The 56,442-nt window shown below is 72.5% G+C and carries 52 protein-coding genes; 11 read left to right on the top strand and 41 right to left on the bottom strand.

Features of this window, described 5'->3' with window-relative positions:
- Nucleotides 1–76: 76 nt before the first annotated feature.
- Genes pyrF through pyrR form a run of 8 tightly spaced genes read right to left on the bottom strand, consistent with a single transcriptional unit; the run spans nucleotide 77 to nucleotide 10,113 of the window.
- On the bottom strand, nucleotides 77–964 hold the full coding sequence (pyrF, locus tag JAN01S_RS06780) for an orotidine-5'-phosphate decarboxylase (protein WP_068315614.1): 888 nt from the start codon (nucleotides 962–964) through the stop codon (nucleotides 77–79).
- On the bottom strand, nucleotides 961–1,917 hold the full coding sequence (locus JAN01S_RS06785) for a dihydroorotate dehydrogenase (protein ID WP_068315617.1): 957 nt from the start codon (nucleotides 1,915–1,917) through the stop codon (nucleotides 961–963). The genes pyrF and JAN01S_RS06785 overlap by 4 nt, the downstream gene beginning before the upstream one ends.
- Complete coding sequence (locus JAN01S_RS06790; protein ID WP_218000009.1) at nucleotides 1,914–2,813, bottom strand: dihydroorotate dehydrogenase electron transfer subunit; 900 nt, start codon at nucleotides 2,811–2,813, stop codon at nucleotides 1,914–1,916. Before JAN01S_RS06790 ends, JAN01S_RS06785 begins: the two co-directional genes overlap by 4 nt.
- Nucleotides 2,810–6,112, bottom strand: a complete 3,303-nt coding sequence (gene carB / locus JAN01S_RS06795; RefSeq protein ID WP_068315621.1) for a carbamoyl-phosphate synthase large subunit — start codon at nucleotides 6,110–6,112, stop codon at nucleotides 2,810–2,812. Before carB ends, JAN01S_RS06790 begins: the two co-directional genes overlap by 4 nt.
- Entirely contained in the window at nucleotides 6,112–7,269 is a 1,158-nt protein-coding gene (carA, locus tag JAN01S_RS06800; protein WP_068315624.1) for a glutamine-hydrolyzing carbamoyl-phosphate synthase small subunit, read from the bottom strand. Before carA ends, carB begins: the two co-directional genes overlap by 1 nt.
- Nucleotides 7,266–8,567: a dihydroorotase gene (locus JAN01S_RS06805; protein WP_068315627.1), complete on the bottom strand. Its 1,302-nt coding sequence runs from the start codon at nucleotides 8,565–8,567 to the stop codon at nucleotides 7,266–7,268. The genes carA and JAN01S_RS06805 overlap by 4 nt, the downstream gene beginning before the upstream one ends.
- A complete protein-coding gene (locus tag JAN01S_RS06810; protein WP_068315629.1) occupies nucleotides 8,564–9,535 on the bottom strand; it encodes an aspartate carbamoyltransferase catalytic subunit in 972 nt (323 codons plus the stop codon). The genes JAN01S_RS06805 and JAN01S_RS06810 overlap by 4 nt, the downstream gene beginning before the upstream one ends.
- The gene (gene pyrR, locus JAN01S_RS06815; protein ID WP_068315632.1) at nucleotides 9,532–10,113 is read right to left on the bottom strand and encodes a bifunctional pyr operon transcriptional regulator/uracil phosphoribosyltransferase PyrR; all 582 of its coding nucleotides are present in this window, start codon (nucleotides 10,111–10,113) and stop codon (nucleotides 9,532–9,534) included. The genes JAN01S_RS06810 and pyrR overlap by 4 nt, the downstream gene beginning before the upstream one ends.
- Before the next feature lie 173 nt (nucleotides 10,114–10,286).
- On the opposite strand from pyrR, the gene JAN01S_RS06820 reads away from it, so the two are divergent.
- The 3 genes from JAN01S_RS06820 to JAN01S_RS06830 are packed head-to-tail and all read left to right on the top strand — an operon-like array spanning nucleotide 10,287 to nucleotide 12,889.
- Entirely contained in the window at nucleotides 10,287–11,321 is a 1,035-nt protein-coding gene (locus JAN01S_RS06820) for a methionine ABC transporter ATP-binding protein (RefSeq protein WP_068315635.1), read from the top strand.
- On the top strand, nucleotides 11,318–12,007 hold the full coding sequence (locus JAN01S_RS06825; RefSeq protein WP_068315638.1) for a methionine ABC transporter permease: 690 nt from the start codon (nucleotides 11,318–11,320) through the stop codon (nucleotides 12,005–12,007). Before JAN01S_RS06820 ends, JAN01S_RS06825 begins: the two co-directional genes overlap by 4 nt.
- A gap of 33 nt (nucleotides 12,008–12,040) precedes the next feature.
- Entirely contained in the window at nucleotides 12,041–12,889 is an 849-nt protein-coding gene (locus JAN01S_RS06830; RefSeq protein WP_068315641.1) for a MetQ/NlpA family ABC transporter substrate-binding protein, read from the top strand.
- 57 nt (nucleotides 12,890–12,946) lie between these two features.
- Here JAN01S_RS06830 and JAN01S_RS06835 read toward each other — a convergent pair whose 3' ends face one another.
- The 6 genes from JAN01S_RS06835 to JAN01S_RS06860 all read right to left on the bottom strand — a co-directional run bounded on the left by JAN01S_RS06835 (nucleotide 12,947) and on the right by JAN01S_RS06860 (nucleotide 17,104).
- On the bottom strand, nucleotides 12,947–13,372 hold the full coding sequence (locus JAN01S_RS06835) for an NUDIX hydrolase (RefSeq protein ID WP_068315644.1): 426 nt from the start codon (nucleotides 13,370–13,372) through the stop codon (nucleotides 12,947–12,949).
- Between the two features lie 8 nt (nucleotides 13,373–13,380).
- Nucleotides 13,381–13,605: an NUDIX hydrolase gene (locus JAN01S_RS06840; RefSeq protein ID WP_068315647.1), complete on the bottom strand. Its 225-nt coding sequence runs from the start codon at nucleotides 13,603–13,605 to the stop codon at nucleotides 13,381–13,383.
- On the bottom strand, nucleotides 13,602–14,792 hold the full coding sequence (locus tag JAN01S_RS06845) for an AI-2E family transporter (RefSeq protein ID WP_068315650.1): 1,191 nt from the start codon (nucleotides 14,790–14,792) through the stop codon (nucleotides 13,602–13,604). The genes JAN01S_RS06840 and JAN01S_RS06845 overlap by 4 nt, the downstream gene beginning before the upstream one ends.
- Nucleotides 14,793–14,800: 8 nt before the next feature.
- Entirely contained in the window at nucleotides 14,801–15,214 is a 414-nt protein-coding gene (gene nusB, locus JAN01S_RS06850) for a transcription antitermination factor NusB (protein WP_068315654.1), read from the bottom strand.
- Nucleotides 15,215–15,775, bottom strand: a complete 561-nt coding sequence (gene efp / locus JAN01S_RS06855) for an elongation factor P (RefSeq protein ID WP_068315657.1) — start codon at nucleotides 15,773–15,775, stop codon at nucleotides 15,215–15,217.
- Nucleotides 15,776–15,853: 78 nt separating this feature from the next.
- Nucleotides 15,854–17,104 carry a lipase family protein gene (locus JAN01S_RS06860; RefSeq protein ID WP_169797181.1) on the bottom strand — a complete coding sequence of 417 codons (1,251 nt, stop codon included), beginning with the start codon at nucleotides 17,102–17,104 and terminating at the stop codon, nucleotides 15,854–15,856.
- Between the two features lie 48 nt (nucleotides 17,105–17,152).
- On the opposite strand from JAN01S_RS06860, the gene JAN01S_RS06865 reads away from it, so the two are divergent.
- Nucleotides 17,153–18,730: an FMN-binding glutamate synthase family protein gene (locus JAN01S_RS06865; protein ID WP_068315769.1), complete on the top strand. Its 1,578-nt coding sequence runs from the start codon at nucleotides 17,153–17,155 to the stop codon at nucleotides 18,728–18,730.
- Here the strand turns inward: JAN01S_RS06865 and JAN01S_RS06870 are convergent.
- Both JAN01S_RS06870 and JAN01S_RS06875 read right to left on the bottom strand, forming a co-directional pair.
- Complete coding sequence (locus JAN01S_RS06870; RefSeq protein ID WP_068315663.1) at nucleotides 18,711–19,517, bottom strand: ABC transporter permease; 807 nt, start codon at nucleotides 19,515–19,517, stop codon at nucleotides 18,711–18,713. The two genes, JAN01S_RS06865 and JAN01S_RS06870, sit on opposite strands and share 20 nt — an antisense overlap.
- The gene (locus JAN01S_RS06875; RefSeq protein ID WP_068315665.1) at nucleotides 19,514–20,410 is read right to left on the bottom strand and encodes an ABC transporter ATP-binding protein; all 897 of its coding nucleotides are present in this window, start codon (nucleotides 20,408–20,410) and stop codon (nucleotides 19,514–19,516) included. Before JAN01S_RS06875 ends, JAN01S_RS06870 begins: the two co-directional genes overlap by 4 nt.
- 143 nt (nucleotides 20,411–20,553) lie before the next feature.
- Between JAN01S_RS06875 and JAN01S_RS06880 the strand changes: the two genes are divergently transcribed.
- Together JAN01S_RS06880 and JAN01S_RS06885 are read left to right on the top strand one after the other, a co-directional pair.
- Nucleotides 20,554–21,759 carry a sensor histidine kinase gene (locus JAN01S_RS06880; protein WP_068315669.1) on the top strand — a complete coding sequence of 402 codons (1,206 nt, stop codon included), beginning with the start codon at nucleotides 20,554–20,556 and terminating at the stop codon, nucleotides 21,757–21,759.
- 38 nt (nucleotides 21,760–21,797) lie between these two features.
- Complete coding sequence (locus tag JAN01S_RS06885) at nucleotides 21,798–22,442, top strand: response regulator (RefSeq protein WP_068315772.1); 645 nt, start codon at nucleotides 21,798–21,800, stop codon at nucleotides 22,440–22,442.
- A gap of 4 nt (nucleotides 22,443–22,446) precedes the next feature.
- Here JAN01S_RS06885 and aroB read toward each other — a convergent pair whose 3' ends face one another.
- The 8 genes from aroB to JAN01S_RS06925 form a co-directional block, all read right to left on the bottom strand.
- Complete coding sequence (aroB, locus tag JAN01S_RS06890) at nucleotides 22,447–23,517, bottom strand: 3-dehydroquinate synthase (protein WP_068315672.1); 1,071 nt, start codon at nucleotides 23,515–23,517, stop codon at nucleotides 22,447–22,449.
- A complete protein-coding gene (locus JAN01S_RS06895) occupies nucleotides 23,514–24,035 on the bottom strand; it encodes a shikimate kinase (protein ID WP_306305657.1) in 522 nt (173 codons plus the stop codon). Before JAN01S_RS06895 ends, aroB begins: the two co-directional genes overlap by 4 nt.
- Nucleotides 24,023–25,252 carry a chorismate synthase gene (aroC, locus tag JAN01S_RS06900; protein ID WP_068315678.1) on the bottom strand — a complete coding sequence of 410 codons (1,230 nt, stop codon included), beginning with the start codon at nucleotides 25,250–25,252 and terminating at the stop codon, nucleotides 24,023–24,025. The genes JAN01S_RS06895 and aroC overlap by 13 nt, the downstream gene beginning before the upstream one ends.
- A 35-nt stretch (nucleotides 25,253–25,287) precedes the next feature.
- Complete coding sequence (locus tag JAN01S_RS06905; RefSeq protein WP_244884776.1) at nucleotides 25,288–26,109, bottom strand: shikimate dehydrogenase; 822 nt, start codon at nucleotides 26,107–26,109, stop codon at nucleotides 25,288–25,290.
- Nucleotides 26,110–26,113: 4 nt separating this feature from the next.
- Nucleotides 26,114–27,253: an endolytic transglycosylase MltG gene (gene mltG / locus JAN01S_RS06910; protein ID WP_068315685.1), complete on the bottom strand. Its 1,140-nt coding sequence runs from the start codon at nucleotides 27,251–27,253 to the stop codon at nucleotides 26,114–26,116.
- On the bottom strand, nucleotides 27,250–27,783 hold the full coding sequence (gene ruvX, locus JAN01S_RS06915) for a Holliday junction resolvase RuvX (protein ID WP_244884777.1): 534 nt from the start codon (nucleotides 27,781–27,783) through the stop codon (nucleotides 27,250–27,252). Before ruvX ends, mltG begins: the two co-directional genes overlap by 4 nt.
- Nucleotides 27,776–30,457: an alanine--tRNA ligase gene (alaS, locus tag JAN01S_RS06920; protein WP_068315691.1), complete on the bottom strand. Its 2,682-nt coding sequence runs from the start codon at nucleotides 30,455–30,457 to the stop codon at nucleotides 27,776–27,778. The genes ruvX and alaS overlap by 8 nt, the downstream gene beginning before the upstream one ends.
- A gap of 174 nt (nucleotides 30,458–30,631) precedes the next feature.
- Nucleotides 30,632–31,528 carry a hypothetical protein gene (locus JAN01S_RS06925; RefSeq protein ID WP_068315694.1) on the bottom strand — a complete coding sequence of 299 codons (897 nt, stop codon included), beginning with the start codon at nucleotides 31,526–31,528 and terminating at the stop codon, nucleotides 30,632–30,634.
- A 47-nt stretch (nucleotides 31,529–31,575) separates the two neighbouring features.
- On the opposite strand from JAN01S_RS06925, the gene JAN01S_RS06930 reads away from it, so the two are divergent.
- The gene (locus JAN01S_RS06930; RefSeq protein WP_068315697.1) at nucleotides 31,576–32,646 is read left to right on the top strand and encodes an LLM class flavin-dependent oxidoreductase; all 1,071 of its coding nucleotides are present in this window, start codon (nucleotides 31,576–31,578) and stop codon (nucleotides 32,644–32,646) included.
- Here the strand turns inward: JAN01S_RS06930 and JAN01S_RS06935 are convergent.
- The gene (locus JAN01S_RS06935; protein ID WP_068315700.1) at nucleotides 32,621–34,036 is read right to left on the bottom strand and encodes a replication-associated recombination protein A; all 1,416 of its coding nucleotides are present in this window, start codon (nucleotides 34,034–34,036) and stop codon (nucleotides 32,621–32,623) included. The genes JAN01S_RS06930 and JAN01S_RS06935 overlap by 26 nt on opposite strands.
- Nucleotides 34,037–34,054: 18 nt before the next feature.
- Here JAN01S_RS06935 and JAN01S_RS06940 point away from each other — a divergent pair, with 18 nt between their 5' ends.
- The 4 genes from JAN01S_RS06940 to JAN01S_RS06955 are packed head-to-tail and all read left to right on the top strand — an operon-like array spanning nucleotide 34,055 to nucleotide 39,209.
- Entirely contained in the window at nucleotides 34,055–36,271 is a 2,217-nt protein-coding gene (locus JAN01S_RS06940) for an MMPL family transporter (RefSeq protein WP_068315704.1), read from the top strand.
- Nucleotides 36,268–37,026, top strand: coding sequence for a GNAT family N-acetyltransferase (locus JAN01S_RS06945; protein WP_068315707.1), 759 nt, complete (start codon nucleotides 36,268–36,270; stop codon nucleotides 37,024–37,026). The genes JAN01S_RS06940 and JAN01S_RS06945 overlap by 4 nt, the downstream gene beginning before the upstream one ends.
- The gene (locus JAN01S_RS06950) at nucleotides 37,026–38,735 is read left to right on the top strand and encodes an FUSC family protein (RefSeq protein WP_068315710.1); all 1,710 of its coding nucleotides are present in this window, start codon (nucleotides 37,026–37,028) and stop codon (nucleotides 38,733–38,735) included. Before JAN01S_RS06945 ends, JAN01S_RS06950 begins: the two co-directional genes overlap by 1 nt.
- 3 nt (nucleotides 38,736–38,738) lie before the next feature.
- Nucleotides 38,739–39,209 (top strand): NUDIX hydrolase, encoded by a 471-nt coding sequence (locus JAN01S_RS06955; RefSeq protein ID WP_068315714.1) that lies wholly within the window; start codon nucleotides 38,739–38,741, stop codon nucleotides 39,207–39,209.
- Nucleotides 39,210–39,225: 16 nt separating this feature from the next.
- Here JAN01S_RS06955 and JAN01S_RS06960 read toward each other — a convergent pair whose 3' ends face one another.
- The 16 genes from JAN01S_RS06960 to JAN01S_RS07035 form a co-directional block, all read right to left on the bottom strand.
- A complete protein-coding gene (locus JAN01S_RS06960) occupies nucleotides 39,226–39,861 on the bottom strand; it encodes an HAD family hydrolase (protein ID WP_068315717.1) in 636 nt (211 codons plus the stop codon).
- A gap of 3 nt (nucleotides 39,862–39,864) precedes the next feature.
- Nucleotides 39,865–41,670 carry an aspartate--tRNA ligase gene (gene aspS / locus JAN01S_RS06965; protein WP_068315720.1) on the bottom strand — a complete coding sequence of 602 codons (1,806 nt, stop codon included), beginning with the start codon at nucleotides 41,668–41,670 and terminating at the stop codon, nucleotides 39,865–39,867.
- A 103-nt stretch (nucleotides 41,671–41,773) separates the two neighbouring features.
- Entirely contained in the window at nucleotides 41,774–42,421 is a 648-nt protein-coding gene (locus JAN01S_RS06970) for an NUDIX domain-containing protein (RefSeq protein ID WP_068315724.1), read from the bottom strand.
- Nucleotides 42,421–44,148, bottom strand: a complete 1,728-nt coding sequence (gene pyrG, locus JAN01S_RS06975; RefSeq protein WP_068315727.1) for a CTP synthase — start codon at nucleotides 44,146–44,148, stop codon at nucleotides 42,421–42,423. Before pyrG ends, JAN01S_RS06970 begins: the two co-directional genes overlap by 1 nt.
- 16 nt (nucleotides 44,149–44,164) lie before the next feature.
- Nucleotides 44,165–45,238, bottom strand: a complete 1,074-nt coding sequence (locus tag JAN01S_RS06980) for a glycosyltransferase family 4 protein (RefSeq protein WP_068315730.1) — start codon at nucleotides 45,236–45,238, stop codon at nucleotides 44,165–44,167.
- A complete protein-coding gene (gene murJ / locus JAN01S_RS06985) occupies nucleotides 45,235–46,845 on the bottom strand; it encodes a murein biosynthesis integral membrane protein MurJ (protein WP_068315733.1) in 1,611 nt (536 codons plus the stop codon). The genes JAN01S_RS06980 and murJ overlap by 4 nt, the downstream gene beginning before the upstream one ends.
- Complete coding sequence (locus tag JAN01S_RS06990; RefSeq protein WP_068315735.1) at nucleotides 46,842–47,630, bottom strand: hypothetical protein; 789 nt, start codon at nucleotides 47,628–47,630, stop codon at nucleotides 46,842–46,844. The genes murJ and JAN01S_RS06990 overlap by 4 nt, the downstream gene beginning before the upstream one ends.
- A 5-nt stretch (nucleotides 47,631–47,635) precedes the next feature.
- A complete protein-coding gene (locus JAN01S_RS06995) occupies nucleotides 47,636–48,616 on the bottom strand; it encodes a copper transporter (protein ID WP_068315737.1) in 981 nt (326 codons plus the stop codon).
- A complete protein-coding gene (gene steA, locus JAN01S_RS07000) occupies nucleotides 48,613–49,797 on the bottom strand; it encodes a putative cytokinetic ring protein SteA (RefSeq protein WP_068315739.1) in 1,185 nt (394 codons plus the stop codon). Before steA ends, JAN01S_RS06995 begins: the two co-directional genes overlap by 4 nt.
- Before the next feature lie 31 nt (nucleotides 49,798–49,828).
- On the bottom strand, nucleotides 49,829–51,562 hold the full coding sequence (gene recN, locus JAN01S_RS07005) for a DNA repair protein RecN (RefSeq protein ID WP_068315743.1): 1,734 nt from the start codon (nucleotides 51,560–51,562) through the stop codon (nucleotides 49,829–49,831).
- A 1-nt stretch (nucleotide 51,563) separates the two neighbouring features.
- Nucleotides 51,564–52,481: an NAD kinase gene (locus JAN01S_RS07010; RefSeq protein WP_068315747.1), complete on the bottom strand. Its 918-nt coding sequence runs from the start codon at nucleotides 52,479–52,481 to the stop codon at nucleotides 51,564–51,566.
- Complete coding sequence (locus JAN01S_RS07015) at nucleotides 52,478–53,284, bottom strand: TlyA family RNA methyltransferase (RefSeq protein WP_068315749.1); 807 nt, start codon at nucleotides 53,282–53,284, stop codon at nucleotides 52,478–52,480. Before JAN01S_RS07015 ends, JAN01S_RS07010 begins: the two co-directional genes overlap by 4 nt.
- 4 nt (nucleotides 53,285–53,288) lie before the next feature.
- Nucleotides 53,289–53,471 (bottom strand): hypothetical protein, encoded by a 183-nt coding sequence (locus JAN01S_RS07020; RefSeq protein WP_068315753.1) that lies wholly within the window; start codon nucleotides 53,469–53,471, stop codon nucleotides 53,289–53,291.
- A 64-nt stretch (nucleotides 53,472–53,535) separates the two neighbouring features.
- Nucleotides 53,536–54,228: a hypothetical protein gene (locus JAN01S_RS16865; RefSeq protein WP_157075641.1), complete on the bottom strand. Its 693-nt coding sequence runs from the start codon at nucleotides 54,226–54,228 to the stop codon at nucleotides 53,536–53,538.
- Nucleotides 54,229–54,257: 29 nt separating this feature from the next.
- Nucleotides 54,258–55,241 carry an HAD-IIA family hydrolase gene (locus JAN01S_RS07030; protein ID WP_068315759.1) on the bottom strand — a complete coding sequence of 328 codons (984 nt, stop codon included), beginning with the start codon at nucleotides 55,239–55,241 and terminating at the stop codon, nucleotides 54,258–54,260.
- On the bottom strand, nucleotides 55,238–55,939 hold the full coding sequence (locus tag JAN01S_RS07035) for a tetratricopeptide repeat protein (RefSeq protein WP_068315761.1): 702 nt from the start codon (nucleotides 55,937–55,939) through the stop codon (nucleotides 55,238–55,240). The genes JAN01S_RS07030 and JAN01S_RS07035 overlap by 4 nt, the downstream gene beginning before the upstream one ends.
- Between the last annotated feature and the right edge of the window lie 503 nt (nucleotides 55,940–56,442).

Here is a 56,442-nt window from a genome sequence, read left to right on the forward strand (position 1 = left end):
GGCCGCGACGGCCCGCTCCAGCGCCTCGGCCCGCTGCTGCGGGTCGAGGGGCGGGACGGCGGGTCCGCCCACGCGCTCAGGCGCCGGTGATCGCGGCGACCTGCGTCGCCACCTCGCGGGCACGGGCCCGCAGGGTGGCCACGTCGGGCCCGGCGCGCAGCACGTCACGGCTGCTGCTCGCGAGCACCTGCGGGAGGGCTCCGGCGAAGACGCGGCGGACGTCGTCGGCGGTCGCCCCCTGGGCGCCGAGCCCGGGAGCGAGGATCGGGCCGCCCATGGTGGACAGGTCGACCCCGAGGTCGGCGACCGCGGACCCGACGGTGGCACCGACGACCAGGCCGATGCTCCCGAGCTCGCCGCGCTCGCGGGCCGCGGCGTTGTCCGCGGCCGCGTCGTCGGCGATCGCTCCGGCCACGGACCGGCCGTCGGCGAGGCGGGCGTGCTGGACCTGCGCGCCCTCGGGGTTGGAGGTGAGGGCGAGCACGAGGACGCCGCGGCCGGTGGCGTGGGCCAGGTCGATCGCCGGGCGCAGCGAGCCGTAGCCGAGGTAGGGGCTGAGCGTGATCGCATCGGCGGCCGCGGGGGCGTCCTTGCCGAGGAAGGCCTCACCGTAGGCGTCGACGGTCGTGCCGATGTCCCCGCGCTTGACGTCGAGCACGGTGAGGGTGCCGGCCTCGCGCAGGCCCTCGAGCGCGCGCTCGAGGACCGCGACCCCCTTCGCCCCGAAGACCTCGAAGAAGGCCGACTGCGGCTTGACGGCCGCGACCGCGCCGCCGAAGGCCTCGACGCAGGTCATCGTGAACCTCTCGAGACCGGAGAGGTCGTAGGGCAGCCCCCACGACTCGACGAGCCCGCGGTGCGGGTCGATGCCGGCGCAGAGCGGGCCGTGCTCGGCCATCGCTGCCTGCAGACGGACGCCGAAGGGGGTGTCCGCGGGCTCTCGGTGTGGGGTCTCGCTGCTCATGGGACGAACCTCTCGTGGGCGATGCCGACGACGTCGGACAGGCGGTCGAAGCCCCGCTCGGCCACGAGCTGCTCGAGCTCGCGCCCGACCCGCTCGGGCGCCGTCGGGTCGTTGAAGGCGGCGGTGCCCACCTGGATCGCGCTGGCCCCGGCGGCGACGAGCTCGAGGGCGTCGCGTCCCGAGCGCACTCCCCCGACGCCGACGATGGGCGCGCTCTTGATCCGACCGGCGCGCATGGCGCCGGCGACCTGCCAGACCGCGCGCACCGCCATCGGCCGGATCGCCGGGCCCGACAGACCGCCGGTCGCCGCGATGAGGTGGGGTCGCAGCCGGTCGACGTCGATGGCCACGCCGAGCGTGGTGTTGATCATCGTCAGGCCGTGGGCGCCCGCCTTGAGCACGGTGTCGGCGATCGCGACGATGTCGGTGACGTCCGGGCTGAGCTTGGCGAGCATCGGCAGTCCCCGCGGGACCTCCTCGCGCACGAGCGTCATCACCTTGTGCGAGCTCGCCGGGTCGCAGGCGAAGACCAGCCCGCGGTTGGCGACGTTGGGGCAGGAGATGTTGACCTCGATCGCGGCGACCGCGCCCACGTACCGGCTGCGGACGATGGCGCGGGCCACGTTGGCGAACTCCGAGGCGGTGTTGCCGGCGATCGAGACGACGACCCGCGCGCCGATCGAGTGCAGCCAGGCGAGGTCCTCCTCGACGAAGGCCTGCACGCCGGGCCCCTGGAGACCGATCGAGTTGAGCATCCCCGAGGGCGTCTCGGCCATGCGCGGGGTGCCGCGGCCGGAGACCGGATCGGCCTTGACCGACTTCGTGACGAAGGCCCCGAGCGCGGAGACGTCGATGAAGCGGTGCATCTCGCGGCCGTTGGCCGCGCACCCGCTGGCGGTCATCATCGGGTTGGGCAGGCGGACCCCCGCGAGGTCCACGGACATGTCGGTCATCGGACCTCCTTGGGGGCACCGACGGCATCGGACGGCACGCGGCACAGCCCGTCGTCGAAGGCCTCCCAGCGGACGCGGTCCCCGCGGAAGACCGGGCCCTCGAGGCAGCTGCGGACCATCTTGGTCGTGCCGTGGGCGTCGCGCACGGGCATGACGCAGGTCATGCAGATGCCGACGCCACAGGCCATGGCCTCTTCGACGGCGACCTGGGCGACGATGCCGTGGTCGGCGGCGATCGCGCTCATCGATCGCAGCATGCCCATCGGTCCGCAGCCGTAGAGGACCCCGGCACCGGTGCGAGCGATGAGGTCGGGCAGGACGTCGGAGACCCACCCCCGGGTGCCGGCCGACCCGTCATCGGTCGTCACCGTCACGCCGTCGGCGGCCCGGCGGGCCTCGACGACGCCGAAGAGCCGGTCGGCCGAGGCCGCGCCGAGGACGATCTCGACGTGGCAGCCGCGCTCACGCAGCTGCTCGGCGAGCCAGAAGAGCGGGGCGGACCCGTAGCCACCACCGACGAGGATGCACGGCACGGGCTGGGACGGCAGGGGGAAGCCGCGGCCCAGCGGGCCGATGACGCTGACGCCCTCCCCCGGCTGGAGCCGCGTGAGCTCCTGCGTGCCCGGGCCGTGGGCCGCGACGACGATCTCGGTCGTCGCGCCGTAGGTCCCGGCGGGGCTGACCCGGTGGATGGAAAAGCTACGTCGCAGCAGCATCGAGCTCGTGCCGTCGCCGACCGCCAGGGCCACGAACTGGCCCGGGCGGGCGATCTCGGGCAGACCCGGTGTCACGAGGGTGAGGTGCCGGTAGGACCCGACGGCGACATTGCCCAGGACCTCGGCCTCGACCTGGACGACGCCGGCCCCCTCCCGGGCCGCGATGGTGCGAGCCGTCACCGGCCCACCCCGTACAGGTCGAGGTCGCGGGCGTGCTCCTGGAGCGGCTTGACCCGCAGCTCGCCGTGGATGCGCGCCTCGATGGCCTGCACCGCCGCGCCGAGCTGCTGCACGGTCGTGACGATCGGCTTGTCCATCGCCGTGGTCGCCGCGCGGATCGCGTAGCCGTCGGCCCGGGCGTGCTGGCCCGACGGGGTGTTGAAGACCACGTCGACCCCACCGGCGAGGATCCGGTCGACGATGCTCATCTCCCCTTCGCCCCGCTCGGAGTGCTTGGTGACGACCTCGCACTCGACCGCGTTGCGGCGCAGCACGTCGGCGGTGCCCTGGGTCGCGAGGATCGTGAAACCGAGGTCGGCCAGGCGCTTGATCGGGAAGATCATCGCCCGCTTGTCGCGGTTGGCCACGGAGACGAAGACCGTCCCGGTCGTCGGGAGACCGCTGGCGAGGGACCCGAGCTGGCTCTTGGCGAAGGCGGCACCGAAGTCGGCATCGATGCCCATGACCTCACCGGTCGAGCGCATCTCCGGGCCGAGCAGGCTGTCGACGACGTCGCCCTCGCGGGTGCGGAACCGCTTGAACGGCAGGACCGCCTCCTTGACCGACATCGGCGCGTGGGCCGGCATGGAGCCCCCGTCGGCGTGGCGCGGCAGCATCCCCTCCTCCTTGAGGTCGGCGATGCTCGCGCCGAGCATGACCCGGGCCGCCGCCTTGGCCAAGGGCACACCCGTGGCCTTGGCGACGAAGGGGACGGTCCGCGAGGCCCGCGGGTTGGCCTCGAGGACGTAGAGGACGTCCTGCGCGAGCGCGAACTGGACGTTCATCAGGCCACGCACGCCGATCCCCTCGGCGAGGGCGAGGGTGGCCTCGCGGACCCGCTCGAGCTCGGAGGTGCCGAGGGTCGCCGGGGGCAGGGTGCAGCTGGAGTCACCGGAGTGGATCCCGGCCTCCTCGATGTGCTCCATGATCCCGCCGAGGTACATCTCGGTGCCGTCGTAGAGCGCGTCGACGTCGATCTCGATCGCATCGTCGAGGAAGCGGTCGACGAGGATCGGGTGCTCCGGGCTGGCGATGGCCGCGCGGGTCACGTACTCCGACAGGGTCGTGTCGTCGTAGACGATCTCCATGCCCCGTCCACCGAGGACGTAGGACGGACGCACGAGGACCGGGTAGCCGATCTCGCGGGCGATCTCGACGGCCTCCTCGGCGCTGAACGCGGTGCCGTGCTTGGGCGCGTTGAGACCCGCCTCGTGGAGCACCCGACCGAAGTGGCCGCGGTCCTCGGCGAGGTCGATCGCCTCCGGGGAGGTGCCGACGATCGGCACCCCGGCGGCCTTGAGCCGGTCGGCCAGGCCGAGTGGCGTCTGCCCGCCGAGCTGGACGATGACACCTGCCACGGGACCGGCCTGGGTCTCGGCGTGGATGACCTCGAGGGCGTCCTCGAGGGTCAGCGGCTCGAAGTACAGGCGGCTGCTCGTGTCGTAGTCGGTCGAGACCGTCTCCGGGTTGCAGTTGACCATCACCGTGTCGTAGCCGGCGTCGCGCAGGGCGAAGCTGGCGTGGACGCAGGAGTAGTCGAACTCGACGCCTTGGCCGATGCGGTTGGGGCCGGAGCCGAGGATGATGACCGCCGGCCGCTCGCGCGGCTCGACCTCGGTCTCCTCGTCGTAGGAGCTGTAGTGGTACGGCGTGCGCGCGGCGAACTCCGCGGCGCAGGTGTCGACGGTCTTGAAGACCGGGCGCACACCGAGGGCATGGCGCACACCCCGCACGACGGCCTCGTCCATCCGGCGCAGCCGGGCGATCTGGGCGTCGGAGAAGCCGTGCCGCTTGGCCAGGCGCAGCACCTGCGGGTTGAGCTCGTCCGCGTCGTGCACCTGCTGGGCGATGTCGTTGATCAGGGCCATCTGGTCGAGGTACCAGGGGTCGATCTTCGTCGCCTCGAAGACCTCCTCGACACTGACGCCGGCGCGCATGGCCTGCTGCACCTGCACGATGCGTCCGTCGGTGGGCGTCCGGGCGGCCTCGAGGAGGGCGCGTCCCTCCTCGAGGGTCGGCTGGTCACCGTCCCAGTGGAAGGCGGCGCCCTTGCGCTCGGCGGACCGCAGCGCCTTTTGCAGGGCCTCGGTGAAGTTGCGCCCGATGGCCATCGCCTCGCCGACCGACTTCATCGTCGTCGTCAGCGTCGGGTCGGCGGCGGGGAACTTCTCGAACGCGAAGCGCGGGACCTTGACGACGACGTAGTCGAGGCTCGGCTCGAAGGCCGCCGGCGTCTCCTGTGTGATGTCGTTGGGCACCTCGTCGAGGGTGTAGCCGATGGCCATCTTGGCGGCGATCTTGGCGATGGGGAACCCGGTCGCCTTGGACGCCAGCGCGGAGCTGCGGGAGACGCGCGGGTTCATCTCGATGACGATCATCCGGCCGTCGTCCGGGTTGATGGCGAACTGGATGTTGCAGCCGCCGGTCTCGACGCCGACCTCGCGGATGACGGCGATGCCGACGTCGCGCATCCGCTGGTACTCGCGGTCGGTGAGGGTCAGGGCGGGCGCGACGGTGATGGAGTCACCGGTGTGCACGCCGACCGGGTCGAAGTTCTCGATCGAGCAGACGACGACGACGTTGTCGGCCGTGTCGCGCATGACCTCGAGCTCGTACTCCTTCCACCCGAGGATCGACTCCTCGAGGAGGACCTCGGTCGTCGGGCTGTACTGCAGACCGGCACCGGCGATGCGGCGCAGGTCGGTCTCGTCGTAGGCGAAGCCCGAGCCGAGACCTCCCATGGTGAAGGAGGGGCGCACGACGACCGGGTAGTTGAGGTCCTCGGCGGCGGCCAGGCACTCGTCCATCGTGTGGCAGATGACCGAGCGGGCCGACTCGGCGCCGCAGCGCTCGACGACGCCCTTGAACCGCTCCCGGTCCTCACCGAGCTCGATCGCCTCGACACTCGCGCCGATGAGCGGGCAGTTGTACTTCTCGAGCACCCCCGCCTCGTGCAGGGAGATCGCGGTGTTGAGGGCGGTCTGCCCACCGAGGGTGGCGAGCACGGCGTCGGGACGCTCGCGCTCGATGATCTTCTCGACCACCTCGGGGGTGATCGGCTCGATGTAGGTCGCGTCGGCGAACTCGGGGTCGGTCATGATCGTCGCCGGGTTGGAGTTGACGAGGATGACCCGCACCCCCTCCTCCCGCAGGACGCGGCACGCCTGGGTGCCCGAGTAGTCGAACTCGCAGGCCTGTCCGATGACGATCGGCCCGGAGCCGATGACGAGGACGCTCTTGATGTCGTCGCGCTTGGGCATCAGGCCCGGGCCTCCTTGGTGCCGGCCGCGGCCAGCAGGTCGGTGAAACGGTCGAAGAGGTAGGCGGCGTCGTGCGGTCCGGCCGCGGCCTCGGGGTGGTACTGGACGGAGAAGGCGCGCAGTCGGCCCTCGTCGTCGCGCAACTCCAGGCCTTCGACGACGTCGTCGTTGAGGCAGACGTGGCTGACCGCCGCGACGCCGAAGGGGGTCTGCGTCACCCCGTCGAGGGGGGCGTCCACGGCGAAGCCGTGGTTGTGCGCGGTGACCTCGACCTTGTTGGTCGTGCGGTCGAAGACCGGCTGGTTGATGCCCCGGTGGCCGTACTTGAGCTTGTACGTGCCGAAGCCCAGGGCCCGGCCGAAGAGCTGGTTGCCGAAGCAGATGCCGAAGTACGGCAGGCCGGCCCCGAGGGCCTCCTGCAGCAGCGCGACCTGGTCGCCGGCGGTCGCCGGGTCGCCCGGCCCGTTGGAGAAGAAGAGCCCGTCGGGCGAGACGGCCTGCACGTCGGCGAAGCTCGCCGTGGCCGGCAGGACGTGCACCTCGATCCCGCGCTCGGCCAGCCGCGTCGGGGTCATCGTCTTGATGCCGAGGTCGATCGCCGCGACGGTGAAGCGCTTGTCCCCCTTCGCCTCGACGACGTAGGGCTCGGTGGTGCTCACCTGGGCGGCCAGCGCCGATCCGGCCATCTCCGGAGCGGCCTGCACGCGCTGGAGCAGGCTCGCCTCGTCGGCGAGGGCGTCACCGGAGAAGATGCCGACGCGCATCGCGCCGCGCTCGCGCAGGTGGCGCGTCAGGGCGCGGGTGTCGACCCCGGCGATGCTGACGATGCCCTGGCTGCGCAGCTCGTCCTCGAGGGAGCGGCGCGAGCGCCAGTTGCTCGGGCGGATCGCCGGGTCGCGCAGGACGTAGCCGGCGACGTGGATGCGGCTGGACTCGTCGTCCTCGTCGTTCCACCCGGTGTTGCCGACGTGCGGCGCGGTCATGACGACGACCTGACCGCGGTAGCTGGGGTCGGTGAGTGTCTCCTGGTAGCCGGTCATGCCGGTGGAGAAGACGGCCTCGCCGACCGTCTCACCGACGGCGCCGTAGGCGGTGCCGGCGAAGGTCCGCCCGTCCTCGAGGACGAGGACGGCGGGGGCGGTGCTGTGCTGACTCAATTGATGACCTCTCCATCGGTGGCCGTGACGCGGCCGCGCAGGATCGTCGTGCGGACCCGCCCGGTGAGGGTGTGCCCGGCGAAGGGGGTGTTGCGGGACAGGGAGTGCGAGGCGTCGGGGTCGACGGTGACCCGGGCGCCGGTGTCGACGAGCACGAGGTTGGCCGGCGAGCCGACCTCGATCGCCCGCCCGTGGTCGGTGAGCCCGGCGATGCGGGCCGGCGCGTGCGACATGCGCTCGGCGAGCGTGGCCAGGTCGATGCGACCGGAGGTGACCATGACGTCGTGCACGACGGCGAAGGCGGTCTCGAGCCCGAGCATGCCGAAGGCCGCGTCGGGGAAGGCGTGCTCCTTGTCGTGGCGGGCGTGCGGGGCGTGGTCGGTGGCGACCGCGTCGATCGTGCCGTCGGCCAGGGCCTCGCGCAGCGCCTCGACGTCCTCGGCCGGTCGCAGCGGCGGGTTGACCTTGTACACCGGGTCGTACCCCGCGAGCAGGTCGGTCGTGAGGACCAGGTGGTGCGGGGTGACCTCGGCGGTCACCCGGGCACCGCGCCGCTTGGCCCAGCGCACGGCCTCGACGCCCTCGGCGGTCGAGACATGCGCGACGTGGACGCGCGAGCCGGTGTGCAGGGCCAGCTCGGCGTCCCGGGCGATGATGCTCGACTCGGCGACGGCCGGCCAGCCGGCCAGGCCCAGTCGGCCGCTCAGCTCGCCCTCGTGGCAGCACGCCGACGGGCCGGCGAGGGCCGGGTCCTGGCTGTGCTGGGAGACGACGCCGTCGAAGGCCCGGACGTACTCGAGCGCGCGACGCATGACACGGGCGTCGTGGACGCACCGCCCGTCGTCGGAGAAGACGCGCACCCGGGCGCGGGAGCGGTGCATCAGCCCGAGCTCGGCGAGCTCGGCGCCCTCGAGCCCCTTGGTGACGGCACCGATGGGCTGGACCTCGCAGTGGCCCGCGGCGACCCCGAGGTCGAGGACCCGCTCGGCCGCCTCGGCGGTGTCGGTGACCGGGCTGGTGTTGGCCATGGCGAGGACGGCGGTGAAGCCGCCCGCCGCGGCGGCCGCGGACCCGGTGCGCACGGTCTCGGCGTCCTCGCGGCCCGGCTCGCGCAGGTGGGTGTGCAGGTCGACCAGGCCCGGGAGCAGGGCGAGCCCGTCCCCGTCGATGCGCGTGATGCCCTGGGGCGCCTCGCTGCTCGCGTCCGCGCCGAGCGCCGCGACGGCGCCGTCGCGCACGAGCACGTCGGTGGTCGGGCCGCCGAGCAGGGCGGCGCCGGTGATCAGCAGGTCGCTCATGACGTCTCCTCCCCGGGCAGTCCCGAGGCCAGCAGGTGGTACAGCACGCTCATCCGCACGGCGACGCCGACGCTCACCTGGTCCAGGACGAGGCTGCTCGCGGCGTCCGCCGCGTCGGCGGCGATCTCCAGACCGCGGTTCATCGGTCCGGGGTGGCAGATGACCGCGTCGGGGTTGGCGGCGGTGAGGGCGGCCAGTCGGTCGCGGGTCAGTCCGTAGCCGACCGTGTACTCACGGGCGGTCGGGAAGAAGCCTCCGGACATGCGCTCACGCTGCACGCGCAGCATCATCAGCGCGTCGACGCCGGACCCGATGACCTCGTCGAGGTCGTCGCTCAGGGCGAAGCCGTCGGTCTGCGCCCAGCTCGTGACCCCGCTCGGCATGAGGGTCGGTGGGGCCACGACCGTGACCTCGGCCCCCAGCCGCGGCAGCGCCAGGACGTTGGAGCGGAAGACCCGGCTGTGGGTGACGTCGCCGACGATCGCGATGCGCTTGCCCTCGAGCGAGCCGAGCCGGCGCTCGATCGTGTATGCGTCGAGCAGCGCCTGGGTCGGGTGCTCGTGGGTGCCGTCACCGGCGTTGACCACGCTGGTGCGCACACCGGACTCGTCGAACCACCCGGCGACCTGGTGGGCCGCGCCGGAGGCCTGGTGGCGCATGACGATCGCGTCGACGCCCATGGCGGCGATGGTGCGCACGGTGTCGCGCAGGGACTCCCCCTTCGACGTGGACGACCCCTTGCCGGTGATGTTGATCGTGTCGGCGCTCATCCACTTGCCCGCGATCTCGAAGGAGCTGCGGGTGCGGGTGGAGTCCTCGAAGAAGAGGTTGATGATGGTGCGGCCACGCAGGGTCGGCAGCTTCTTGACCTCGCGGTGCTGCACGTCGTGCATCTCGGAGGCGGTGTCGAGGACGGCGCGCAGGGCGGCGTCGTCGAGGTCGGCGACGGAGAGCAGGTGGCGGCTCATCGTGGCTCACCGCCCGAGATCGTCACGGAGTCGTCGACGCCGTCGTGGCCGGTGAGGCGCACGGTGACCCGCTCGGCCTGCGAGGTCGGCAGGTTCTTGCCGACGTGGTCGGCACGGATGGGCAGTTCGCGGTGGCCCCGGTCGACGAGGACCGCGAGCCGCACCGCGCGGGGGCGGCCGTAGTCGGACAGCGCGTCGAGCGCGGCGCGCACGGTCCGGCCGGAGTAGAGGACGTCGTCGACGAGCACGACGACCTTGTCGTCGACGCCGGAGGGCGGGAAGTGGGTCTGCTGGGGCGAGCGCGTGGGTCGCGCCCGCAGGTCGTCCCGGTACATCGTCACGTCGAGGGAACCGACGGGGACGTTCACGCCCTCGATCTCGGTGATGAGGGTGCCCAGGCGCTGGGCCAGCTCGACGCCACGACTCGGGATGCCGAGCAGGACCACGTCCTGCGCCCCCTTGTTGCGCTCGACGACCTCGTGGGCGATGCGGCGCAGGCCGCGGGCGACGTCGGAGGCGCTGAGGACCTCACGGGCGGGTGGCCGAGGGTCGACCTCGGCGGATGTCTGCGGACACATGGGTGTCTCAAGACCTCCTTCTCTGCCTCACGGGACAGTGGTTAAAGGATGTCGGTCGGCGTCGACTCTACCGCTCGCGGCAGGCGCCACCGAACCCGTCTCACACCCACCACCCACGGTGGACGTCCGCCACGTGGCACCGAGGAACCAATCAGCACATCATGGCTTTGCTTATGCCTTCCATAACTTCTTATTATCCTCCGGTGACCGAGACACCATCCCTTCTCCGGCTGACCGGCCTGCGCAAGGAGTTCCCCTCCCCGCGGGGTCCCGTCGTCGCCCTCGAGGACATCACCCTGTCCATCACCCGGGGCTCGATCCACGGCATCGTCGGCCGCTCCGGCGCCGGCAAGTCGACCCTCATCCGCTGCCTCACCGGGCTGGAGCGCCCCACCGCCGGCACCGTCGACCTCGACGGCACCGACATCCCGAGCCTCACCGGCGGAGCACTGCGCGCGGTACGGCGTCGCTTCGGCATGGTCTTCCAGCACGCCAACCTGCTCGACTCTCGCTCGGCCGCCGACAACATCGGCCTACCCCTCGAGATCGCCGGGTGGTCCGCCGAGGACCGTCGGGCCCGCGTCGCCGAGCTGCTCGACCTCGTCGGCCTCACCGACCGCGCCGACAACCACCCCGGCCAGCTCTCGGGCGGTCAGCAGCAGCGCGTCGGCATCGCGCGGGCGCTCGCCACCCGGCCCGACATCCTCCTGTGCGACGAGCCCACCTCGGCCCTCGACGCCGCGACGACCCGCTCGATCCTCGCCCTGCTGCGCGACCTGCGCGACCGGCTCGGGATCACCGTCGTCATCATCACCCACGAGCCCTCCGTCGTCCGCGAGGTCTGCGACACCGTGACCCTGCTCGCCGACGGACGCGTCCTCGAGAGCGGCCCCATCGCCGAGGTCGTCGCCGACCCGGCCGGCCGGCTCCACCGCGACCTCATCCCCCTTCCTCCCCCGCCCCTGGACCACGAGGGCGGTCACGTCGAGGTCGCCCTCGGTGACGCCCGCTCCGGCACCACGAGCGTCGACGCCGTCCTGGCGCTGCTGCGTGACGGCGGCGTGCCCGCCGAGGTCGCCGCCGCCACGCTCGAGACGATCGCCGGTCGCCGCGTCGGACGGATCCAGCTCGAGGTCGCCCCGGAGCGCACCGCCGACGCCGTGCGCCTGCTCGAGGCCGCCCACCTGTCCCCGGAGGTGGCCGCATGATCCCCGCCGTCGTCCCCGAGGACCAGTGGCTCGACAACCCGATCATCCAGCAGGCCGTGCCCACTGCCGTGTGGGAGACGCTCGCGATGACCGGTGTCGCCGGGCTGCTGACGGCCCTGCTCGGCATCCCGCTCGGGGTGCTGCTCTTCACCACCTCCCCCGGAGGCACCGCGCCCAACCCGCTCGTGCACCGGGTCGTCGGCGCAGTCGTCAACATCGGCCGGTCGCTGCCCTTCCTCATCCTGATGATCGCGATCATCCCGTTCACCCGCTTCGTCGTCGGGACCTCCATCGGCTGGCAGGCGGCCGTCGTGCCCCTCACCGTCGGGGCCATCCCGTTCTACGCCCGCCTCGTCGAGACCTCCCTGCGCGAGGTCCCCGCCGGCAAGGTCGAGGCGGTGACGATGATGGGCGCGACCCGCGGGGAGCTCACCCGCAAGGTCCTGCTGCCCGAGGCCCGCTCGGGACTCGTCGCCGGCCTGACGACCACCGTCATCGCCCTCATCGGCTACACCGCCATGGCCGGCGCCGTCGGCGGCGGCGGCCTGGGTGCCGTCGCCATGAGCTATGGATACAACCGCTTCGAGACCGACGTGATGATCGTCTGCGTCGTGCTCCTCGTCGTCATCGTCACCGTGGTCCAGGTCGTCGGCGACCTCGTCGCCCGCCGCCTCGACCGCCGCTGAACCCCCACCACGCCACCCCTTCGAGAGGAACGCATGTCCCCCCTTCGCCCCACGTCCCGCGCCGCCGCGCTCGTCGCCGTCCCCGCCCTCGCCCTGTCCGCCTGCGGCGCGGTCAAGGACGATACCGAGGGCCCGGCCGCCGGCGACGGCGGCGTCACGACGATCACCGTCGGCGCCTCCCCCACGCCCCACGCCAAGATCCTCGAGTTCGTCGACAAGGAGCTGGCCCCCGAGGCGAAGCTCGACCTCGAGATCACGACCTTCGACGACTACATCCAGCCCAACGTGCAGCTGTCCGAGGGCACCCTCGACGCGAACTACTACCAGCACCTGCCCTACTACGAGGCGCAGGTGAAGGACCGTGGCTACGAGTTCGCGCACTTCGAGGGCATCCACATCGAGCCCTTCGCGCTCTACTCCGACAAGGTCAAGGACGTCGAGGACCTGCCGAAGGGCGGCCAGATCGGCATCAACAACGACCCGTCCAACCAGGGCCGGGCACTGCAGCTGCTCGCCGACCACGACGTCATCACCCTCAAGGAGGGCAAGGACGCCACCAACGCGACGATCTTCGACGTCGCGGACAACCCCAAGGAGCTGGAGTTCAAGGAGACCGACCCGGCCCAGCTCGCCCGTTCCCTCCAGGACCTGGACGCGGCGGTCATCAACGGCAACTACGCGATCGAGGCCGACCTGTCGACGCAGGACGCGCTCATCGTCGAGGAGGGCAAGGAGAGCCCGTACGCGAACTTCCTCGCCGTGCAGCAGTCGAACGAGGACAACGCCGCGCTGAAGAAGCTCGACGAGCTGCTCCACTCGCCCGAGGTCAAGGCCTACATCGAGAAGACGTGGCCGAACGGTGAGGTCCTGCCCGCCTTCTGATCCAGGCACCCTCTCGGCCGGTCACCGCACCCGCGGTGGCCGGCCGTCGGCGTCGGGTCAGACGGGTCGGGTGACCTGTCGCCGGCGGGGACGCGCTCCCGCGCGGTCGTCGCGCACACCGGTGATGACCGGCTGCAGCGCCAGGACCGCCTCGACCGTGCCCAGGGCCCGCAGCTCCTCGAGCAGCACCCGGGTCGGGGTCATCAGCCGCAACCGACCTGCGACGGCATCGTCGAGGAGGGACCCGACGCCCTCCCAGCGGGAGTCGACGGCCTCGCTCGTGAGGTGCCGCGGCTGCGGTCCGGTGCGCTCCACCGGCAGGACGAAGAAGGCGACGTCGAAGCGCTTGGGCACACCCTCCGGTGTCACCCAACAGTCCCAGGGGTGCAGATCGGCCGGGGCCGCCACGTGGCCGGTCTCCTCCGCGAGCTCCCGCAGCCCGGTGGCGATCCGGGTGCGCGCGGCCGCCGCGGCATCGGGCACCGGCCGGCCTAGGTCGGACCACCGATGCACGTGCTCGACGACCAGGGACTCGGGGAGGGCAGCTGCGCCCCCTTCGTCTCGTCGGAGGGGTCGCACCGGCCGCCGGGGAAGACGACGACGCCGGCCGCGAAGTCCATCGTCGTGGCCCGGTGCTGGACGAAGGCCTCGAGACCGTCGGGACCGTCACGCAGCGGGATGACGCTCACCGCGGGACGCGGGACGACGGGGCTCACTCGCTGACCGGGGCCTCATCCTCGACGTCCTCGGCGACGTCCGCGCCCTCCTCCGTCTCGGCTGCCACCTCGTCGGCGGTCACGATGCCGGCGCGCAGGTTGGTCTGCTCACTGAGGTAGCGCAGCACGACGGCACCCACGGCCGCCACGGGGACGGCGAGGAAGGCTCCGACGATGCCGAAGACGGTGCCGCCGACGGTGACCGCGAGCAGGATGACGCCGGCGTGCAACTGCATCGAGCGCCCCTGGAGGAAGGGCTGCAGGACATTGCCCTCGATCTGCTGGACGGCGATGATCAGCGCCAGCACGAGCAGGGCGGTCGTCGGCCCCTGGGCGACGAGCGCCACGAGCACCGCGAGGAAACCGACGGCGAAGGCACCGACGATCGGGATGAAGCCGCCGAAGAAGGTGAGCACGGCCAGCGCGAAGGCCAGCGGCACCCCGAGGACGGCCAGGCCGATGCCGATGAGGACCGCGTCGACGGCCGAGACGATCGCCTGGGTGCGGATGAAGCCGCCGAGCGTCACCCACGAGCGGGTCGCGACCTCGGTCAGGTGGCCTCCGGCCCGCTCCCCCGCGACCCTCCGGACGAAGGGGAGGAACTGCGGCCCGTCCTTGAGGAAGAAGAAGAGCAGCACGAGGACGAGGACCAGCGTGACCAGCCCGGAGCCGACCGCCGAGGCACCGGCCAGGGCGCCGCTGGCGATCTGGCCGCTCTGCTCCTGCAGCCAGGTCGTCGCCGAGCCGACGGCGTCGTCGATGGCTGCGGAGTCGAGGTTGAAGGGGGGCCCCGAGACCCAGGCCTGCAGCTCGGTGATGCCCTTGCTCGCCTGCTGGGCCAGGTCGCCGGACTGGCTGATCATCGACGGGGTGATCGCCCCGAGCACGCCGAAGAAGACGGCGAGCGAGCCGAGGATCACCAGCGCCGCCGCGAGCGCGGACGGCAGGCCGCGCTCGCGCAGCCACCGGGTCGGCGGCCACAGCACGGTGGCGACGACGAGGGCGAGCAGGATGGGGAAGACCCCGACCCACAGCTTCGCGAGGAGCCACCACACGATGACGGTGGCACCCGCGACGAGCAGCAGGCGCCACGACCAGCGGGCGAGCCAGGTGATGCCCTCGCCGATGACGACTCCCCGGTCGAGGACCCCGTCCCGGTCGGGTTCGGTCTCGTGCACGGTGCTCATGTGACTCCTCAGACGAGGGTGGGCTTGACCTCGACGATGCGGGCCAGCAGTCCGTTGACGAACTTGGGTGACTCGTCGGTGCTCAGCTCGGTCGCCAGGAGGACGGCCTCGCTGACCGCGACCTCGTCGGGGACCTCCTCGCTGAAGAGGATCTCCCACGTGCCCAGGCGCAGGATGGCCCGGTCCACGTCCGGCATCCGCTCCAGGCTCCAGCCCTGGCTGTAGGTCGTCAGTGCGTCGTTGATGTCGCCCCAGTGGGCGACGACGCCCTGCACGGCCGTGATCGTGTACTCGTTGAGCGGGGCGGGCGTCACCGGCGCCGCGGCTCGCTCGCGCGCCAGGTCACCGGCGTTGAGGCCCCGCGACTCCGCCTCGAAGAGCAGGTCGACGGCCCGGCGGCGGGCCTTGGTACGGGCTCCCACTCAGTTCACGCGACCGAGGTAGGAGCCATCGCGGGTGTCGACCTTGACCTTGGTGCCCTGCTCGAGGAAGAGCGGGACGGAGATCTCGGCGCCGGTCTCGAGGGTCGCCGGCTTGGTGCCGCCCGTCGAGCGGTCGCCCTGCAGGCCGGGCTCGGTGTAGGTGATCTCCAGGACCACCGACGCGGGCAGCTCGACGTAGAGGACATTGCCCTCGTGGCGGGCAATGACCGCCTCCTGGTTCTCCAGCATGTACTTGGCGGCGTCACCGACGATCTCCGGCGTCACCGGGATCTGGTCGTAGGTGTCGGGGTCCATGAAGACGAAGTCGGTGCCGTCGTTGTACAGGTACTGCATCGTGCGCTTGTCGACGTTCGACGTCTCGACCTTGGTGCCGGCGTTGAAGGTCTTGTCGACGGTCTTGCCCGTCGTGACGTTCTTGAGCTTGGTCCGCACGAAGGCCGGGCCCTTGCCGGGCTTGACGTGCTGGAACTCCACGACGCTCCAGAGCTGCCCCTCGAGGTTGAGGACCATGCCGTTCTTGAGGTCATTCGTCGTTGCCACGTGTGTGCTCGCCTTCGCGTCGTCGTCTGGTGTCTCTCCCGCAGCAGCGTCGAGGGTGCGCGCGGGCCGCCCAGCATCCTAACCGGCCAGCGACCGCGCCACCCACGCTCGGACGCGCGGCGCGGCCTCCTCGAGCACCGAGATGTGGTCGGCGCCACGTACGCGCTCGTACTCCACGTCGGCTCCCTGCTGCGCGTACTGCTCCTCGAGCCGGTCGCTGAGCAGGATCGGGACGGTCGTGTCCTTGGTCCCGTGGACGATGAGGACGGGCACTTGCGGGTGCAGCTCCGCTGCGTCGTTGGTCCCGACGGTGCGGCGGATGCGGGAGAGGTCGGCGTCCTGCGCGAGGAAGGTGGTGAGCGGCATGCCGCCGAAGGAGTCGCCTCGGAAGAGCTCGGCGATGCACCGCTCCTCCAGCTGTGGCAGCAGCTCCCGGCCCGCCGGTGAGACCACGTCCTCGACCGGGACTCCCGTCACCCGGGCGGCGGAGACGACGAGCGGACCCAGGAATCCGGACCCCGACGCCGAGTCGGTCGCGGCGGCGCGCTCCTCCTCGGTCGTCGACGGGGCCCGGCTGCCGTCGGCCATGTCCACGACGACGCCGAGCTGGCTCGGTGGCGCGAGCGCGACGATGCCGGTCAGGTCGATGCCCGGCGAGTAGGCCTGGGTGAAGCGGCTGGTGAACAGGGCCGCCTGCGCTCCCTGCGAGTGCCCCATGGCCACCCAGCGCGGGGACAGGTCGGGCGAGAGCTCGTGGGCCGCCAGGACGATGTCGGTCATCGCGGCACCCGCCGACTGGCCCATGAGGTACGGGTGTGGTCCGGGTGTCCCGAGTCCCTCGTAGTCGGTGCGCACGACGGCATACCCCTCGTCGACCAGGTCGGCAGTCGCGCGGTCCATCGACGCCGAGTACACGCCGGTCTGCTGGTCGACGAGCGACCGCGAGGGCGCGCAGTCGTCGGCCATGCCGGTGGTGCCGTGGCCCCAGCTGATGACCGGCCAGCCGCCCTCCGGGGGCTCACCGGTGGGGATCGAGACCACCCCCGAGACGGCGACGGGCTCCCCCTTCGCATCGGTGGAGCGGTACATGACCAGGTGCGTCGTCCCACCGATCGTCGGCCCCTCCACCACCCGGCGGGACCAGATGAGGCTCCCGTGGCGGCCTGCGGCGAGCTGCTCGGCGCTCGTCTCGTAGAACGCGGTGCCCGACGGTCCGGTGGGCGCCTGCGGGGCGTCGTCCGTGGTCGCCCGCCACCCGACGAGGAGCGCGAGGACCACGACCAGCGCAGCGGTGAGCCCCCACCGTCGTCGCACGTTCATCGAAGCCATGCCGCCCATCCTCACACCGGCCCACACGCAGCAGGCAGTATGGCGGGCATGAAGTCCACGCTCGCCCTCGCCACGCTCGCCGCCGCCGGGACCGCCGGGCTCGCCGCCCGCGACCTCCTCCAGAAGCAGCACTCGCTCAAGCGCAACTTCCCCGTCGTCGCCAACGCGCGCTACCTCCTCGAGCGGATCGGCCCCGAGCTGCGGCAGTACATCGTGACGAGCAACGACGAGGAGCGACCCTTCAGTCGGGACCAGCGCGCCTGGGTCTACGCGTCGTCGAAGATGGAGAACAACTACGTCGGCTTCGGCACGGACAACGACGTCGAGCGGGTCGAGGGCTACCCGATCTTCAAGCACCGCACCTTTTCCGACGTGGCCGCGTCCACCTCGGTCCATGACGGCGAGGCCTCCCCACTCCCCTGCGCCAAGGTGCTCGGTGCGGCGCGGGGCCGTCGGCACGCCTTCCGTCCGGAGTCCGTGGTCAACATCTCCTCGATGAGCTTCGGCTCGCTCTCGGGCAACGCCGTGCACGCGCTCAACGAGGGCGCCCGGCTCGCCGGGTGCATGCACCTGACGGGCGAGGGCTCGCTCTCGCCCTACCACCGTCAGGGCGGTGACCTGATCTTCCAGATCGGCACCGGCTACTTCGGCTGCCGTGACGACGAGGGCCGCTTCGACCTCGACAAGCTCAAGGAGGTCGTCGCCTCCGCTCCGGTCAAGGCGGTCGAGATCAAGCTGAGCCAGGGCGCCAAGCCCGGCCTCGGCGGCATGCTGCCGGCGGCCAAGATCTCCGAGGAGATCGCGCAGACGCGCGGCATCCCCCGGGGCGAGGACTGCTCCAGCCCCTCACGCCACACCGTCTTCACCGACGTCGACTCCATGCTCGAGTTCGTCGAGCGGATCGCCGACGAGACCGGCCTGCCCGTGGGCATCAAGTCGGCGGTCGGAGACATGGGCTTCTGGGAGGAGCTGGCCGAGGCCATGGGCGACGGCTCCCGGGGCGTCGACTTCATCGCGATCGACGGCGGCGAAGGGGGGACCGGCGCCGCTCCGCTCGTCTTCAGCGACGCAGTGGCCCTGCCCTTCCGGCTCGCCTTCGCCCGGGTCCACGGCATCTTCGCGCGGGCCGGTCTCGCCGACCGTGTGGTGTGGGTGGGCTCCGGCAAGCTCGGGCTGCCGGAGAACGCGCTCGTCGCCTTCGCACTCGGTGTCGACATGGTGCACGTGGCACGCGAGGCGATGCTCGCCATCGGGTGCATCCAGGCGCAGAAGTGCCACACCGACCACTGCCCCACGGGCGTGGCGACGCAGAACCAGTGGCTGGCGCGCGGCCTCGACCCGACGCTCAAGGCCCACCGGGTCAACAACTACATCCGGACGCTGCGTCGCGACCTGCTCAAGGTCTCCGAGGCGTGCGGGGTGTGGCACCCCGGTCTGCTGACCGTCGACGACGTGGAGCTGCTCCTGGGCGACCGCAAGTCGACGCCGCTCGCCGAGGTCTACGGGTATGAGCCCGGCTGGGGCGTGCTCGGCGACGAGGACGCGGCCGCGATCATCGAGATCATGTCGCGGACCGCGCCCTCGGCGGACGACGAGCGGGTGCCGGTCACTTCACCTCGCGGGTGAGGATCCGGTAGGTCCCGATCGCGAGCGGCAGGCCGACCCAGGCCAGGGTCGCCGTGGCGAGTTGGGCCCAGTTCTCACCGGTCATCGTGCCGGTCGTCAGCGGAACCGTGACGACGTTGAGGTCCAGCCACTCCGCGGCGTCCCTCATCCACTCGCTCATCGCCGTCAGCACGGTCCACACCGTCGGCAGCACCAGGCTGCTGACGATGGCGATCGGGGTGTTGAGGAAGGCCGCGCCGAAGGCGACGCCCTGGAGGGTGTAGATCAGGCCCGCGAGCACGACGCCGGCCAGGGAGATGCCAGTCAGGGTGAAGTCCCCACCGCCGAGTGCCGTACCGAGCGCGGCCGCTGCCCCGGCCGCGGTGAGCAGCAGCAGGCAGAGCACGAGGGCTGCGGCGATCTTGGCCGCGATGATCCGTCCGCGTCGGGGCACGAGGGTGAAGGTCGCCAAGCCGGTGCGCTGGCTCCACTCCTGCGTGGCGGACATGATGCCCATGATCGGCAGCAAGATCATCGTCGGCATCACGATGAGACCGAGGAAGTTGGTGAAGGGCTCGCCCCCGTCCTCACCCCACAGGAGCAGGCCTGCGGCGATGAGGAAGCTGATGCCCGCCATCGTGATGAGCATCCACATCCCGGCACGGGTGTCGACCATCTTGCGCAGCTCGATGACGACGAGGCGGGCGAAGGGGATGCGGTCGCCGGAGATGTCGACGGGGGCACCGGGCTCGGGGCGGGCGGTGGGTTCGGTGGTCGGGACGTCCGTGGTCGTGGCTGCGGTGCTCATGCGGCGATCCCCTCTCGGGACTCTGCGGCGGTCAGGGTGAGGAAGAGCTCCTCGAGGCCGCCGGCGGAGCCGGCGGCGAGGTCGGTGAGGACGATGCGGGCGTCGAGTGCGATCCGGCCGACGGCCTCGCTGCTCGTCTGGGCGAGCAGGCCGGCTGGGGTGCGGGTGACGTCGATGCCGCCCGCGACGAGGGCGGCGGCCAGGGCCTCGTCGTCGACCGAGCGCACCCGGGTGCCCTGCTGCTGGAGCAGGCTGTCGACGGTGCCCTCGGCGACGACCCGGCCGTGGCCGATGATGACGAGCTCGTCGGCGATGATCTGCACCTCCGAGAGCAGGTGCGAGGACAGCAGCACCGTGCCTCCACGATCGGCGAAGCCGCGCAGCAGCCCACGCATCCAGTGGATGCCCTGCGGGTCCAGGCCGTTGGCGGGCTCGTCGAGGACGAGGACCTGCGGGTCGCCGATGAGCGCGGCCGCCAGCCCGAGGCGCTGGCGCATGCCGAGCGAGTAGTTGCGCACCCGACGCCCGGCCTCCTTGTCGGTGAGGCCGACGGTGGCCAGGCCGCGGTCCACGGCGTCGGACCCGACCCCGATCGTCCGCGCCGCGAGGGTGAGGACCTCACGGCCGGTGCGGCCCGGGTGCTGCGCCGAGGCGTCGAGCATGACGCCGACGTGGCGACCCGGGTTGGGCAGGTCGCGGTAGCGGCGACCGAGGACGAGTGCCTCCCCGGAGCTCGGCGGCGTCAGCCCGGTCATCATCCGCATCGCGGTGGACTTGCCGGCGCCGTTGGGCCCGAGGAAGCCGGTGACGCTGCCCGGCCGGGCGGTGAAGGTGATGTCGTCGACGGCGGTGAAATCGCCGTAGCGCTTGCTGAGGTGGGAGACCGTGATCATGGGTCCAACCCTCCAAGGATCGGGCGAAGGGGGCATCGGTCCCCGGTCTCGACCCGACCCCCTCCTTTGGTCGGGGGTGCCGGCGAACAGATCATCCCACGGACGGATACCCGCGCGGCGCGGGTGCGCCTACGGTGGGGCCCGTGACCACGAGACCGCCTCGCGAGGAGCGCGACCCCGACCGACTCACCTGGTGGGACACCACGTGGCGGGTCGGCGCCGCGCTGCTCCTCGGGCTCTTCGTCTGGACCTTGACCGCGGTCATGACCTTCCCCTCCCCGCAGGAGGAGCTGCCGGACACCTTCCGCACCTTCTGGCTCGTCCTCGTCGACCCGGTCATCGGGCTCGTGGCCACCGGGCTGATGATCCTGCGCCGTCGGTGGCCGGTCCCCATCGCGGTCGTCACCACCCTCCTCACCGGGGTCTCGGTCTTCGCCGCGGGCGCCCAGTCGATCGTCCTCGTCTCCCTCGCGACCCGCCGCCGGTGGCGCGAGATCGTGCCGGTCACGGCCCTGTCCGTCCTCGTCAGCCTCGTGAACACCCGCGTGGTCTACCCCGAGCGCGAGCCCCTGCCCCTCTGGGTGGAGGCGGTCCTCACCGCGCTGATCATCATCGTCAATGTGGCCATCGGCTACGCCATCGGTTCTCGACGCGCCCTCGTCGCCTCGTGGGTCGACCGGGCGCGCTCCGCCGAGGCCGAGCAGAGCGCGCGGGTCGCGCAGGCGCAGACGGCGGAGCGCTCGCGCATCGCCCGGGAGATGCACGACGTCCTCGCCCACCGCATCTCGCTCGTGACGATGCATTCCGGCCTGCTCACCTACCGACCGGACCTGCCCGAGGGCGAGCGACGCGAGGCGATCGCGGCCATCGACACCAACGCTCGCGCCGCCCTGACCGACCTGCGCGAGGTGCTCGGAGTCCTGCGCGACGAGGACGGGAGTGGCTCCCTTCGCCCCCAGCACACCCTGCGCGACCTGCCCGAGCTGCTCGACGACGCCCGCGCCGCCGGCACGAGGGTCACGCTCGACGACGGTGGTGTCGACCTCTCCGCGGTGCCGGAGTCGACCGGACGCACCGCCTACCGCGTCGTCCAGGAGGGGCTGACCAATGCCCGCAAGCACGCCCCCGGGGCTGCGGTGACCGTGACGCTCTCGGGGCGCCCCGGTGACGTCCTGCGGGTCGAGGTGGTCAACCCGCGCGCCGTGGGGTCGCAGCCGGCCGTCCCCGGATCAGGTCTCGGCCTGCTCGGTCTGGCCGAGCGGGTCGAGCTGGCCGGAGGCGAGATGAGCCATGGGTGGGACACCCGCGACCAGCACCGGCTGGTCGTGTCACTACCGTGGGCGACGTGAGCGCCCCCATCTCCGTCGTCCTCGTCGACGACGACGCCATGGTCCGCACCGCGCTGTCGATGATCCTCGGCGCGGCGCCCGAGATCACCGTCGTGGCCCAGGCGGACGACGGACGAGCGGGCCTGTCGGTCATCGCCGAGCACTCCCCCGACGTCGTGCTCATGGACATCCGCATGCCGCGCCTCGACGGGCTCGCGGCGACCGAGGAGCTCGTGCGCAGCGGGTCGCCGAGCAAGGTGATCGTGCTGACGACCTTCGACGCGGACGACGACGTCATGCGTGCCCTGCAGCACGGGGCGGACGGCTTCCTGCTCAAGGACACGCCGCCCGACCGCATCGTCGAGGCGGTGCGCCTGGTCGCGGCGGGGCAGTCGATCCTCTCCCCCAGCGTCACCTCACGGGTGCTCGAGTCGGTGCGCGGTGCCGCCCGTCGCGGCGCCGACGACTCCCGCGACGCGGCCCGTCAGCGCCTGGCGGCACTCACCGACCGCGAGCTCGAGGTCGCCCGCGCGGTCGGAGCGGGCCTGTCCAACGCCGAGATCTCGCGCACGCTCTACCTGAGCGTCGCCACGGTCAAGGCGCACGTGGGGCGCATCCTCGACAAGCTCGGGGCGGACAACCGGGTGCAGGTCGCGATCACCGTGCACGAGGCCGAGCTGGACCCCCCTTCGTCCGCTCCCTGACCGATCAGACCAGGGCGGCGTAGGCGTCGCGGAGCAGCTGCTCCTCGGGGCCCTCGAGGCGCGCGGGTGCGGCCAGACCGTCGAGGACGACGAAGCGCAGCGTGGCCCCGCGGGTCTTCTTGTCACGACGCAGGGCGGCGAGCAGCTCGTCGAAGGTGGCACCCGAGTAGCTCGTCGGGAGGCCGAGGAGGCCGAGGACGTAGCGGTGCCGCTCGAGCAGGTCCGCGTCGATCCGCCCGGTCCGGTGGGCCACCTCGGCGGCGAAGACCATGCCGATCGCGACGGCCTCGCCGTGCCGCATGCGGTAGCCCTCGTGGTGCTCGATGGCGTGCCCGAGCGTGTGGCCGTAGTTGAGGATCTCGCGCAGGTGCGACTCGCGCAGGTCCGCCGCGACGACGGAGGCCTTGACCGCGATCTTGCGCTCGATGACTTCGCGCAGCGAGTCCGAGCCCGGGTCCTGGACGCCGGACGCGTCGGCCTCGACGATCTCGAGGATGCGCGGGTCCGCGATGAAGCCACCCTTGACGACCTCGGCGAGACCGGCGGACAGGTCCGCGGGCGGCAGGGTGGCCAGGTGGTCGAGGTCGCACAGCACCGCGGCCGGGGTGTGGAAGGCGCCGACGAGGTTCTTGCCCTCGGCCGTGTTGATCCCCGTCTTGCCGCCGACGGCGGCGTCGACCATGCCCAGGACGGTCGTCGGCACGTGGACGACGGCGACCCCGCGCAACCAGGCGGCGGCGGCCCAGCCGCCGAGGTCGGTGACGCTGCCGCCGCCGACGGCCACGACGGCGTCGCTGCGGGTGAACCCGGCCCGGCCCATGCTCGCCCACAGACCCGCGGCGACCTCGACGGTCTTGGCCGCCTCGGCGTCGGGGACGGCGGCGACATGCACCTCGATCCCGGCCCCGCGCAGCGCGGCCACGATCGGGTCGGCGAAGGGGGCCAGCGGCTCGCCGTGCACGACGAGGACCCGTGCGACGCCCTGCGGCAGGACCTCGGCGACCCGCGCGGAGACGCTGTGCCCGACGAGCACGTCGTAGTCCTCGCCGACGGCGATGGTCGTGGTCTGGCTCATGCGTCCTCCAGCAGGGTCAGCGCCTCGGCGACCACCGCGTCGACGTCCCGCCCCGCGGTGTCCACCCGGTGGGTCGCCAGTGAGTCGTAGGTCGGACGGCGGGTCTCCATGGTCCTGATCCAGCTCTGCCGCGGGTTGACCGACAGCAGGGGGCGGCTCTTGTCGAAGCCGATCCGCTTGGCCGCGTCGGCGATGCCGACGTCGAGGAAGAGCACACGATGACGGGACAGCGCCTCGGTGACCGCGGGGATCATCGGCGCTCCCCCGCCGAGCGCGAGGACGACGCCGTCCTGCTCGAGCGCGTCGAGCACGGCCTCCTGCTCGGCGGCGCGGAAGTGCTCCTCACCGGACTCGACGAAGATGTCGGAGATGCTGCGCCCCTCGCGCTCCTCGACGATCGTGTCGGAGTCGAGCAGTGGACGCCCGAGACGGTCGGCGAGCCCACGGGCCACGGTCGACTTGCCGACGCCGGGAGGACCGATGACGACGACGAAGGGGGCGCCGCTCACTCCTGCCACGTCCGCATGAGCTCCGGGATCGCCTCGAGGTAGGCGCGGTGGTTGCGGGCGGTCTCCGCGACCGAGTCCCCGCCGAACTTCTCGACACAGGCCTCGGCGACCACAAGGGCGACCATCGCCTGCGCGACGACGCCGGCGGCCGGCACGGCGCACACGTCGGAGCGCTGGTGGATGGCCGTCGCCGGGTCGCTGCCGGTGACGTCGACGGTCTCCAGCGCCCGGGGCACGGTGCTGATCGGCTTCATCGCCGCCCGCACGCGCAGCACGTCGCCGGTGCTCATGCCCCCTTCGGTCCCGCCGGCTCGGCCACTGCGCCGGTGGATGACGCCGTCGGCGTCGCGCTCCATCTCGTCGTGGGCGGCCGAGCCGCGGCGGCGCGCGGTGGTGAAGCCGTCACCGACCTCGACGCCCTTGATCGCCTGGATGCCCATGAGCGCGCCGGCCAGGCGCGCGTCGAGGCGACGGTCCCAGTGGACGTGGCTGCCCAGGCCCGGCGGCAGGCCGTAGGCGAGGACCTCGACGACGCCGCCGAGGGTGTCGCCGTCCTTCTTGGCCGCCTCGATCTCGGCGACCATCGCGTCGGTGCCCGCACGGGTCATCGCGCGCACGGGGTTGGCGTCGAGCGCCGGGGTGTCGTCCGGCGTCGGCAGCGGCCCGTCGGCGGGCGCCGAGCCCTCGCCGATCGCCACGGTGTGCGCGACGAGGCGGATGCCGTAGGCCTGCTCGAGGAACCGCTCGGCCACCTCGCCGAGCGCGACCCGGGCCGCGGTCTCGCGCGCGGATGCCCGCTCGAGGATGGGGCGGGCCTCGTCGAAGCCGTACTTCTGCATCCCCACGAGGTCAGCGTGACCGGGGCGCGGGCGGGTCAGCGGGCGGTTGCGGGCGATCTCCTTCTCCGCGTTGACGTCGTCGGCTGCGGCGAGTGCCTCGCTCGCGACCGGGTCGGCGCTCATGACGGTCTCCCACTTCGGCCACTCGGTGTTGCCGATCATCACCGCGAGCGGTGAGCCGAGGGTGCTGCCGTGGCGCACGCCCCCGAGGAAGGTCACCTGGTCCTGCTCGAACTTCATCCGGGCACCGCGCCCGTAGCCCAGACGACGCCGGGCCAGGGCCGCGGCCACGTCGGACGTCGTCACCTCGACCCCGGCGGGCAGCCCCTCGAGGGTCGCCACGAGGGCCTGGCCGTGCGACTCACCAGCAGTCAACCAACGCAACATGGCACGAATCCTCGCATCCCCGGCCGAGGTGGCCGTCAGGCGTCCGGGGTGTGGCCCAGGGCGGCCCGGCCCGCGGCCTGCATCGCCGCGACGGGCGCCGGCGTCCCGGTGAAGAGCTCGAACTGACGCGCCGCCTGGTGAACGAGCATCTCCAGACCGGAGACCACCTGGGCCCCGTGCTCCCGAGCAGCCCGAGCGAAGGGGGTCGGCCAGTCCGCGTAGACGACGTCGAGGACGACGGCGTCGGCCAGGCCGGGGCCCGCGTGCTCCGCAGCCGCGGCATTGGCCGTGCCCCCCGGCAGCGTCGAGACGAACGTACGGTCCCCGGTGCCGGCCCAGTCGGCGAGCGGCACGACCCGCAGGTCGACGTCGGCGACGCCGCGCAGCGCCTCGGCGCGCTGCGGGGTGCGCGCGGCGACGGTGATGCGCGTGGCGCCCAGCCCCACGAGGCCGAGCACGGCCGAGCGCGCGGTGGCACCCGACCCGACGACGGTGGCCGAGGTGGTGCCGGCCGCCCCGGCGTCGAGGAGTGCCTGCGTCACCCCGTGGACGTCGGTGTTGTCGGCACTCCACCCGGTGTCGGTGCGCACGAGCGTGTTGATCGCGCCCGCCGCGCGAGCGAGCGGGCTCACCTGCTCGGCGACGTCGAAGGCCGCGACCTTGAGCGGCATCGTCAGGCTCAGCCCGCGCCAGTCATCGTCGAGCCCGGCGACGAAGGGGGTCAGACCCCCTTCGTCCACCTCGTGGGCCGTGTACTCCCAGTCCGGCAGACCGGCGGCCGCGTAGGCGGCCCGGTGCAGGGTCGGCGAGAGCGAGTGCCGGATGGGGCTGCCGAGCACGCCCGCGCGCCGGGCCACGACGTCACTCGCAGCTGCCGGTGTTGCGGCAGAACTCGTCGACATTGCGCTGGTGCTCGGACTCGTCGGCCGTGAACTTGGTCTCACCCGACTCCGGGTCCACGGTGACGAAGAAGAGCCAGTCGCCGTCCTCGGGGTTCTCCGCGGCCTCGATGGCCTCGGCACCGGGATTGTTGATCGGACCGGGGGGCAGGCCCTTGTTCTTGTAGGTGTTGTACGGGTTGTCGGTGTCACGCTCCTTGTCGGAGGTCGTGATCGTGCCCCGCTTCCTGAGCATGTAGTGGATCGTGGAGTCCATCTGCAGCATGCCGACGGTCGGGCCGGTGACGTCCTCGAGGCGGTTCTCGACGACCCGGGCGACCTTGCCGCGGTCGGCCGCACCGGCCTCACCCTCGACGATCGAGGCGACGGTGAGCGTGCGCTCCCAGTCGGAGCGCTCGACCCCGGCCTTCTTCAGCTCGTCGGTCGTCATCTTGATCATCGTGTTGAGCTGCTCGACCGCGCTCGTCTTCTTGTCGAACTCGTAGGTCGACGGGAAGAGCCATCCCTCCACCTCGCCGCCGGCCTCGTCGGGCAGCTCGAGCTTCGAGGAGTCCTCGGCCTGCTCGTACTCGGAGACCGGCGTGCCGGTCCCCTTGGACAGGCGCTCGTAGATCTCCGAGCGCCACAGGCCCTCGGGGATGGTGATGCCGGAGCCGACCCGGTTGGCCGGGTCGAGCAGCCGGTCGAAGGCGTCCGAGGCCGGCATCTCCTTGAGCATCGAGTAGGTCCCCGGCTGGATCGAGCCGGCCTTGTCCGGCTGGGCCGTCGCGACCTGGGTGAAGCTGCTCGTGGTCTTGATGACGCCCGCCTCGACGAGCGCCTCACCGATCTCGGAGCCGGCCATCCCCGACTCGACCTCCACCTCGACGCTCCCGTGACCGGGGCCCTCGAAGTCCGTGGACTCGGAACCGCCCGGGACGAGGGAGCGCAGCGAGCCGAAGGCGAAGAACATCGCCGCGACGACCACGGCGGCGGCCAGGACCATCGCCAGGCAGCCGACGCCTCCGCGCCGCGAGGAGCGGACCTCCTCGGCACGTCGTGCCCGTCGTGAGTGCCCGGTGCGGGACTCCTCGTCGAAGATGTCCTCGTCCAGCTCGCTCATGCGTCCTTGCCCTTCCGCGGCGTGCGTCGGCGCGGCCGACCGACCCGTTCTCCGGGGGGTCCACCGGTTGCGCGTTCCGTGTCCAGCGCAGTCTGCAGGATGAGGACGGCCGCTGCTTGGTCGACGACACCCCGGTGGCGTCGTCCGGCCAGCCCGCTGTCGCGCAGACCCCGATGAGCATCCACCGTCGTCAGCCGCTCGTCCACCAGGCGGATCGGCGTGTTGCCGATCGGGGCCCGCCCGAGCGCGGAGCGCAGGTGCGCGGCCCACTCCCGGGCCTTGGCCGCCGCCGGCCCCTCGCTCCCGTCCAGGGAGCGCGGGAGACCGACGACGACCTCGACCGCCTCGAGCTCCGTGGCGATCTCCACGACCCGATCGACGTCGGAGTTGTGCTCGACATCACGCGCGACCGTCTCGACGGGCGTCGCGAGCAGGCCCGAGGGGTCGCTCGAGGCGACCCCGACCCGGGCGTCCCCGACGTCGACGCCGATGCGCACACCGGGGCGCACGGAGCCCGCTGCCTCAGTCACCGAGCTCGCGCTCGACGGCCGCCAGCGCGTCCTCGACCTTGGTGACGTCCTGGCCGCCGCCCTGGGCGAGGTCGTCCTTGCCGCCACCACCGCCACCGAGCACCTGGGCCGCGACCCGCACGAGCGCGCCGGCCTTGACCCCCTTCGCCCGGGCGGCCTCGTTGGTGGCGATGACGACGACCGGCTTGCCCGCGCCGTCACCGGTGAGGGCGACGACCGTCGGGCGCTCCTCGCCGAGGCGGGAGCGGGTGTCGGTCACCATCTGCCGCAGGTCGTCGGGCGCTCCCCCGGCGATGTGCTGGCCGATGTAGGTCACGCCGCCCACGTCGGTGGCAGCGTCGGTCAGCGAGCCGGCCGAGGCGGCCACCTGCTCGCGGCGCACCTTCTCCAGCTCCTTCTCGACCTCGCGCAGGCGCGTCACCAGCTCGGAGACACGCTCGGGCAGGTCGGCGGCCGGCGCCTTGACGATCGTCGACAGCTCGGCGACGAGGGCCCGCTCGGTCGCCAGGTGCGCGAGCGCGTTCATGCCGACGTAGGCCTCGAGGCGGCGCACGCCGGAGCCGACGGAGGACTCACCGGTGAGGGTGAGGGCGCCGATCTGGCTCGAGTGGCGCACGTGGGTGCCACCGCACAGCTCGCGCGACCACTCGCCGCCGATCTCGATGACGCGCACCTGCTCGTCGTAGGTCTCGCCGAAGAGCGCCAGCGCGCCACGATCGCGCGCCTCGGGCAGGGTCATCCAGTCCGCGGAGACCGGCAAGTCGTCGCGCACCGCGAGGTTGGCGACGTGCTCGATCTCGGCGCGGGCGTCCGCGGACAGCGACTGGTTCCACGCGAAGTCCAGACGCAGGTAGCCGGGCTTGTTGTAGGAGCCGGACTGCAGGGCCGACGGGCCAAGCACCTGGCGCAGCGCCGCGTGGACGACGTGGGTGCCCGAGTGCGCCTGGCAGGCGTCGATGCGCCACTGCGGGTCGACCTCGGCGGAGGACTCCTGACCGACCCGCACGGCGCCGTCGGTGACCTCGACGGTGTGGACGACCAGGCCCTTGACCGGGCGCTGGACGTCGCGCACGAGCAGGCGCGCACCGTCGACGACGATGACGCCGGAGTCGGCGATCTGGCCACCGGACTCGGCGTAGAAGCTCGTCCGGTCGAGCACGACCTGGCCGGTCTGGCCGGGCTCGAGCTCCTCGACCCGGGCGCCGTCGCGCACGAGGCCGACGACCGAGCCGGTCGTCGTCAGCTCCTCGTAGGCGCGCCAGTCGGTCGCGCCAAGCGAGCGCAGCTCCTTCCACACCTCGGTGTTGGCGTGTCCGCCCTTCTTGGCCTTGGCGTCGGCCTTGGCGCGCTGGCGCTGCTCGTCCATGAGCCGCACGAAGCCGTCGCGGTCGACCTTCAGCCCCTGCTCGGCCGCCATCTCGAGCGTGAGGTCGATCGGGAATCCGTAGGTGTCGTGCAGCGCGAAGGCCTGCTCGCCGGCGAGGGTGTCGCCACCGCCCTCCTTGGTGCGCGCCACCGCGGTGTCGAGGATCGTCGTGCCCTGCGCGAGGGTGCGGCGGAAGGCCTGCTCCTCGGCATAGGCGATCTGCGCGATCCGGTCGAAGCCGGTGCGCAGCTCCGGGTAGGACGCGCTCATCCGCTCCATCGAGACGGGCAGCAGGTGGGGCAGGGCGGGCTCGTCGTAGCCGAGCAGGCGCATCGCGCGCACCGCGCGGCGCAGCATGCGCCGCAGCACGTAACCGCGGCCCTCGTTGCCGGGGGTGACACCGTCACCGATGAGCATGAGTGAGGAGCGCACGTGGTCGGCGACGACCCGCAGGTGGACGTCGTCGGGGTGGGAGTCACCGGCGGTCTGGCCGGACTGCGTCCCGTAGCTGCGGCCGGTCATCTCCGCCGCCTTCTCCAGCACGGGGTAGACCTCGTCGATCTCGTACATGTTGTCGACGCCCTGGAGGATGCTCGCGATCCGCTCCAGACCCATGCCGGTGTCGACGTTCTGCGCCGGCAGCGGGCCGGCGACGTCGAAGTCCGACTTGGAACGGACCGCGGAGAGCTCGTACTGCATGAAGACGAGGTTCCAGATCTCCATGTAGCGGTCCTCGTCGACCTCGGGCCCGCCCTCGCGGCCGTACTCCACGCCGCGGTCGTAGAAGATCTCGCTGCACGGGCCGCCCGGCCCGGGCACACCCATCGACCAGTAGTTGTCGGCCTCGGCGCGACGCACGATCCGCTCCTTGGGGATCGACGTCAGCTCGAGCCACAGCTGCTCGGCCTCGTCGTCGTCGGTGTAGACCGTCGCCCACAGGCGCTCGGGGTCGAGGCCGTAGCCGCCCTCGGGCTGGGGCGTGGTGAGCAGCTCCCAGGCGAAGGCGATGGCGTCGCGCTTGAAGTAGTCGCCGAAGGAGAAGTTGCCGTTCATCTGGAAGAAGGTGCCGTGGCGCGAGGTCTTGCCGACCTCGTCGATGTCACCGGTGCGCACGCACTTCTGCACGCTCGTGGCGCGCGTCCAGGCCGGGGTCTCCTGCCCGAGGAAGTAGGGCTTGAAGGGGACCATGCCGGCGTTGACGAAGAGGAGGTTGGGGTCCTCGTGGATCAGCGGGGCGGAGGGGACGACCGTGTGTCCCTTGCCCTCGAAGAAGCTGAGCCAACGGCGCCGGATCTCGGCAGTTTCCATGGGTGTTCGCGTCCAATCAGTGGTGCAGTGGGGTTCTCGGGGCAGGAGCGAAGGGGGCGAGCGGCGCGTCAGGCGCGGGTCGCCCCCGAGATAGCTCGCCGCGCGGTGGTCCGGCGCGGCCGTCCGAGAGGCACGGTCATGGCCCCTACCTTACCCACCGGTCCGCGACCGGCCTCAGCACAGCGCGGTGTCGACGGCCTCGTCACCGCCGCGTCCGTCCGGCACGAGGACGGTGCGCGCGCCTTCGTCGGCCGCCACGTGGACCCCGGCGAGGACGAGGCGGTCCCGCAGCCCCTCTGGTGCCCGGTTGGTGGTCTCGAGGACCTCTATCCGCGCGATCTGCGGATCGACGGTCGTCACGACCGCGCACTGTCCGACCGCCAGGTCCTCGAGCGCATCGGTCAGCGCCTGCAACCAGACGAGCAGTCGTCCGTCGTCCCGGATCGCCCGAACCCGAGCCGGGTCCATCCCCGCCTCTCCCAGCCACTCGCCGTCGCGCAGGCCGTCGCCGGGCTCCGCGTCCAGAGAGCCCCACGTCGCCCACGCCATGGGCGCCCGGCGGCCACGGATCCGGGCCAGCACGCTCCGCGCCGCCAACCGGGCGTGGATGCGCCACGGCAGGTGCACTTCGGGGGCGAACTGCGGCACCTCGTCGACCCAGACCTGCGGTGCGTCGTGGGTCTGCGGCACTGGCGCAGTGAGGACGATCTCCGGGCCCGCACGACGGCGCCGAGCGCGGGCCAGCAGCCCGGTGTCGAGCTCCTCCATGAGCCAGAACCCGACGTTCTCGCACCACACCTCGCGCACGACGTCGTCGTGCGGCGTCCGCGTCACCGCGTCCTCGGGCCCGAAGACTCCGGCGAACTCCCGGTCGAAGCGCAGGACGAAGGTGTGCGGGTTGCGCCGCCACCGGAAGACCACGGCGACCTGGTCCCCCTTCGTGTCCGTGGTGTCGTCCGCCGCTTGGTCTGCCTCGGCACGGACGTCGACGAGTCGAAAGCCCTCCGTCGGCGGGAACCGCGTGAGGTGCTCGTGCAGGGCGGCGGCGTACTCGTGGATCGGGGCGGGCATGGCCGAAGTGTGGCGTCTCCTGACCGCGCCGGCCATAGATTTGTCCCATGACGATCCAGCTCGGTCTCGACACCTTCGGCGACATCGCACTCGACGCCGAGGGCCACCCCCTCCCAGCCGCCGAGGTCATCCGGGAGGTCCTCGCGGAGGGCCAGCTCGCGGACCGGCTCGGCGTCGACGTCTTCGGCGTCGGTGAGCACCACCGCCCGGACTACGCGATCTCGGCCCCCGACACCCTGCTCGCCGGGCTGGCCACGACGACCGAGCGGATCCGGCTCGGCACGTCGGTCACCGTGCTCAGCTCGGACGACCCGGTCCGGGTCTTCGAGCGGTTCTCCACGGTGGACGCGCTCTCGCACGGCCGCGCGGAGATCACCGTCGGGCGCGGCTCCTTCATCGAGTCCTTCCCGCTCTTCGGCCTCGACCTCGACGACTACGAGGTGCTCTTCTCGGACAAACTGGACCTGCTCGCCCACGTCCTGCGCGAGGAGCCGGTGCGCTGGGAGGGGTCCGTGCGCCCGCCTCTGGCCGTCGACCGGATCATGCCTCCGACCGAGTCCGGCCGGCTGCCCACGTGGGTCGGCGTCGGCGGCACCCCGGCCTCCGTGGTCCGCGCCGCCCGCTACGGGCTGCCGATCGTCATCGCGATCATCGGCGGCGCGAGCGCCCAGTTCGCGCCTCTGGCCGACCTCTACCGCCGCGCGTGCGCGGAGTCCGGCCACCCCGGGCTGCCGGTCGGCGTGCACTCCCCCGGCCACGTCGCCGAGACCGACGAGCAGGCCGCCCAGGAGTACCTGCCGCACTTCATCGACCAGATGCGCAAGCTCGGGTCGGAGCGTGGCTGGCCGCCCATGACCGAGGCCGCCGCCCGCGCGCAGATCGCTCCCGAGGGGGCCGTGTACGTCGGGTCACCCGAGACGGTCGCCCGCAAGATCGCGACGACGATGCGCACCCTGCGCGCCTCGCGCTTCCAGCTGAAGTACACCAACGGCACGCTGCCCCACGAGCAGCGGATGTCCTCGATCCGGCTCTACGGCGAGCAGGTGATCCCGAGGGTGCGCGAGCTGCTCGCCGAGGCGCCGGACGGTCCGGTCACCGACCCCGCAGACGCTCCCTGAGCCAAGCCCACCGCTCCTGCAGCCGCGCCTCGAACCCCCGGTCCGTGGGCCGGTAGTACGAGCGCTCGGCCAGCTCCGCGTGCAGGTCGTCGGGCAGGTACTGCTGTGCCGCCACGCCCTCCGGCTGGTCGTGCGCGTAGACGTACCCCTCGACCTTCGCTCCCCCGCTCGCGGCAGCCGCGCGGTCCGACGCCTGCGTGTAGCCGCTGCCGCGCAGGTGCGGCGGGACGGCCTGCACCTTGCCGGCGCGCACGTCGGCGACGGCCTCGTTGATGCCCGTGTACGCCGCGTTGGACTTCGGCGCCAGCGTGTTGTGGACGACGGCCTGGGCGAGGATGATCCGCGCCTCGGGCATCCCGATCTGCGCGACGGCGTGCATCGCGGCCACCGCCGTCTGCAGCGCCGTCGGGTCGCCCATGCCCACGTCCTCGGACGCGGAGATGACGACCCGCCGAGCGATGAAGCGCGGGTCCTCCCCCGCCTCGAGCTGGCGTGCGAGGTAGTGCAGCGCCGCGTCGACGTCGGAGCCCCGCATCGACTTGATGAAGGCGGAGGCGACGTCGTAGTGCTGGTCGCCGGTGCGGTCGTAGCGCACCGCGGCACGGGCGACCGCCTGCTCGACGTGCGCGAGCGTGAGCGGCACCCCCGTCGCGGGGACCTCTCGGCCGAAGGGGAAGTCATCGTCGGCCACCCCGGCCGAGGCCTCGAGGGAGGTCAGTGCCCGTCGGGCATCGCCTCCGGCGATCGCGACGAGGTGCTCCCGCGCGTCGTCGGCCAGGTCATACCCGCCGGCGAGCCCCCGATCGTCCGTCAGGGCGGCGTCGATGACCTCGCCGACCTCCTCGCGGGTCAGGGACTCGAGGGTGACGAGGATCGAGCGCGAGAGCAGCGGCGCGATGACCGAAAAGCTCGGGTTCTCCGTCGTCGCCGCGACGAGGACGACCTCCCGGTTCTCCACCCCCGGCAGCAGGGCGTCCTGCTGCGCCTTGGAGAAGCGGTGGATCTCGTCGAGGAAGAGCACCGTCTGGCGGCCGTACATCGACCGGTTGGTCGACGCCCGCTCGAGCACCGCGCGCACGTCCTTGACGCCCGCGGTCACCGCCGACAGCTGGACGAAGTCCCGGTCCGCCGCGGTCGCCACGAGGTGGGCCAGCGTCGTCTTGCCCGTCCCGGGCGGTCCCCACAGGATCGCCGACATCGGTCCGGCGACCGCGTTGGCGCTGCCCTCCACGAGCCGGCGCAGCGGTGAACCCGGGCGCAGCACCTCGCGCTGACCTCGCACCTCGTCGAGGTCACGGGGTCGCATCCGCACCGCCAGCGGCGCGTTGAGGTCCGCGGCGGCGTGGGCTGCGTCACCGGCCGCGGAGGCGAAGAGATCGTCGGGAACCACAAGTGGCACGCTATCCCGGTGAGCAGACACCGCGCCCCGAGGTCGACGCTGCTGCACCGGCTGGGGACCGGCGTGGGCCGCCACCCCCGGACGGTGGTGGGGACCTGGCTCGTGCTCGTCGTCGCCTTCTTCGCCCTCGCGCTCGGAGGGGTCACCGGCACCGGCCTGTTCGACCAGCTCTCCAGCGGCGAGATCACCACGCCCGGAGAGGCCCAGGACGCGCGCGAGCTGCTCGTCGACGCGGGTGGCGGCGACCTCGCGTCCGACACGCTCATGGTCTCCGGCTCTCCGGCCACCGACCCCTTCGTCCGCAAGGGAGTCGCCGAGGCGATCCAGCGCATCCACGAGATGGACGGTGTCGAGAGCGTCATCAACCCGTTGGTCCTCGAGGACGGCGTCGAGGACCCCAAGGCGGCTCCGCTCGTCCTCGACGAGCCGGGTGACGACCGCTACGGCTTCCTCACGGTCGTCGAGTACGAGGACGGCCTGACCGACGAGCAGCTCGAGCAGGTCCGTCGCGACGTCGACGTCCAGCTCACCCAGGTCGCCGTCGCCTCCCAGGGGACCGACAGCCAGCGCGGCAGCCTCAAGCGCCTCATCGACGAGGTCGTCGGCCAGGTCGAGACCGACATGAAGGTCGGTGAGGGCCTCGCGCTCCCCTTCTCCTTCGTCGTCATGGTCGTCGTCTTCGGCGGTTTCCTCGCCGCCGGCATCCCCATCGCCGGCGCCATCGCGTCGATCGGCGGTGCGCTGGCCTCGCTCTGGGGCTTCTCGCACGTCATCGACCTCGACGCCACGGTCGTCAACATCGTCAGCGTCCTCGGCCTCGGTCTGTGCATCGACTACGGCCTGCTCGTCGTCTCCCGCTTCCGTGAGGAGATGCGCGACCTGCTCGACGGCGCGCCCCTCGGCGAGGACTCGCGTGCCCTCGTCGTCGAGGCCACGGGACGCACCGTCGACCGGGCCGGTCGCACCGTCGTCTTCTCGGCCGTCACGGTCGCGATCGCGCTGTCGGGGCTGCTCTTCTTCCCGTCGGTCTTCATGCGCGCGGCCGGCGCCGCCGGGGTGTCCGTCGTCGTCCTGTGCCTCGTCGTGGCGACGACCCTCATCCCGGCACTGTGCGCGATGTCGGCCCGGCGGCTGCTGCGTGGTCGCACCGACCGCGCACCCGACACGGGCCTCTTCGCCTCCCTCGCCTCGACCGTCCAGCGAGCGCCGTGGCTCGTCATGGCCCTCGTCCTCGCGGCCCTCGTGGCCATGGCCCTGCCGGCCACCCGCATGGAGGTGACCTCCTCCGGCGTGGAGCTGCTGCCGACGGACAGCGAGCAACGGCAGTTCTTCGAGGACCTCGGTGAGGACTACCCCCTGCTCGCCGCTCCCGACGTGCGCGTCGTGACGGACTCCGGGTCGTCCGAGGTCCGTGACTGGGCGGAGGAGGCCACCGACCTGCCGGGCGTCGAGTCCGCAGAGGTGGTCGTCGTCGGCAAGGCCGACGGCGAGACCGTGCGCAGCGTCGACCTGCGCACCACCGACGGTCCCCTCGGGCCCGAGACACGCGACGTGGTGACCCAGCTGCGCGACGAGCGTCCCCCCTTCGACGCGGTGGTCGGTGGTCAGGCCGCGGACCTCGCGGACTTCACCGGCTCGATCGCCGACAACGCGGCGCTGGCGATCGGCACCGTCATCCTCGCGACCTTCGTCCTGCTCTTCCTCATGACCGGATCGGTCGTCGTCCCCGTCAAGGCGCTGCTGATGAACGTCGTCTCCCTCGGCGCCTCCCTCGGGGTCCTCGTGTGGGTCTTCCAGGACGGGCACCTCGAGGGCCTGCTCGGCTACTCCTCCGTCGGGGCGGTCGAGGTCTCGATCCCCGTCCTCGTCCTCGCCTTCGGCTTCGGCCTGTCGATGGACTACGAGGTCTTCCTCCTCTCGCGCATCGTCGAGCTGCACGAGCGGGGCCACGCGACCGACGATGCCGTGCGGTTGGGCCTGCAGCGCTCCGGCAAGATCATCACGAGCGCCGCGCTGCTGATGATCATCGTCTTCACCGGCTTCGTCCTGGCCAAGGTGCTCGCGGTCAAGGAGACCGGGGTCGCGCTCGTGCTGGCGATCGCGATCGACGCCACGCTCGTGCGGATGCTGCTCGTCCCCGCGACCATGTCCGTGCTGGGTGAGTGGAACTGGTGGGCGCCGAAGTGGATGAAGGGGCTGCACGCGCGCTTCGGGATCACCGAGTGACCACCGAGCACGTCCCGATGGACCGGCTCCTCGCCTGGAGCTGCGACGACCCGGTCGTGCGCGCGGAGGCCTCCCCCACGACCGACCTGCCCGCGATCGGCCTGCAGCAGGGAGGGCGCCGCGCCCTGGCCTTCCTGCGGCCGACGCACACGCACGGCGTCTCGCTCATGCTGCGCGGCGACGACGACCTCCTGCACGACCTCGTCGGGTCCGCCCCCTTCGGCACGTGGTTGGCCCGGGCGAGGGCGAAGGGGGCGGACGGCGTCACCCTGCCGCGCTCCGTCGAGGGTCTCGGCGGGCTGCTGCCGCAGGTGCGCGGCCGGTGGGAGTTCATGTCGACCACGCAGGCGCCGCCCCTCGTCCCCCTGACCGGGGCCGTGGAGCTCGACGAGGACCGGCGCGAGGAGGTCCAGGCGCTCCTCGACGAGCACAACCCCGGCACCGACGGCCAGCCCTTCGCCCGCCCCGGTCAGCGGTGGGTGGGGGTCCGTGACGCCGCCGGCACGCTCCTCGCGGTCGGCTGCTGCGAGCCCGAGGCCTCCGGCGCACCGGTCCTCTCCGGCATCACCGTCGTCCCGGCCGCTCGCGGCCTGGGTCTCGGCCGGGGCGTCACCGCGGAGCTGACCCGTCGGGCCGTCGCCGACCACGGCTGGTGCACGCTCGGCATGTACTCCCACAACGACCGCGCCCGAGGGGTCTACCGTTCGCTGGGATACGTCGTCCCGGCCGAGTGGAGCAGCGGGAGGTTGGGCTGATGGCCACGCTCGTCTGTGAGTACCTCCGCCCGCTCGCCCGGTGGAACCCCGGACCACGGCGTCGCTGGATCGCCCTGCGGGCCGCCTGCGCCGTCGCCCTGCCGCTCGTCGCCTTCGGGCTCGCCGGTCACGGTCAGCAGGGCTTCCTCGCGGGCATGGGTGTCTTCGCCGTGCTCTACGGCGCCTCGGCGCCGGTGCGTCGCCGCTTCGTCGTCACCCCGCTCGCCGGTCTGGGCCTGCTCGCCTCGATGACGCTCGGCATCCTGCTGGCGGGCCACCCCTTCCTCGCGATCCTGGCCATGGGCCTGACGGCGACGGTGGCCGCGGTGCTCACCTCCGCCCTGCAGGTCGGTCCGCCGGGCGCCTTCTTCTTCGCCCTCGTCACCGGGATCGGCAACATCGCCGCGACCGGGGGCGCTGATCCGCTGACGATCCTCGGGTTCGCCGCGATCGGTGTCCTCTCGGCGGTCGTCGTCGGCACGTCCGACGCGTGGTTCGGGGCGCACGGGGTCGAGGACGCCGCCGTGACCCACGCTGAGGAGGTCGTCGAGCGCTACCTCGCCGAGACCGACCCGGCGCAGGTCCCCGGGGCGCGTCGGGCCGCTGCGCAGGCGCTCAACACCGCGTGGACCGCCGTGACGGACGGGGGCTCGGAGCGCTTCGACGGTCGGCTCCAGCGGGTCCACAACCGGTACGCCAGCGCGGTCTCGCGGGCGATCGGCGGACCCGACGCGGAGGTCACCGCGGAGCTGGCCCTGCACGAGGCCGCCCGCGTCCGGCAGGTGTCGCTGGGTCGCCCCCGCGCCGGCTGGTCGCTGCGCCAGGCGCTGCGGTGGCCGAGCGAGGACCTGCTCATCGGTGCCCGGGTGCTCGCCGCCACGGTCATCGCCGGCAGCGTCGCCCTGCTCCTCGACAACGCGCACGCCTACTGGGCCGCGGCCTTCGCGGTCCTCGTCGTCCACGTCGGTGGGTCCCGCAGCTCGCAGCTGCACCGGGCCTTCCAGCGCACGGTGGGCACGGCGCTCGGTCTGGTCGTCTTCACCCTGCTGCTGCGATTGGATCTGTCGCACTGGTGGACCGTGGCGATCGTCGTGGCGCTGCAGTTCGTCGTCGAGCTCTTCATCACGCGCAACTACGCCCTCGCCGTCGTCTTCCTCACGCCCCTGGCGCTCGTCATCTCCGAGGCCGTCACCGGCATGGATACGACGACGATCCTGCTCGACCGCGGCCTGGACACCCTCATCGGAGTCGGCGCCGCCGTGCTCGTCCTGCTCGTCTCGGGCCGCCTCGGACGGCCCGAGCTGCTGCTGCGCGCGCACGCCCGGCGCGTGGTGCTCGCCCTCGACGACGTGCTCGCCGACCTCGCCGAGCGACGCACCCGCACCGACGAGGGCATGGCCGCTCACCTCGACCACTGCAAGCAGCTGTACGTCGAGCTGCTGCAGTCCGACCAGGTCGCCCGGCGGGCCCTCGCCGATGCGCCCGAGGCCGTGCGGCCGTATCGCCGCATGGAGGAGCTGCTCGCGACGACCGCCTACCTCGTCCTCGGCGCCACGTGGAACCCCCGCGTCCGCGGCCAGAGCGAGCTGATGGCCCGGGCCCGCGACGAGCTGTCCGGGCTCACGGACCACCCGGTGACCCACAGCCGCGACGCCGCGGAGATCACCGACGACCTGCGGCGCGTCCACGCCGTGCTCACCGAGGCCTGACCCGTGGCCCGCACGAGCGCGGGGCTGCTCCCCTTCGTGCAGGACGAAGGGGGGACTCCGCACGTCTTCCTCGGGCACATGGGCGGACCGCTGTGGTCCCGTCGGCCTCGCGGCTGGACGGTGGTCAAGGGCGAGGTCGACGCCGACGAGGACCTGCTCGCCGCGGCCGAGCGCGAGTTCCTCGAGGAGACCGGTGCGCCAGCGCCTGCCGGTCCGCGGGTACCGCTCGGTCAGGTGCGCCAGTCCGGTGGCAAGGTCGTGCACGTCTGGGCGGTCGAGGTGGACGAGCCGGAGTCCGTGGCACTCGTCTCGCCCGGCACCTTCGAGATGGAGTGGCCACCGAGGTCGGGGCGACGGCAGGTCTTCCCAGAGCTCGACCGGGCGCAGTGGCACGACCTGGACGCAGCGCGCGAGCTGGTCGTGGCCGCACAGACCGCCTTCCTCGACCGTCTCATCGAGGCGCTCCCCCGCTGACGCACCGGCGGTCAGGTCAGGTCGTGTGCAGGTCCGCCAGGGCGGGCACGAGCGGGGTCAGGGCGTCGACGAGCCCTCTCGCCCCGGAGGCCGGGTCGTGGCGCACCCCGCGGATGCCCACCGACCGTGCCGCCTCGACATTGCCCGGCAGGTCGTCGACGAAGCCGACGCGCTCCGCCGGCAGGTCGAGGTCGTCGAGGATGTGCTCGAAGAAGGCGGGGTCGGGTTTCATCGCCCCGATCTCGCTCGAGTAGTACGAGCCGTCGACGAGGTCGTCGTACCCGCGGACCTCGCGCATGTGCCGCACCCGGTGGTCCTGCTGGTTGGTCGCCAGCATGCAGCGCACGCCGAGGTCGCGCACGGCGGTGAGCACGGCGACGGCCTCGGGGTCCAGGTCGAACTGCTCCCAGATGTCGAGCAGGTCCGCCACGGTCACGGGGACGTGGTCACGCTCCTCCCGCACGACGTGGAGCAGCTCCTCGAGGACCTCGCGCAGGGGACGCTCACCGCGCAGCGCAGGCAGCTCGGCCTCGAAGACCCGATCGGCGAACCCGTCGCCGACCTGCCCGTCGAGACGGGCGCGCCAGTCGAAGCGGCCGTGCTGCAGGACGCCGTCGCAGTCCCACAGCAGCACCTCGACCGGCGCACTCATCGCTCAGGCCCCGGCCGGGTCCTCGTCGTCCTCCCGGCGCGGCTTCGCGTCGATGCCGGCCTCCTTGCGCTGCTCCAGGGTGATCGGGGCGGGCGCGTCGGTCAGCGGGTCGTACCCGCCACCGGACTTGGGGAAGGCGATGACGTCGCGGATGGACTCGGCACCCAGGAGCAGCATGCAGATGCGGTCCCAGCCGAAGGCGATGCCGCCGTGCGGCGGGGCGCCGTACTTGAAGGCCTCGAGGAGGAAGCCGAACTTCTCCTGCGCGGCCTCCTCGTCCAGGCCCATGACCTTGAAGACCCGCTCCTGCACGTCCTTGCGGTGGATACGGATCGAGCCGCCGCCGATCTCGTTGCCGTTGCACACGAGGTCGTAGGCGTACGCGAGCGCGGGGCCCGGGTCGGTGTCGAAGCTGTCGAGGAACTCGTCCTTGGGGCTGGTGAAGGCGTGGTGGACCGCGGTCCACGCGCCGGCGCCGACCGCCACGTCACCGGCGGCGACGGCATCGCCGGCCGGCTCGAAGAGCGGGGCGTCGACGACCCAGAGGAAGGACCAGGCGTCCTCGTCGATGAGCCCGCAGCGCTGGGCGATCTCCTGGCGCGCGGCACCGAGCAGTCCGCGGGCCGCCTTGGCCTTGTCGGCGGCGAAGAAGATGCAGTCACCGGGGGCCGCACCGACGTGCGCGGCCAGCCCCGCCTTCTCCGCGTCGGAGATGTTCTTGGCCACGGGACCACCGAGCTCGCCGTCCTCACCGACGGTGACGTAGGCCAGCCCCTTGGCGCCGCGCTGCTTGGCCCACTCCTGCCACGCGTCGAACTGGCGACGCGGCTGCGAGGCGCCGCCGGGCATGACGACCGCGCCGACGTACTCGTTCTTGAAGACGCGGAAGGGGGTGTCGGCGAAGTACGCGGTGCAGTCGACCAGCTCGACGCCGAAGCGCAGATCCGGCTTGTCGGAGCCGAATCGCTCCATCGCCTCGGTGTACGTCATCCGCTGGAAGGGAGCGTCCAGCTCGACGCCGATCGTCGCCCAGACGGCCTTGGCGATCGCCTCGCCGAGCTCGATGACGTCGTCCTGCTCGACGAAGGACATCTCGATGTCGAGCTGGGTGAACTCGGGCTGCCGGTCGGCGCGGAAGTCCTCGTCGCGGTAGCAGCGGGCGATCTGGTAGTAGCGCTCCATGCCGGCGACCATGAGCAGTTGCTTGAACAGCTGCGGGCTCTGCGGCAGGGCGTACCACTCGCCGGGCGCCAAGCGCGCGGGCACGAGGAAGTCACGGGCACCCTCGGGCGTGGACCGGGTGAGCGTCGGGGTCTCGATCTCGACGAAGTCGCGCTCGGCGAGCACGGAGCGCGCGGCCGCGTTGACCTTGCTGCGCAGTCGCAGGCCGGCGCCGGCGCTCGTGGCACCCGGACGTCGCAGGTCGAGGTAGCGGTGCTTCAGGCGCGCCTCCTCGCCGACGGTGACGCGCTCGTCGATCTGGAAGGGCAGCGGTGCGGCCGCGGAGAGCACCTCGATCGAGGTCGCGACGACGTCGATCTCGCCGGTGGGCAGCTCGGGGTTGACGTCCTTGGGGTCGCGCGCGGTGACCTCACCGACGACCTTGACGACGTACTCGTTGCGCAGGTCGTGCGCGGCACCGGTGAGCACCTCGTCGCGGGCCACGACCTGGGCCACCCCGGAGGCATCCCGCAGGTCGAGGAAGGCCACCCCACCGTGATCGCGTCGGCGACCCACCCATCCGGTGAGCGTGACGGTCTGACCGGAGTGCTCGGCACGCAGGGTGCCGGCTTCGTGGGTGCGGAGCACGGGGAGTTCTTCCTTGCCTTCGACGGGTGCCCGGCGGATCGCGCGGGCCGCCCCATCCTACGGAGCAGTGGCCCTCGCGGGCCAACGGGTTGCGATGCGGTGGTCAGTCCAGCGACCGGCGCCCGGGGTGCGCCGGCCACGGGCTGTCGGCAGGACGAAGGGAGGTCCAGTCGCCTTCGCGCGCGGCCCGCGCGGCCAAGGCCGCGATGATCAGGGTCGAGTTGTGCACGTCACCGGCCAAGGCGGCTGCGGCGACCTCGTCGAGGGAGGCCCGGCGGTGGACGATGTGTGCCTCCTCGCCGTCGCGCTCGTGTCGCTCGGACGCGGGCACGGGGTGCAGGCCACGAGCCAGGTAGACGCGGATCGCCTCGTCCAGGCCACCGGGTGAGGTGAAGTAGTCGACGAGGACCGCCCAGTGGTCGGCCGTGACGTCGGCCTCCTCGAGCAGCTCACGCTGCGCGGCGAGGAGCGGGTCCTCACCGGCGACGTCGAGGAGCCCGGCAGGGATCTCCCACTCGTGGGCGGCGACCGGGTGACGGTACTGCCGGATGAGCAGGGCGTCGTCGTGCTCGTCGAGCGCGAGCACGGCCACCGCGCCCGGGTGGTCGACGACCTCGCGCACGAGGGTCTCCCCCTCGAGCTCGAAGGTGTCGCGCCGCACGTCCCAGACCGCGCCGTCGAAGACGACCTCGCTCGAGCGCACGGACGCCGCACCGAGCTCGTCCCGCAGGGGTCCCTCGTCGCCGGCCATCAGCCGACCGTGTCTGCGGTCGCCTCGTCCGCGGCCGGAGCGTCCTCGCCCGGCTCGACCTCCACGAGGCGGGAGTCCTTCTGCGCCTGGACCGCGGCACCGATGAGCCCGGCGAAGAGCGGGTGCGCCTTGTCCGGGCGGGACTTGAACTCCGGGTGCGCCTGCGTCGAGACGTAGTACGGGTGCACGTCGCGCGGCAGCTCGACGAACTCGACCAGTCCGAGCTGCGGGTGGGTACCGCTCACGACGAGGCCGGCGCCCTCGATCTGCTCGCGGTAGGCATTGTTGACCTCGTAGCGGTGGCGGTGGCGCTCGGTGACCCGGGTGCTGCCGTAGGCCTCGGCGGTCACCGACCCGGCGACCAGGTCGGCCGGGTAGGAGCCGAGGCGCATCGTGCCGCCGAGGTCTCCCCCGCCGTCGACGAAGGACTTCTGCTCCTCCATCGTCGCGATGACCGGGGCGGAGGAGGCGGGGTCGAACTCGGTCGAGCTCGCGCCGTCGATACCGGCGACGTTGCGGGCGTACTCGATGACCATGCACTGCAGGCCCAGGCAGATGCCGAGCGTGGGCACCTGGCGCTCACGGGCCCAGCGCAGCGCCCCGAGCTTGCCCTCGATGCCCCGCACGCCGAAGCCACCGGGCACGAGCACGGCGTCGACCCCGCCGAGTGCCTTGGCCGCGCCGGACTCGCTCTCGCAGTCGTCGGAGGGCACCCAGCGGATGCGCACCTTGGCGTCGTTGTGGAACCCGCCGGCCCGCAGGGCCTCGGTCACCGACAGGTAGGCGTCGGGCAGGTCGATGTACTTGCCGACGAGCGCGACCTCGACCTCGTGCAGCGGCTGGTGGACCCGCCGCAGCAGGGTGTCCCAGCTGCCCCAGTCGACGTCGGTGAAGTTCAGCCCGAGGCGCCGGATGACGAAGGTGTCGAGGTGCTCGCGGTGCAGCACCTTGGGGATGTCGTAGATGCTCGGCGCGTCGACGCAGGCGGCGACGCCGTCGGCCTCCACGTCGCACGACATCGAGATCTTGCGCTTGATGTCGTCGCTGATCTCGCGGTCGGCGCGCAGCACGAGCGCGTCGGGCTGGATGCCGACCTGGCGCAGCGCGGCCACGGAGTGCTGCGTCGGCTTGGTCTTCATCTCGCCGCTCGGCGCGATGTACGGCACGAGCGAGACGTGCAGGAAGAAGCAGTTGTCGCGCCCGAGCTCGTGGCGCACCTGTCGCGCGGCCTCGAGGAAGGGCAGCGACTCGATGTCACCGACGGTGCCACCGATCTCGGTGATGATGATGTCGGGCGCGTGGGCGTCCTCGACGCCCGGGCTGCCGGCGGCGGGTGCACGCATGCGCGAGATGATCTCGTTGGTGATGTGCGGGATGACCTGGACGGTGTCGCCGAGGTACTCGCCCTTGCGCTCGCGCGCGATGACCCGGCTGTAGACCTGCCCGGTCGTCACGTTGGCGGAGCCGTCGTGGTTGGTGTCGAGGAACCGCTCGTAGTGACCGATGTCGAGGTCGGTCTCGGCCCCGTCCTCGGTGACGAAGACCTCTCCGTGCTGGAAGGGGTTCATCGTCCCCGGGTCCACGTTGAGGTAGGGGTCGAGCTTTTGCATCGTGACCGCCAGGCCACGTGCCCGCAGGAGATGACCGAGGCTCGAGGCCGTCAGTCCCTTGCCGAGAGAGGAGACGACTCCTCCGGTCACGAAGATGTGTTTCGTCAGTGCCACCACGGGGTTCCAATCTACGTCACGTTCGCAGTGCTGCGTACCGCAGGGCCCATCGTGTCGCGCTCGCATCGAGCCCGTCCCACGTCCGGGCCCGTCCTCGGGCGGCTCGAGCCAGACGCGAGGAGCGAAGGGGGTCCCCCAGGACCTCGTCCACGGCACCGGCGATCCGCCCGGCGAAGGTCGACCGCGGGGCCGGCGGGACGAGGACCCCGACGTCGTGGAGCAGGTCCGGGAGCCCGCCGACGTCCGTGGCGACGACCGGGGTCCCCGCCGCCATGGCCTCCTGGACGACGAGTGCCCGGGCCTCCCACTCGCTCGGCACGACGAGGACGTCGGCCGCCAGGAGCCATGGGGTCACGTCGTGCGCGGCGCCCGCGAGGTGCACGCCGAGCTCCGGGACGAAGGGGGAGATCTCCTCCTGGCCGGGTCCGACGAGGACCCACTGCGCGTCGGTCCCGCTGGAGTCGCACGCGCCGGCGAGCGCCTCCAGACCCTTCTGCGGCGCCACGCGCGCGAGGGTGAGGACCACGGGACGCCGGGGGTCGAGACCGTGGCCCGCGAGGAAGCCGGCTCGTTCCGCCGTGCGCCACCCCTCGCGGTCGGCGTCGAGGAGGGCCGGGACCCGCGGCGAGGGCACCTCGGCCAGCTCGGCCCGACGGGCCCCGAGGGCGAGCGCGTCCTCGACGAGGTCGCTGCTGGCACCCGTCACGAGGTCGGCGCGCCGGATCACCCGACGGGCCGCCAGCTCGCCGACCAGCCGCCGCGGGGAGAGGCCCGCCCCGCGGACCTGGTTGTGCAGGCTGATGACGAAGGGGGCGCCCCCGGGTGCGAGCAACGAGCCCCGACGGGTGCCCACGGCCGCGACCAGCCCGGCCCTGAACCCGTGGGCGTGGACCACGTCGGCGCCCCGCGCGAGGTCACGCACGGTCGCCACGGTCAGGGGTGCTTCACCCGGCAGGTCGAAGCGCCCCCGGGTGGCCGGGTCGGTGGCCACGTGCACGTCGTGCCCGTCGGCCGCGAGCGAGGCCGCGAGGTCGGCCACGTGCGTACCGATCCCGCCGGCGGCGCTGGCCAGGCACAGCAGGACCCTCATCGCTGCCCTCCCTTCGCTCGGAGGCGGCGCAGGAGCGGCACGCGGCCGCGCAGGCCGGGGTCGAGGCGCAGCCCGGCGGCGAGGACGAGACCGGCCACGACCACGCCCACGCCGGCGCCGCCCACGACCGCGCCGAGCACCGAGTCCGGCCACCGGTCGTGCCCGAGGACGTGGACGAGGCCGCCGAGGCCGACGGCGGCCGCGGCCACGACGACGGCCAGCGGCACCCCTTCGACGGCACGGGGCCCCCAGTCGACCCGGACGCGCGCCACGAGCCCCGCACCGGCGAGGAGCATGCCCAGCGACGAGGCCAGACCCAGGGTGACGAGGGTGCGGCGGGCGCCGGACTCGTCGCCGAGCGACAGCAGGGGCACCACGGCCGCGACGAGCCACCCGCCGGCCATGACGGCGCCGGCGAGCAGGGCGCGTCCGCGGGCGTAGAGCGCCCGCAGGGCGACGGCGGTCGCGGCGAAGCCGATGAGCCCCGGCGCCATGGCCACGAGGGCGACGGGCATGACCTCCAGCGCGCGGGAGCCCTCGCCGCTGCGGTCGATCTCGGCGAAGACCTCGCCGATCGGTCGTGCCGCAGCCATGAGGGCGGCGACGGCGGCGGCGCTCAGGAGCACGACCGCGCGCAGCGCCGCGGCGAGCGTGCCCGCAGCGACCGACTGCTCGCGCTCGTCACCGTGGGCACTCGCGGAGAGCACGGGGAAGGCGGCGGTCGCCACCGGCACGGCGAGGACGGCGTACGGGAGGAGGTAGAGGGCCTGGACGTAGTTCTGCACCACGAGGGCACCGTCGCCACCCGAGCGGTTGGCCACGGCCAGCGTGACGAGCACGGTCACCTGCTGGGCGATCAGGGCGAGCACCCCGGCTCCCGCGAGCGACCGGGCGCGAGCGGCGGTCTCCGGGGCGAGGCGCCAGCGCGGCCGCAGCCGGATGCCGGCCGCGGCGGCCACGACGAGCAGGGGCACCGAGAGGGCGACGACGCCGAGGGTCGTCCCGCCGCCGAGCAGGAGCCACTCACGCATGGCGACGTCATCGGGTTCGGTCCCGGCCGGGACGGTGAGGGCCCAGGCGATGTAGGTCGCGATGACGACGAGGCTGGAGAGCAACGGCGCCAGCGCCGCGGCGACGAAGCGACGGTGGGCCTGGAGCACCCCCGAAACGACGATGCCCAGCCCGTAGAGGACGATTTGCGGGCTGAAGACGACGAGCAGTCGAGTGCCGAGGGCCACGGCCCCGTCGACACCGACGTCGCCGAGCAGCGCCTCGCTGATCCGCGGCGCCGCGAGGGCCACGACGAGCGCGAGGGGCACGAGGACCACGCAGGTGCGGGTCAGCAGCGCCGAGGCGACCTCATCGGGATGCTCCCCTCCCTCCGCCGCGATCCGGCCGGCGACGAGCGGGACGACCACGGCGGCGAGGATCCCGCCGACGGCGATCTCGTAGACGATGTTGGGCACCGTGTTGACGCTCTGGTAGACCGTGCCGACACCCGCCGCGCCCACCGCCCAGGCGAAGACGATCCAGCGCAGGAAGCCGACGACCCGCGCCGCCATCGTGATGGCCGCGACGGTCCCCGCGTCCCGCGCGACCCCGCTCACCGCGGCCGGCCCCAGGCGTCGATCTCGCGCAGCACCGGCGTGCCCTCGATGACCCGGGTGAAGCTCACCCGCTCCGACAGCAGGGTCAGGCCGGTGACGACGGCCGCCGCGCCGAGGCGGCCGCGCGGTCCCAGCCCACGGACGAGGGCCAGACCGAGCAGGCCCCCGAGCGCATTGGCGCCGCAGTCGCCGAGCATCGACTCGCCGGCGAGGTCCTCGGGCAGGACCGCTCCCGTCCCGACGAGCGCCCCGGCGAGCGAGCGGGACGCGCTCGGCCCCAGGAGCACCAGACCCGCTGCCGTGGTGACCTTGAGCGCGCGCCCCGGCCGCAGGTCGAGCAGGTTGACGAGGTTGGCGGTGCCGGCGATGACGACGGCGTCCACGAGCGAGATCGAAGGGGGCGACTCCCCCTCCTCCAGCAGCGCTGCGGCGAGCGCGACGGCGCCGAGACCACCGAGCTTGACCGCGCCGGTCGTCACCCGGCCGGAGCGCAGGGCCCGCAGGTGACCGCCCAGGCCCTTGGTCCCCGAGTCCCCCACGAGGTCGTCGACGGCGCCCAGGACACCGGGGACGAGGACGACGAGCGTCGCTGCGGTGCGGCCCTGCGGCTGTGCGAGGACCCCGGTGAGGGCTGCGCCGACCGCGTTCGGTCCCTCGAGGAGAGTGACTGCCGCCCCGGCGTGGTTGGTGCGCTCCCACGGTCGACGCAGGTGCGCCGGCAGGCCCTGCGTCAGGCGGGTCAGTCCGCGCGCGGCGACGGCCGCGGCGGCGAGCCCTCGCACCATCGCGCTCACTGCAGGACGGGGACGGGGCCGTCGGCGCTCTGGCCGAGCCCGTAGTGGCCGGACCCGCCCTCGTCCTGCTGCACGAGCGCCAGGACGATCGCTGCCCGTCCCATCGGGATCGAGGGGACGTCGACGGTCGACACGCCCTCGGCGAGGTTGCCCTGGGTGCGCGCCACCGTGAGCGGGGACGCGTCGCCCGTGTCGGCCTCGGCATCGGCCGACGCGAGGACGGTCCCGTCGGCGTGGGTCTCGATGAGGTGGGTCAGCGCGACCCAGATGTTGGCCTCGCGCTCGGCGGCACGGTCGACCGTGTCGGTCTCCTCGGTCGTCTCGGCGGCCACGGGGCCACCGAGCACGACGACGAGGTCGGCGGCGGCCGGCGCCTCATCGGGCCCGTCGACGAGGCCCTCGTCGTGCAGGCTCGTCCACGCCTGCTCCCGACGCGCCTGCGGGACGGCGTCGCCGTCCTGGGCGGCGGAGCGACCGGTGAGGACCACGGCCAGCGCCTGGTCGATCCGCTGGGCGCCGTCAGGTACGGCCGAGTCCACGCCGAGCTGGTCCAGGGCGGTGTCGCCGACGTCGCTGCGGGTGGTCGTCGCGTCGTCGGCGGTGCTGGCCCATGCCTCGCTCACCTCGACGGTGTCGGCCACCGTGGCGCCGGCCGTCTCGAGCGTCTCGCGCACCCCCTCGACGTCCTCGTCGGGAGCCTGCGGCAGGGCCACCACGGTGACGTCGCGATCGGCGAGCCGGTCCCCGACGACGGTGGGCAGCGTCTGCTCGTCGTAGGCGTCGTGGCCCTCGAGCTGTCGCCGCTGCTCGTTGGCCTGCTGGCGCAGGGCCTCCTTCTCCTTGCGCAGCTTGGTCACCTCACCGGACAGCGTGCTGCCGATGTTGTCGTTGAGCGGCCCGGCGCCGAGCACGATCCCGATCGACAGCGCGATGAGCACGGCCGCGAGGGAGACGAGGTGGTACCTGAAGTCGATCACGTGATGAGTCCTTCGACGAGCGCCCAGAGGTCGTCCCAGCGGGCACCGAGCAGTTGGAGGGTGGCCTGGCCCGTCGGCGTCGACCACAGCGCGACGAAGAGCGACAGGAGGCACACGATGCCCAGGCCGACGAGCGACCACGACGATATCCGCGTGCGGTACAGGCGGCTGACGCCCTTGGCGTCGATGAGCTTGGAGCCCACCCGCAGCCGGGTGAGGAAGGTGCTCGACATCCCGGCCCGTCCCTTGTCGAGGAACTCGACGAGGGTCGCGTGGGTGCCCACGGCGACGATGAGGGTCGCACCGCGGTCGTCGGCCAGCAGCATCGCGATGTCCTCGCTCGTGCCGGTCGCCGGGAAGACGACGGGCGTGACGCCGAGCGCCTCGACCCTCGCGACACCGGGTGCCCGCCCGTCACGATAGGCGTGCACCACGACCTCGGCACCGCTGGTGAGCACGGCGTCGGAGACCGAGTCCATGTCCCCGACGATCAGGTCCGGTCGGTGGCCGGCCTCGACGAGCGCGTCCGCTCCCCCGTCGACCCCGATGAGGACCGGCCGGTACTCGCGGATGTAGTGACGCAGGGCCGCGAGGTCCTCCTTGTAGTGGTATCCCCGCACGACGATGAGGACGTGCCGGTCGAGCATCTGCGTGCTGATCTCGGGCACGCCGACACCGTCGAAGAGCAGGTCCCGCTCCTGGGTGATGTACTCCATCGTGTTGGCGGCGAAGGCCTCGAGCTGCTCGCTCAGGCCCGCCCGCGCCTCGTCCATCGCGGCCGCGAGCGAACCCTCGTCCCAGCGGCGGCCACTCACCCGGTCACCGGACGACAGGTGGAGCACGTCGCCCTCGACGCTCGCGGCCTCCCCGTCCTTGAGTCGATCCAGGAGGTCCTCGTCGTCGACGTCGAGGAGCGGAATGCCGGCGTCGATGAGCAGTCGGGGACCGGCGTTGGGGTAGCGCCCGCTCACGGAGGCACCGGCATTGACCACCGCCAGCGGGCGGCACTGGACGAGCGCCTCGCCGCTCACCCGGTCGATGTCGGTGTGGTCGATGACGGCGATGTCGCCCTGCTTGAGCCGCTTGGTGAGGTCCTTGGTGCGCCGGTCCACCCTGAGGGGTCCGTTGAGACCGGGCAGTACCGGGTCGTGCGACGCGTCGCGGGTCAGTCGAAGGGCCATCCGGGGCATCGTCCCATGAAGCCGCCCGGATTCAGCGACGACACTGCTCGAGCAGCTCCTGCGCGTGCCGCAGACCGACGCTCGTGTCGTCGCCGCCCATCATCCGCGAGAGCTCGGCGAGGCGCTCGTCGCCATCGACGACTCGTACGCCGCTGGAGGTGATCTGGTCGCCGTGGGCCTTGTGCACCACGAGGTGGCGATCCGCGTGCGCGGCGACCTGGGCGAGGTGGGTGACGACGATCACCTGGCTCGAGCGGGCCAGCGCGGCCAGACGGGCACCGACGTCGATTGCGGCGCGACCGCCCACCCCGGCGTCGACCTCGTCGAAGACGAAGGTGGGCACCTGGCTGCCGGTCGCTCCTGCGGTGGCGACCTCGATGGCCAGCATGATCCGGCTCAGCTCACCGCCAGAGGCCGCCTTGGTCACGGATCGGGGTGGGGCCCCGCGGTTGGCCGCGACGCGCACCTCGACGGTGTCGGCGCCGTCGGCGGTGACCCGCACGACGCTCCCGTCACCGAGGGGCAGCTCCACGGCGGCGTCGTCGGTCCGGGGCTCGACCGCGACCTCGACGCGGGCCTTGGGCATGCCCAGGTGCGCCAGCTCCTCCTCGACCGCGGTGCCGAGGCGCTGCGCGGCAGCCGTACGAGCCGCGGTCAGTCGCACCGCATCGGCGCCGAGCCGCTCCTGCCACTGCGAGACGAGTGCGCTGAGCTCCTCGATCCGCTCGTCGGCGCCCTGCAGCCCGAGCAGTCGCTGACGGGCCTCGTCGCGGTGGCGCAGAACCGCCTCGACGTCGTCGCCGTAGCGTCGGGTCAGCTCACGCAGGGCCGCCACCCGTGACTGGGTCGTGGCGAGCCGGGCCGGGTCGGCCTCGATGTCGGCCGCATAGGCCGACAGGTCGGCCGCGAGCTCGGAGGTCAGCATTCCGACCTCGGCGAGGCGTTGCTGCAGCTGTGCGAGCTGCGGGTCGTGCTCGGCGAGCCGGGTGACCTCGTCGGCAGCACGGGCGAGGCGTCCGACGACGTCGTCGCCGTCGAAGCTGTCCGGGTCCGACAGCAGCCGGTGGGCGGTGTCGGCGCCGGTGCGCAGCTCCTCCGCGTGCCCGAGGCGCTCGGCCTCGTGCGCCAGGTCGGTGTCCTCACCGGGCTGCGGGTCGACGGCGTCGATCTGCTCGAGCTGGTGGGTCAGCAGCTCGATCTCCTGCAGGCGGGCACGCTCGCCCTCGACGAGCTGCGCGAGCTCCCCCTTCGCCTGCTGCCACTCGCGGAAGGCGGCGGCCACCTCGGCCGCGGCGAAGGACACCTCATCCCCGCCGAAGGCATCGAGCAGCGCGCGGTGCTGCGCCGGCCGCTTCAACCGCCACTGGTCGGCCTGGCCGTGGACCGCCACGAGGCCCTCACCGAGATCGGAGAGCACCCCGATCGGCGCCCGCCGTCCGCCGACGTGCGCGCGGCTGCGGCCCGCGGCGGAGATGGTCCGGCTGAGGAGCAGCTCGGGCTCGTCGGCGATCCCACCGGCCTGCGCCGCAGTCCCGCGTGCCGGGTGGTCCTCGGCGAGCTCGACCTCGGCCTCCACCACGGCCTCGTCGCTGCCGGTGCGCACGAGGTCGGCATCGGCCCGGCCGCCGAGGACGAGCCCGAGGCCCGTGACGACCATCGTCTTGCCCGCTCCGGTCTCGCCGGTGACCACGGTCAGCCCGGGGTGCAGTGAGAGGGTCGCGTCCTCGATGACGCCGAGGTCGCGGATGTGCAGCTCACGCAGCATGTCAGCTCCCCGACCGGTTGCGGCCGCGCCACCCGTGCACCGACAGGTCGAACTTCGCGACGAGCCGGTCGGTGAAGGGTGACCGGCTCAGGCGCGCCAGCCGGACCGGCTGGGACGAGCGGCTGACCTCGATGCGGGCACCGGGTGGCAGGTCGACGGCGCGACGACCGTCGCACCACAGGACACCGTGCCCCTCCGTGCCGGGCACGAGGTCGACGGCGAGGTCGGAGGTCGGTGCCACGACGAGCGGCCGGGCGAAGAGCGCGTGCGCGCTGATCGGCACGACGAGCATCGCCTCGACACCGGGCCACACGACCGGGCCACCTGCGGAGAAGGCGTAGGCGGTCGAGCCGGTCGGAGTCGCCATGACGACGCCGTCGCACCCCCACGTGGACAGCGGACGTCCGTCGATCTCGACGGTGAGCACGAGCATCCGCTCGCGCGAGGCCTTTTCGACAGTGACCTCGTTGAGCGCCCAGCTGCGGGCGATCTCGCGGCCGTCGAGGGTCGCGACGACGTCGAGCGCCATGCGCTCCTCCACGTCGTAAGCGCGCTCGACGATGTGGTCGACCGTGGCCTCGACGTCCTCGCGCTCGGCCTCGGCGAGGAAGCCCACGTGCCCCAAGTTGACCCCGAGGACCGGGACGTTGGCGGAGCGAGCGGTCTCGGCGCCCCGCAGGATCGTGCCGTCACCGCCGAGGACGACGACCAGCTCGACGTCGCTCGCGGGGTCGTCGTCACCCTCGTGGACGACGACGACGGGGTGCCGTCCCAGGATGCTGTCAGCGAGCTCCCCCGCGGGCAGCCGCACCTCGATGCCCGCCTCGGCGAGGCGGTCGGCCACGCCCATGGCGACCTCGAGGGCCTCGGGCCGGCCGGGGTGCGCGAGGAGCAGCACCCGACGACGCGTCGACGTCATCGGTCCTCCTCACGGGTCATCTCGTCGGCGATCACCTGCTGAGCCTGCCACGTCAGACCGACACCCGTGCGGCGGGTCAGGTGCACGAGGTACTCGTGATTTCCCTCTCCCCCACGCACCGGACTGCGCGTCAGCCCCAGCACGGCGAAGCCGACCTCGGCAGCCCGGGCGAGCACCGCCTCGATGGCGTCCCGCCGGGCCGTGGGGTCCGTGACGACCCCGCGGCGCCCGAGTCCGTGACGCCCCACCTCGAACTGCGGCTTGATGAGCAGCACGGCCTCGCCCTGCGGGTCGAGCAGCCCGTGGACCTCCGCCAGGACGAGACGAAGGGAGATGAAGCTCAGGTCCCCCACGGCCAGGTCGACGCTGCCGCCGATGTCCTGCGGGACCAGGCCTCGGATGGTCGTGCCGCTGCGATCGGTGACGCGCGGGTCGGCCGCCAGCTCAGGTGCCAGCTGGTCGTGGCCGACGTCGAGGGCGATGACGTGTGCGGCGCCGCGCTCGAGCAGCACCTGGGTGAAACCGCCCGTGCACGCGCCGATGTCCAGACAGCGGAGTCCGGCCACGGGGACGTCGAAGTCGGACAGGGCACCGACGAGCTTGCCCGCTGCTCGCCCGACCCAGTGGTCCCGGTCGGAGCTGACGACGAGCTCGTCCTGCGGCCCCACGCGCACGGAGGTCTTGGTCACGACGGCGCCACCCACGGTGACCTCCCCCGCCTCCACGAGCTCCCTGGCCCGGGTCCGGCTGCGGGCCAGGCCCCGCTCGACGAGGGCGACATCCAGCCGGGTCGTCTCGGCCACTGCCTCAGGACCCGAGGTCGGACAACCGCGAGGTCAGCGTCTGGTGCACGGACTCGCCGGCGGCGAGCACCCCGTCGAGGTCGGCTTCGTCCACGACGGCCAGGTCGCGCAGCACGGCGTCGACGACGAGGTCCCCGGTCTGCGGGGTCCCGTCGACGGACGTGGGTGCGGACGACGAGTCGGGCACGGGCGATTCAGGCGCGGGAGTGGAGGCGGGCGGCCCCGGCCGAGGGGCGGAGGGAAGGGGGATCTCAGGCACCGGGCAGCACCGTCGGCTTCGCGGGGGCGGTCGGCGCCGCATTCTTCGCCGTGGACTTCTGCGGCGCGGACGTCGTCCCCGTGGCGCGGCTCTGGGGCGAGGCGGACGAGGCCTTCTTCGCCGGGGTTCTCCTCGCCCCGGTGGCCGAGGCCTCCTTCGTCGCGGCCTTCCTCGGCGCGGCTTTCTTCGGCGCGGCCTTCCTCGGCGCGGCTTTCTTCGGCGCGGCCTTCTTCGTCGCGGAGGCCGTGGTCTTCTTCGCCGGGGCCCGCTTCGTCGCGGCCTTCGTGGCGGGCTGGGCGCCGGACGACGGCGTCTTCGCCGCCACCTTCTGCTGCGTCTTCGCCGCCGTCTTCTTCGCAGCCGACTTCCGCGGCGCCCGCTTGGCCGGCGCGGACTTCTTCGACGCCGACGTGGACCGTGCGCTCACTGGTGCGGGCACCCCGCTCGTCACGCGCTCGGACTCCTCCCCCGCGGGGACGGCGCGGGCGCGCAGGGTCGCGCTCAGCGCATCGAGGTCGGCCTGCTCCTCGGCGGGCCACGGCGACTCGTCGTCCCGCTCACGGACCGGGGGGACCGCGGTCGAGACCAACAGCGTGTCGACCAGACGCACGACGTCGAGCGCTCGGTCGAGCGTGGTCTCGGTCAGCTTCAGGCCCAGATGGATCACTCCGCGTACAGGGTCCACGTCACTCCTCGTCATCGGGTGGGACCACGCTACCCGTTGAGCCACAGCCCGGCAGCGTCCTCCCTGCGCACGCGGCCTGCATCCACCGCCGCCCAGATCGCATCCAGCCCGGCACGCAGGCCGTCCATGCCCGAGCCGACGACCTCCAGCGTGTCCGCCACCCGTGCCCGGGCCCGTCCGCGCACGAACCAGTCGCCGTCACGGCGCCCTTCCGGGTAGGGCTCGTGCAGGCCCCGGAGGTCCTCCAGCACATGGACGGGCCGACGCGTCGGTGGCGCAGCGGCAGCGTCGGCAGGTCCGTGGACCCCGGTGAGGACGAGGGCACTGGACAACCCGGTGGCGACCGCGCCCTCGATGTCGGTCTCGAGCCGGTCGCCCACGGCCAGCACACGGTCGGGCCGGGCGCCGAGGACCCGAGCGGCCATGGCGTACATCGGCGGGTGCGGCTTGCCGATGACCTCGGGGTCGACATCGACGGCCAGGCGCACCGCGCGCACCAGCGAACCGTTGCCCGGGGCCGGACCGCGCTCGGTCGGCAGCGTCAGGTCGTCATTGGTCGCGACCCAGCGTGCCCCGGCCCGCACCACGTGCGCCGCGACCGCCAGGTCCGTGGCGGTGACATCGGCGCCATACCCCTGGAGCACGGCCACCGGCCGCCCTTCGTCACGCGGCGACCGCGGCTGAAGTCCCACGAGCCGTAGCGCTGCGGCAACACCCGGCCCACCGACGGCCAGCACCTCACTGCCTTGCGGCAGATCGGCTGCCAAGGCATGGGCAGCAGCCAACGACGAGGTGAGGACCATCTCATCGGTGGTCCGGACACCGAGCGACCGGAGGTGGTCACCGACATCGCCCGGCATCCGGGAGGCGTTGTTGGTCGCGAAGACGACAGGCGTCCTCAGCGCGTTGAGCGCCTCGACGGCGTGCGGGATGGCACCCGGTCCTGCATAGACGACACCATCGAGGTCGCAGACCAGCCCGTCGTACTGGCTGACCAGGGTGGGCAGGCTCATGCCTGCTCGGGCTCCTGACCGTCGATGCCCTCATCGCTGACCTCGACCTCGTCGAGTCGGACCCCGTCGAGCTCCTCGACGCGCTCGACGGCGTCGGTCTCGCCGTCCTGGTCGGCCACGGCGGCCTTGGCGAACCAAGCGCGCGCGTCGTCGGTGCGGCCCACCTCGAGGAGGGCGTCGGCGTACGCGTACCAGACACGCGCGGCCCACGGCTTCTTGGCGACCTTGTCCACCTGGCCCTGCAGGGCCAGGACGGCGGCCTGAGGCTGGCCCATGTCGCGGCGGATGCCGGAGCCGACGATGAGCAGCTCGACCTGCTCCTCCTGCCCGAGCTGGCGCGCCTCTGGCGAACCCAGCAGCTCGAGGGCGCGGGCGGGGCGTCCCAGCCCGCGCTCGCAGTCGACCATGAGGGGCAACAGGTGCGAGGACCCACTGAGTCGACGCACGGTGCGGAACTCGGTGAGGGCCCGCGCGAAGTCGCCCATGCGGTAGGCGACGAACCCCAGGGCCTCACGCGCAGCCGGCACCCGACCCGCGCGGCGGACAGCGGTCTCCGCGTGGGCCAGCGCACCGTCGAGATCCTCGGCCTCGAGCAGGGCCGCCACCATCACGAGGTGCTGGGCGACGCCTTCGGCGTTCTCCTTGCTCAGAGTGCGCAGCTGCTGGCGCACACTCCGGTCGAGCTCGGCTCCGGTCACGTCCGGCGCGATGGCCGGCTCCGGCTTGCGCCCCTCCTTGGGGACCAGCCGTGAGCCGCCGCGGGCGTTGTCATCGCCCTGACGGCCGACTCCCCCGCGCTCGGGCCGAGGACCGGAGCGTCCACCGCGATCATCCCGACGGTCCCGGTCGTCTCGACGGTCGCGACCGCGGTCATCGCTGCCGCGCCGCTCGTCCCGTCCGGTACGAGGGCCTCCGGTGCGACCGCTTCCGCCCGGCCGGCCACCACCGGGACGGTCGGGACGACCCCGACCCCCGGAACCGCCACGGCTACGCTCCGGCCTGCTCGACCTCTCGTCCACGTCCTACAACCTCTCTCGACCTGGGCCCCTGTCAGGGCAACACTCTCCCGTGCGGGGCCCGCACGCAACAACCGTGCTCGTTCGGCTCATCCCGAGTGCACATCTCGCGCACCATTCCGGAACATTCTCTGGGGTGAATGTGCGAGAGCCCCCAACACGGGGTGTTGGGGGCTCTCGACTTC

The sequence above is a fragment of the Janibacter anophelis NBRC 107843 genome (assembly GCF_001570945.1).
Taxonomy (GTDB): domain Bacteria; phylum Actinomycetota; class Actinomycetes; order Actinomycetales; family Dermatophilaceae; genus Janibacter; species Janibacter anophelis.

Excerpts from the sequence above, each read along its gene's own strand:
- JAN01S_RS06825 (WP_068315638.1), top strand. The coding sequence starts at position 11,318 with ATGATCCCCGCCGTCGTCCCCGAGGACCAGTGGCTCGACAACCCGATC.
- JAN01S_RS06810 (WP_068315629.1), bottom strand. The coding sequence starts at position 9,535 with ATGAGCCGCCACCTGCTCTCCGTCGCCGACCTCGACGACGCCGCCCTG.
- JAN01S_RS06950 (WP_068315710.1), top strand. The coding sequence starts at position 37,026 with ATGGCCACGCTCGTCTGTGAGTACCTCCGCCCGCTCGCCCGGTGGAAC.
- JAN01S_RS06785 (WP_068315617.1), bottom strand. The coding sequence starts at position 1,917 with ATGACCGACATGTCCGTGGACCTCGCGGGGGTCCGCCTGCCCAACCCG.
- JAN01S_RS06990 (WP_068315735.1), bottom strand. The coding sequence starts at position 47,630 with ATGGTGCGAGGGCTCGCCGCCGCGGCCGTCGCCGCGCGCGGACTGACC.
- pyrR (WP_068315632.1), bottom strand. The coding sequence starts at position 10,113 with ATGTGTCCGCAGACATCCGCCGAGGTCGACCCTCGGCCACCCGCCCGT.
- aroC (WP_068315678.1), bottom strand. The coding sequence starts at position 25,252 with ATGTTGCGTTGGTTGACTGCTGGTGAGTCGCACGGCCAGGCCCTCGTG.
- JAN01S_RS06970 (WP_068315724.1), bottom strand. The coding sequence starts at position 42,421 with ATGGCCGGCGACGAGGGACCCCTGCGGGACGAGCTCGGTGCGGCGTCC.
- aroB (WP_068315672.1), bottom strand. The coding sequence starts at position 23,517 with ATGAGCCAGACCACGACCATCGCCGTCGGCGAGGACTACGACGTGCTC.
- pyrF (WP_068315614.1), bottom strand. The coding sequence starts at position 964 with ATGAGCAGCGAGACCCCACACCGAGAGCCCGCGGACACCCCCTTCGGC.
- JAN01S_RS06860 (WP_169797181.1), bottom strand. The coding sequence starts at position 17,104 with ATGGCTTCGATGAACGTGCGACGACGGTGGGGGCTCACCGCTGCGCTG.
- JAN01S_RS07010 (WP_068315747.1), bottom strand. The coding sequence starts at position 52,481 with ATGACGTCGACGCGTCGTCGGGTGCTGCTCCTCGCGCACCCCGGCCGG.
- JAN01S_RS06830 (WP_068315641.1), top strand. The coding sequence starts at position 12,041 with ATGTCCCCCCTTCGCCCCACGTCCCGCGCCGCCGCGCTCGTCGCCGTC.
- JAN01S_RS06885 (WP_068315772.1), top strand. The coding sequence starts at position 21,798 with ATGGTCCGCACCGCGCTGTCGATGATCCTCGGCGCGGCGCCCGAGATC.
- steA (WP_068315739.1), bottom strand. The coding sequence starts at position 49,797 with ATGGCCCTTCGACTGACCCGCGACGCGTCGCACGACCCGGTACTGCCC.
- JAN01S_RS06875 (WP_068315665.1), bottom strand. The coding sequence starts at position 20,410 with ATGATCACGGTCTCCCACCTCAGCAAGCGCTACGGCGATTTCACCGCC.
- JAN01S_RS06820 (WP_068315635.1), top strand. The coding sequence starts at position 10,287 with ATGCCTTCCATAACTTCTTATTATCCTCCGGTGACCGAGACACCATCC.
- JAN01S_RS06805 (WP_068315627.1), bottom strand. The coding sequence starts at position 8,567 with ATGAGCGACCTGCTGATCACCGGCGCCGCCCTGCTCGGCGGCCCGACC.
- JAN01S_RS06930 (WP_068315697.1), top strand. The coding sequence starts at position 31,576 with ATGACGATCCAGCTCGGTCTCGACACCTTCGGCGACATCGCACTCGAC.
- JAN01S_RS06980 (WP_068315730.1), bottom strand. The coding sequence starts at position 45,238 with ATGAGGGTCCTGCTGTGCCTGGCCAGCGCCGCCGGCGGGATCGGTACG.
- alaS (WP_068315691.1), bottom strand. The coding sequence starts at position 30,457 with ATGGAAACTGCCGAGATCCGGCGCCGTTGGCTCAGCTTCTTCGAGGGC.
- mltG (WP_068315685.1), bottom strand. The coding sequence starts at position 27,253 with ATGAGCGAGCTGGACGAGGACATCTTCGACGAGGAGTCCCGCACCGGG.
- JAN01S_RS06870 (WP_068315663.1), bottom strand. The coding sequence starts at position 19,517 with ATGAGCACCGCAGCCACGACCACGGACGTCCCGACCACCGAACCCACC.
- JAN01S_RS06865 (WP_068315769.1), top strand. The coding sequence starts at position 17,153 with ATGAAGTCCACGCTCGCCCTCGCCACGCTCGCCGCCGCCGGGACCGCC.
- carB (WP_068315621.1), bottom strand. The coding sequence starts at position 6,112 with ATGCCCAAGCGCGACGACATCAAGAGCGTCCTCGTCATCGGCTCCGGG.
- JAN01S_RS06960 (WP_068315717.1), bottom strand. The coding sequence starts at position 39,861 with ATGAGTGCGCCGGTCGAGGTGCTGCTGTGGGACTGCGACGGCGTCCTG.
- JAN01S_RS06845 (WP_068315650.1), bottom strand. The coding sequence starts at position 14,792 with ATGAGCACCGTGCACGAGACCGAACCCGACCGGGACGGGGTCCTCGAC.
- JAN01S_RS06925 (WP_068315694.1), bottom strand. The coding sequence starts at position 31,528 with ATGCCCGCCCCGATCCACGAGTACGCCGCCGCCCTGCACGAGCACCTC.
- recN (WP_068315743.1), bottom strand. The coding sequence starts at position 51,562 with ATGCTGCGTGAGCTGCACATCCGCGACCTCGGCGTCATCGAGGACGCG.
- JAN01S_RS07030 (WP_068315759.1), bottom strand. The coding sequence starts at position 55,241 with ATGAGCCTGCCCACCCTGGTCAGCCAGTACGACGGGCTGGTCTGCGAC.